This window comes from Blastococcus saxobsidens (assembly GCF_002938435.1).
Taxonomy (GTDB): domain Bacteria; phylum Actinomycetota; class Actinomycetes; order Mycobacteriales; family Geodermatophilaceae; genus Blastococcus; species Blastococcus saxobsidens.
Genome location: NZ_POQT01000004.1, coordinates 1 through 56,240, shown reverse-complemented (window position 1 = coordinate 56,240; position 56,240 = coordinate 1). Strand labels below are relative to the sequence as shown.

At 74.3% G+C, this 56,240-nt stretch carries 58 protein-coding genes and 1 tRNA gene (1 of these 59 running past the window's edge); 29 read left to right on the top strand and 30 right to left on the bottom strand.

Annotated features, from left to right (window positions below):
• Window positions 1–203: the final stretch of an MSMEG_1061 family FMN-dependent PPOX-type flavoprotein gene (locus C5507_RS03615; protein WP_104527175.1), read on the top strand. 394 nt of this gene lie to the left of the window's left edge; 203 of the gene's 597 nt are visible here — the last part of the coding sequence; the start codon falls outside the window, past its left edge; its stop codon occupies window positions 201–203.
• An 8-nt stretch (window positions 204–211) separates the two neighbouring features.
• Here the strand turns inward: C5507_RS03615 and C5507_RS03610 are convergent, their stop codons facing one another.
• The 5 genes from C5507_RS03610 to C5507_RS03590 all read right to left on the bottom strand — a co-directional run bounded on the left by C5507_RS03610 (window position 212) and on the right by C5507_RS03590 (window position 6,428).
• Window positions 212–1,030, bottom strand: coding sequence for an ABC transporter ATP-binding protein (locus tag C5507_RS03610; RefSeq protein WP_104527174.1), 819 nt, complete (start codon window positions 1,028–1,030; stop codon window positions 212–214).
• Window positions 1,031–1,109: 79 nt separating this feature from the next.
• A complete protein-coding gene (locus C5507_RS03605; RefSeq protein ID WP_104527173.1) occupies window positions 1,110–2,162 on the bottom strand; it encodes a FecCD family ABC transporter permease in 1,053 nt (350 codons plus the stop codon).
• The gene (locus C5507_RS03600; RefSeq protein WP_104527172.1) at window positions 2,159–3,202 is read right to left on the bottom strand and encodes a FecCD family ABC transporter permease; all 1,044 of its coding nucleotides are present in this window, start codon (window positions 3,200–3,202) and stop codon (window positions 2,159–2,161) included. The genes C5507_RS03605 and C5507_RS03600 overlap by 4 nt, the downstream gene beginning before the upstream one ends.
• Window positions 3,199–4,221, bottom strand: a complete 1,023-nt coding sequence (locus tag C5507_RS03595; RefSeq protein WP_104527171.1) for an iron-siderophore ABC transporter substrate-binding protein — start codon at window positions 4,219–4,221, stop codon at window positions 3,199–3,201. The genes C5507_RS03600 and C5507_RS03595 overlap by 4 nt, the downstream gene beginning before the upstream one ends.
• Window positions 4,222–4,373: 152 nt before the next feature.
• Window positions 4,374–6,428: a cation:proton antiporter gene (locus C5507_RS03590; RefSeq protein WP_104527273.1), complete on the bottom strand. Its 2,055-nt coding sequence runs from the start codon at window positions 6,426–6,428 to the stop codon at window positions 4,374–4,376.
• Window positions 6,429–6,537: 109 nt separating this feature from the next.
• Between C5507_RS03590 and C5507_RS03585 the strand changes: the two genes are divergently transcribed.
• Window positions 6,538–8,025: an MFS transporter gene (locus tag C5507_RS03585; RefSeq protein ID WP_104527170.1), complete on the top strand. Its 1,488-nt coding sequence runs from the start codon at window positions 6,538–6,540 to the stop codon at window positions 8,023–8,025.
• Between the two features lie 5 nt (window positions 8,026–8,030).
• On the opposite strand, the gene C5507_RS03580 is transcribed toward C5507_RS03585, so the two are convergent.
• From C5507_RS03580 to C5507_RS03560, 5 genes are all read right to left on the bottom strand, one after another.
• Window positions 8,031–8,396, bottom strand: a complete 366-nt coding sequence (locus C5507_RS03580) for a hypothetical protein (protein WP_130504135.1) — start codon at window positions 8,394–8,396, stop codon at window positions 8,031–8,033.
• Window positions 8,397–8,471: 75 nt separating this feature from the next.
• A complete protein-coding gene (locus C5507_RS03575; protein ID WP_104527272.1) occupies window positions 8,472–9,455 on the bottom strand; it encodes a sigma-70 family RNA polymerase sigma factor in 984 nt (327 codons plus the stop codon).
• 71 nt (window positions 9,456–9,526) lie between these two features.
• Window positions 9,527–11,161: a hypothetical protein gene (locus C5507_RS03570; protein WP_104527168.1), complete on the bottom strand. Its 1,635-nt coding sequence runs from the start codon at window positions 11,159–11,161 to the stop codon at window positions 9,527–9,529.
• Between the two features lie 132 nt (window positions 11,162–11,293).
• A complete protein-coding gene (locus tag C5507_RS03565; RefSeq protein ID WP_104527167.1) occupies window positions 11,294–11,716 on the bottom strand; it encodes a MarR family transcriptional regulator in 423 nt (140 codons plus the stop codon).
• A gap of 29 nt (window positions 11,717–11,745) precedes the next feature.
• On the bottom strand, window positions 11,746–12,312 hold the full coding sequence (locus tag C5507_RS03560) for a DUF5655 domain-containing protein (RefSeq protein WP_104527166.1): 567 nt from the start codon (window positions 12,310–12,312) through the stop codon (window positions 11,746–11,748).
• A gap of 64 nt (window positions 12,313–12,376) precedes the next feature.
• Between C5507_RS03560 and C5507_RS03555 the strand changes: the two genes are divergently transcribed.
• Entirely contained in the window at window positions 12,377–13,621 is a 1,245-nt protein-coding gene (locus C5507_RS03555) for a GNAT family N-acetyltransferase (protein WP_104527165.1), read from the top strand.
• A 72-nt stretch (window positions 13,622–13,693) separates the two neighbouring features.
• Here the strand turns inward: C5507_RS03555 and C5507_RS03550 are convergent, their stop codons facing one another.
• The gene (locus C5507_RS03550) at window positions 13,694–14,173 is read right to left on the bottom strand and encodes a ribose-5-phosphate isomerase (RefSeq protein WP_104527164.1); all 480 of its coding nucleotides are present in this window, start codon (window positions 14,171–14,173) and stop codon (window positions 13,694–13,696) included.
• 26 nt (window positions 14,174–14,199) lie between these two features.
• On the opposite strand from C5507_RS03550, the gene C5507_RS03545 reads away from it, so the two are divergent.
• Window positions 14,200–14,871 (top strand): DUF429 domain-containing protein, encoded by a 672-nt coding sequence (locus tag C5507_RS03545; RefSeq protein ID WP_104527163.1) that lies wholly within the window; start codon window positions 14,200–14,202, stop codon window positions 14,869–14,871.
• A gap of 57 nt (window positions 14,872–14,928) precedes the next feature.
• Here C5507_RS03545 and C5507_RS03540 read toward each other — a convergent pair whose 3' ends face one another.
• Window positions 14,929–15,690, bottom strand: a complete 762-nt coding sequence (locus C5507_RS03540) for an SDR family oxidoreductase (RefSeq protein ID WP_104527162.1) — start codon at window positions 15,688–15,690, stop codon at window positions 14,929–14,931.
• An 88-nt stretch (window positions 15,691–15,778) separates the two neighbouring features.
• Window positions 15,779–16,444 carry a mycothiol-dependent nitroreductase Rv2466c family protein gene (locus C5507_RS03535; protein ID WP_104527161.1) on the bottom strand — a complete coding sequence of 222 codons (666 nt, stop codon included), beginning with the start codon at window positions 16,442–16,444 and terminating at the stop codon, window positions 15,779–15,781.
• Window positions 16,445–16,590: 146 nt separating this feature from the next.
• Between C5507_RS03535 and pepN the strand changes: the two genes are divergently transcribed.
• Window positions 16,591–19,143 carry an aminopeptidase N gene (pepN, locus tag C5507_RS03530; protein WP_104527160.1) on the top strand — a complete coding sequence of 851 codons (2,553 nt, stop codon included), beginning with the start codon at window positions 16,591–16,593 and terminating at the stop codon, window positions 19,141–19,143.
• Window positions 19,144–19,218: 75 nt separating this feature from the next.
• Here the strand turns inward: pepN and C5507_RS03525 are convergent, their stop codons facing one another.
• From C5507_RS03525 to C5507_RS03510, 4 genes are read right to left on the bottom strand one after another with little or no spacing between them, the layout of a single operon-like run.
• Complete coding sequence (locus C5507_RS03525; RefSeq protein WP_104527159.1) at window positions 19,219–19,677, bottom strand: DUF5130 family protein; 459 nt, start codon at window positions 19,675–19,677, stop codon at window positions 19,219–19,221.
• 40 nt (window positions 19,678–19,717) lie between these two features.
• A complete protein-coding gene (gene ctaJ, locus C5507_RS03520; RefSeq protein ID WP_104527158.1) occupies window positions 19,718–20,110 on the bottom strand; it encodes an aa3-type cytochrome oxidase subunit CtaJ in 393 nt (130 codons plus the stop codon).
• Window positions 20,111–20,140: 30 nt separating this feature from the next.
• A complete protein-coding gene (locus C5507_RS03515) occupies window positions 20,141–21,574 on the bottom strand; it encodes an amidase (RefSeq protein ID WP_104527157.1) in 1,434 nt (477 codons plus the stop codon).
• 24 nt (window positions 21,575–21,598) lie between these two features.
• Window positions 21,599–22,126, bottom strand: coding sequence for an HNH endonuclease (locus C5507_RS03510; protein ID WP_104527156.1), 528 nt, complete (start codon window positions 22,124–22,126; stop codon window positions 21,599–21,601).
• 233 nt (window positions 22,127–22,359) lie between these two features.
• Between C5507_RS03510 and C5507_RS03505 the strand changes: the two genes are divergently transcribed.
• The 9 genes from C5507_RS03505 to C5507_RS03470 all read left to right on the top strand — a co-directional run bounded on the left by C5507_RS03505 (window position 22,360) and on the right by C5507_RS03470 (window position 30,714).
• The gene (locus C5507_RS03505; RefSeq protein ID WP_104527155.1) at window positions 22,360–24,438 is read left to right on the top strand and encodes a prolyl oligopeptidase family serine peptidase; all 2,079 of its coding nucleotides are present in this window, start codon (window positions 22,360–22,362) and stop codon (window positions 24,436–24,438) included.
• Between the two features lie 79 nt (window positions 24,439–24,517).
• Complete coding sequence (locus C5507_RS22105; protein ID WP_158657497.1) at window positions 24,518–24,682, top strand: hypothetical protein; 165 nt, start codon at window positions 24,518–24,520, stop codon at window positions 24,680–24,682.
• Window positions 24,683–24,753: 71 nt separating this feature from the next.
• Window positions 24,754–25,986: an MFS transporter gene (locus tag C5507_RS03500; RefSeq protein WP_242610930.1), complete on the top strand. Its 1,233-nt coding sequence runs from the start codon at window positions 24,754–24,756 to the stop codon at window positions 25,984–25,986.
• Complete coding sequence (locus C5507_RS03495; protein ID WP_104527154.1) at window positions 25,983–26,396, top strand: globin; 414 nt, start codon at window positions 25,983–25,985, stop codon at window positions 26,394–26,396. Before C5507_RS03500 ends, C5507_RS03495 begins: the two co-directional genes overlap by 4 nt.
• Window positions 26,397–26,510: 114 nt before the next feature.
• Window positions 26,511–28,145 carry a glycoside hydrolase family 13 protein gene (locus C5507_RS03490; protein ID WP_242610929.1) on the top strand — a complete coding sequence of 545 codons (1,635 nt, stop codon included), beginning with the start codon at window positions 26,511–26,513 and terminating at the stop codon, window positions 28,143–28,145.
• A 91-nt stretch (window positions 28,146–28,236) separates the two neighbouring features.
• Window positions 28,237–28,803 (top strand): biotin transporter BioY, encoded by a 567-nt coding sequence (locus C5507_RS03485; protein WP_104527269.1) that lies wholly within the window; start codon window positions 28,237–28,239, stop codon window positions 28,801–28,803.
• A gap of 5 nt (window positions 28,804–28,808) precedes the next feature.
• Window positions 28,809–29,543, top strand: coding sequence for an energy-coupling factor ABC transporter ATP-binding protein (locus C5507_RS03480; protein WP_104527153.1), 735 nt, complete (start codon window positions 28,809–28,811; stop codon window positions 29,541–29,543).
• The gene (locus C5507_RS03475) at window positions 29,543–30,184 is read left to right on the top strand and encodes an energy-coupling factor transporter transmembrane component T family protein (protein WP_104527152.1); all 642 of its coding nucleotides are present in this window, start codon (window positions 29,543–29,545) and stop codon (window positions 30,182–30,184) included. The genes C5507_RS03480 and C5507_RS03475 overlap by 1 nt, the downstream gene beginning before the upstream one ends.
• The gene (locus tag C5507_RS03470; RefSeq protein WP_242610928.1) at window positions 30,181–30,714 is read left to right on the top strand and encodes an MOSC domain-containing protein; all 534 of its coding nucleotides are present in this window, start codon (window positions 30,181–30,183) and stop codon (window positions 30,712–30,714) included. Before C5507_RS03475 ends, C5507_RS03470 begins: the two co-directional genes overlap by 4 nt.
• Window positions 30,715–30,724: 10 nt before the next feature.
• On the opposite strand, the gene C5507_RS03465 is transcribed toward C5507_RS03470, so the two are convergent.
• Both C5507_RS03465 and C5507_RS03460 read right to left on the bottom strand, forming a co-directional pair.
• Complete coding sequence (locus C5507_RS03465; RefSeq protein ID WP_104527151.1) at window positions 30,725–31,828, bottom strand: class I SAM-dependent methyltransferase; 1,104 nt, start codon at window positions 31,826–31,828, stop codon at window positions 30,725–30,727.
• Between the two features lie 88 nt (window positions 31,829–31,916).
• Window positions 31,917–32,333 (bottom strand): acyl-CoA thioesterase, encoded by a 417-nt coding sequence (locus tag C5507_RS03460; RefSeq protein ID WP_104527150.1) that lies wholly within the window; start codon window positions 32,331–32,333, stop codon window positions 31,917–31,919.
• 71 nt (window positions 32,334–32,404) lie between these two features.
• Here C5507_RS03460 and C5507_RS03455 point away from each other — a divergent pair, with 71 nt between their 5' ends.
• Window positions 32,405–32,836: a protein-tyrosine phosphatase family protein gene (locus C5507_RS03455; protein ID WP_104527149.1), complete on the top strand. Its 432-nt coding sequence runs from the start codon at window positions 32,405–32,407 to the stop codon at window positions 32,834–32,836.
• A 19-nt stretch (window positions 32,837–32,855) separates the two neighbouring features.
• Here C5507_RS03455 and C5507_RS03450 read toward each other — a convergent pair whose 3' ends face one another.
• The 4 genes from C5507_RS03450 to C5507_RS03435 all read right to left on the bottom strand — a co-directional run bounded on the left by C5507_RS03450 (window position 32,856) and on the right by C5507_RS03435 (window position 36,840).
• Window positions 32,856–33,479 carry a maleylpyruvate isomerase family mycothiol-dependent enzyme gene (locus C5507_RS03450; protein ID WP_104527148.1) on the bottom strand — a complete coding sequence of 208 codons (624 nt, stop codon included), beginning with the start codon at window positions 33,477–33,479 and terminating at the stop codon, window positions 32,856–32,858.
• Window positions 33,480–33,720: 241 nt separating this feature from the next.
• Complete coding sequence (ettA, locus tag C5507_RS03445) at window positions 33,721–35,391, bottom strand: energy-dependent translational throttle protein EttA (RefSeq protein ID WP_104527147.1); 1,671 nt, start codon at window positions 35,389–35,391, stop codon at window positions 33,721–33,723.
• Between the two features lie 103 nt (window positions 35,392–35,494).
• Window positions 35,495–36,037, bottom strand: coding sequence for a single-stranded DNA-binding protein (locus C5507_RS03440; protein WP_104527146.1), 543 nt, complete (start codon window positions 36,035–36,037; stop codon window positions 35,495–35,497).
• Window positions 36,038–36,180: 143 nt separating this feature from the next.
• Complete coding sequence (locus C5507_RS03435; RefSeq protein WP_104527145.1) at window positions 36,181–36,840, bottom strand: DUF6308 family protein; 660 nt, start codon at window positions 36,838–36,840, stop codon at window positions 36,181–36,183.
• An 89-nt stretch (window positions 36,841–36,929) separates the two neighbouring features.
• Here C5507_RS03435 and C5507_RS03430 point away from each other — a divergent pair.
• A tRNA-Arg gene (locus C5507_RS03430) sits at window positions 36,930–37,002 on the top strand.
• Window positions 37,003–37,031: 29 nt separating this feature from the next.
• Here C5507_RS03430 and C5507_RS22100 read toward each other — a convergent pair.
• Window positions 37,032–37,193, bottom strand: coding sequence for a hypothetical protein (locus C5507_RS22100; protein ID WP_158657496.1), 162 nt, complete (start codon window positions 37,191–37,193; stop codon window positions 37,032–37,034).
• 262 nt (window positions 37,194–37,455) lie between these two features.
• Between C5507_RS22100 and C5507_RS22635 the strand changes: the two genes are divergently transcribed.
• Window positions 37,456–38,760, top strand: coding sequence for a lytic transglycosylase domain-containing protein (locus C5507_RS22635; protein ID WP_104527144.1), 1,305 nt, complete (start codon window positions 37,456–37,458; stop codon window positions 38,758–38,760).
• A gap of 285 nt (window positions 38,761–39,045) precedes the next feature.
• On the opposite strand, the gene C5507_RS22630 is transcribed toward C5507_RS22635, so the two are convergent.
• Together C5507_RS22630 and C5507_RS03420 are read right to left on the bottom strand one after the other, a co-directional pair.
• Window positions 39,046–39,201: a DUF6131 family protein gene (locus tag C5507_RS22630; RefSeq protein WP_165400415.1), complete on the bottom strand. Its 156-nt coding sequence runs from the start codon at window positions 39,199–39,201 to the stop codon at window positions 39,046–39,048.
• Window positions 39,202–39,435: 234 nt separating this feature from the next.
• Window positions 39,436–40,140: an NUDIX hydrolase gene (locus C5507_RS03420; RefSeq protein ID WP_104527267.1), complete on the bottom strand. Its 705-nt coding sequence runs from the start codon at window positions 40,138–40,140 to the stop codon at window positions 39,436–39,438.
• Window positions 40,141–40,211: 71 nt separating this feature from the next.
• Between C5507_RS03420 and nadA the strand changes: the two genes are divergently transcribed.
• From nadA to nadC, 3 genes are read left to right on the top strand one after another with little or no spacing between them, the layout of a single operon-like run.
• Complete coding sequence (gene nadA / locus C5507_RS03415; RefSeq protein WP_242610926.1) at window positions 40,212–41,225, top strand: quinolinate synthase NadA; 1,014 nt, start codon at window positions 40,212–40,214, stop codon at window positions 41,223–41,225.
• Window positions 41,222–42,928 (top strand): L-aspartate oxidase, encoded by a 1,707-nt coding sequence (locus tag C5507_RS03410; RefSeq protein WP_104527142.1) that lies wholly within the window; start codon window positions 41,222–41,224, stop codon window positions 42,926–42,928. Before nadA ends, C5507_RS03410 begins: the two co-directional genes overlap by 4 nt.
• A complete protein-coding gene (nadC, locus tag C5507_RS03405) occupies window positions 42,925–43,824 on the top strand; it encodes a carboxylating nicotinate-nucleotide diphosphorylase (protein ID WP_104527141.1) in 900 nt (299 codons plus the stop codon). The genes C5507_RS03410 and nadC overlap by 4 nt, the downstream gene beginning before the upstream one ends.
• Window positions 43,825–43,904: 80 nt before the next feature.
• Here the strand turns inward: nadC and C5507_RS03400 are convergent, their stop codons facing one another.
• The 3 genes from C5507_RS03400 to C5507_RS03390 form a co-directional block, all read right to left on the bottom strand.
• Window positions 43,905–44,537 (bottom strand): hypothetical protein, encoded by a 633-nt coding sequence (locus C5507_RS03400; RefSeq protein WP_104527140.1) that lies wholly within the window; start codon window positions 44,535–44,537, stop codon window positions 43,905–43,907.
• Complete coding sequence (locus C5507_RS03395; RefSeq protein ID WP_104527139.1) at window positions 44,534–45,163, bottom strand: hypothetical protein; 630 nt, start codon at window positions 45,161–45,163, stop codon at window positions 44,534–44,536. The genes C5507_RS03400 and C5507_RS03395 overlap by 4 nt, the downstream gene beginning before the upstream one ends.
• Window positions 45,164–45,230: 67 nt before the next feature.
• A complete protein-coding gene (locus C5507_RS03390) occupies window positions 45,231–46,268 on the bottom strand; it encodes an LLM class flavin-dependent oxidoreductase (RefSeq protein WP_104527138.1) in 1,038 nt (345 codons plus the stop codon).
• A gap of 198 nt (window positions 46,269–46,466) precedes the next feature.
• Between C5507_RS03390 and C5507_RS03385 the strand changes: the two genes are divergently transcribed.
• Window positions 46,467–48,392: a putative bifunctional diguanylate cyclase/phosphodiesterase gene (locus C5507_RS03385; RefSeq protein ID WP_242610925.1), complete on the top strand. Its 1,926-nt coding sequence runs from the start codon at window positions 46,467–46,469 to the stop codon at window positions 48,390–48,392.
• Between the two features lie 50 nt (window positions 48,393–48,442).
• Here C5507_RS03385 and C5507_RS03380 read toward each other — a convergent pair whose 3' ends face one another.
• On the bottom strand, window positions 48,443–49,870 hold the full coding sequence (locus C5507_RS03380) for a dihydrolipoyl dehydrogenase family protein (protein WP_242610924.1): 1,428 nt from the start codon (window positions 49,868–49,870) through the stop codon (window positions 48,443–48,445).
• 34 nt (window positions 49,871–49,904) lie between these two features.
• Between C5507_RS03380 and C5507_RS03375 the strand changes: the two genes are divergently transcribed.
• From C5507_RS03375 to C5507_RS03340, 8 genes are all read left to right on the top strand, one after another.
• Window positions 49,905–50,417 (top strand): flavin reductase family protein, encoded by a 513-nt coding sequence (locus tag C5507_RS03375; RefSeq protein WP_104527136.1) that lies wholly within the window; start codon window positions 49,905–49,907, stop codon window positions 50,415–50,417.
• Window positions 50,418–50,562: 145 nt separating this feature from the next.
• Window positions 50,563–51,084 carry a sigma-70 family RNA polymerase sigma factor gene (locus C5507_RS03370; RefSeq protein ID WP_242610923.1) on the top strand — a complete coding sequence of 174 codons (522 nt, stop codon included), beginning with the start codon at window positions 50,563–50,565 and terminating at the stop codon, window positions 51,082–51,084.
• Window positions 51,068–52,162, top strand: coding sequence for a hypothetical protein (locus tag C5507_RS03365; RefSeq protein ID WP_104527134.1), 1,095 nt, complete (start codon window positions 51,068–51,070; stop codon window positions 52,160–52,162). The genes C5507_RS03370 and C5507_RS03365 overlap by 17 nt, the downstream gene beginning before the upstream one ends.
• A gap of 19 nt (window positions 52,163–52,181) precedes the next feature.
• Entirely contained in the window at window positions 52,182–53,132 is a 951-nt protein-coding gene (locus tag C5507_RS03360) for an ABC transporter ATP-binding protein (protein WP_242610922.1), read from the top strand.
• Entirely contained in the window at window positions 53,129–53,977 is an 849-nt protein-coding gene (locus C5507_RS03355; protein WP_104527132.1) for an ABC transporter permease subunit, read from the top strand. Before C5507_RS03360 ends, C5507_RS03355 begins: the two co-directional genes overlap by 4 nt.
• Window positions 53,978–54,110: 133 nt before the next feature.
• Window positions 54,111–55,739: a sodium-dependent transporter gene (locus C5507_RS03350; protein ID WP_104527131.1), complete on the top strand. Its 1,629-nt coding sequence runs from the start codon at window positions 54,111–54,113 to the stop codon at window positions 55,737–55,739.
• The gene (locus tag C5507_RS03345; RefSeq protein WP_104527130.1) at window positions 55,736–55,870 is read left to right on the top strand and encodes a methionine/alanine import family NSS transporter small subunit; all 135 of its coding nucleotides are present in this window, start codon (window positions 55,736–55,738) and stop codon (window positions 55,868–55,870) included. The genes C5507_RS03350 and C5507_RS03345 overlap by 4 nt, the downstream gene beginning before the upstream one ends.
• A gap of 129 nt (window positions 55,871–55,999) precedes the next feature.
• Window positions 56,000–56,240, top strand: a 241-nt coding sequence (locus tag C5507_RS03340) for a hypothetical protein (protein ID WP_158657495.1), incomplete at its 3' end; no start/stop codon positions are given.

The following is a 56,240-nucleotide window of genomic DNA, read 5'->3' as shown; positions in this document are numbered from 1 at the left end:
GCTCGGCGCTGGTCGTCCAGGTGCAGCGGGCCTACTTCCAGTGCGCGCGGTCGCTGCTGCGCTCCGGGCTCTGGGAGCCGGAGAAGTGGCCCGGGCGCGGCGACCTCGCGCCGATGGGCGTGGTCTTCCGCGACCACTGCCGGCTGCCGGCGCCGCTGCCGCCGGACGAGGTGATGCACGCCGACCTCGCGCAGCACCTCTGACCCTCCGGTCAGCCGGCGGCGGCCGCCGTCGCCATGTGGTGGCGGCCGATCGGCAGCATGAGCGGGCGGCCCGACGTCGGGTCGACGATGACCCGGCTGTCCAGCCCGAAGACCGCGCGGATGCACTCCTCGGTGAGCACGTCGCCCGGCTCCCCCGCGGCGTGCACCCTGCCGGCGGCCAGCGCCACCAGGTGGTCGGCGTAGCGGGCGGCCATGTTGAGGTCGTGCAGGACCATGACGACTGTCGTGCCGCGGGCCCGGTTGAGGTCGGTGAGCAGGTCCAGCACCTCGATCTGGTGGCTCACGTCGAGGAAGGTCGTCGGCTCGTCCAGGAGCAGCAGGTCGGTCTGCTGGGCCAGCGCCATGGCGATCCAGACCCGCTGCCGCTGCCCCCCGGAGAGCTCGTCCACCGAACGGTCGGCCAGCTCGACGGCCTGCGTCGCCTCCAGCGCGGCGGCCACCGCGACGTCGTCCTCCGTCCGCCACCGGGTGAAGACGCCCTGGTGCGGGTGCCGCCCCCGGCCGACGAGGTCGGCGACGGTGATGCCCTCTGGCGCGATCGGCGACTGCGGGAGCAGGCCGAGGGTGCGGGCCAGCTCCTTGGCCGGGAAGCGGTGCACCGCCTTGCCGTCGAGCAGGACATGGCCGTCGCGCGGCGCCAGCAAGCGGGACATGGAGCGCAGCAGGGTGGACTTGCCGCAGGCGTTGGCCCCGACGATCGCGGTGATCCGTCCGGGCGGGACGACGAGGTCGAGGTCCTCGATCACGGTGCGCTCGCCGTACGCGAGGCTCAGCCCATCGGCGACGAGCGAGTGGGTGACGCTCACAGTGCTCTCCGTTCGCTCCCGCGAGGCGCTCCGCTCCTCGCTCGCTGGCGCTCGCTGCGATGCTCACGCCCCTGTCCGCTCACAGGGAACCTCCGACGCGGTTGGTCCGGACGATCAGGTAGATCAGGTACGGCGCGCCCAGCACCCCGGTGACGACGCCGACCGGGAAGCGGGTGTCGAGGGCGAACTGGCCGATGAGGTCCGCCAGCAGCACCAGCAGCGCTCCCACGAACCCGGCCGGCACCAGGAGCGAGCCGTTCGGGCCGACCACGCGCGCCGCGATCGGCCCGGCGAGGAACGACACGAAGGCGATCGGGCCGCACGCGGCGGTGGCGAAGGCGATGAGGCCGACCGCCGCCACGATGGCGACCACGCGGGTCCGCTCGACGCGGACACCGAGGGCCGACGCGGCGTCGTCCCCGAGCTGCAGCGCCGACAGCTCCCGCGCCCGGCTCAGCAGGACCGGCCCGAGCACGACGAGGGCGACCAGTGCCGGGACCGTCACGGCCCACGTGGTGCCGTTGAGGCTGCCGGTCAGCCAGCGCAGCGCCTCGGCGTAGCCCCAGGCGCCGGCCTTGGACAGCACGTAGTTGGTCGCGCTGGTGGACATCGCGGCGACGCCGATGCCGATGAGGATCAGCCGGGTGCCCGCGACGCCGTTCGTGAACGCCAGCCCGTAGATCAGCAGCGCCACACCCAGCGCGGCGACGATCGCCGTCAGCGAGACCGCCGTACCCGACCAGCCGAGGACGACGATCGCGAACGCCGCGGCGGCGCTGGCCCCGGTGCTGATGCCGATGACGTCCGGGCTGGCCAACGGGTTGCGCAGCATCGTCTGGAAGGTGACGCCGGCCAGGCCGAAGCTCAGGCCGGCCACGACGGCCAGCACCGCACGCGGCAGCCGCAGCCGGCCGACGGTGAACGACGCGCCGGCCACCTCCTGGCCGGCCACCACCCGCAGCACGTCGCCGGGCGGGTAGAAGGTCCGGCCGACCATCAGCGACGCCGCGAACCCGGCGACGACCAGGGCGGCGAGCACCACGACGACGACGCGCCGCCGGGCGGCGCGGCGGGTCCGGCCGCTCGCGACGGCGCCGACCGTCGACGGGGCCGGAGCGAGGGTGGTGCTCACAGCTCCCGCACCTTCTGGCGCCGCACGATGGCGATGAAGAACGGGGCGCCGAGAAGGGCGGTCAGGATGCCGACGTCCAGCTCGGCCGGGCGGGCGATGATGCGCCCCACCACGTCGGAGGCGGTCAGCAGGCAGGCCCCCGTGAGCGCCGAGAACGGCAGCAGCCAGCGGTGGTCGACGCCGACGAGCAACCGGCACAGGTGCGGGACGACGAGCCCCACGAACCAGATCGGGCCGGCGACCGCGGTGGCCGCGCCGCAGAGCAGCACCGAGCCGAAGGCGGCCACGCCGCGGACCAGCGCGACGCGCTCCCCCAGGCCGGCCGCGAGCTCGTCGCCCAGAGCCAGGGAGTTCAGGCTGCGGGCCGACAGCAGGCTGAGCACCAGGCCGGCGGCGAGAAAGGGCAGGACCGGCGTGATGCCGGCGAAGGTCGCGCCGCCCACCCCGCCCACCTGCCACGACTGCACGCTCTCGGCGATGTCGCCCCGGGGCAGGGCGATGGCGGTGATGAACGAGGTGAGCGCCGCCGACGTCGCGGCCCCGGCCAGCGCGAGCTTGAGCGGCGTGGCCCCGCCCCGGCCGAGCGAGCCGACGGCGTAGACGAAGACCGCCGCCACCGCGGCACCGGCGATCGCCGTCCAGATCCGGCTGGTCGCGGTGAACAGCCCGAACCACGCGAAGCCGGCGACGACGAAGAGCGACGCGCCCATGTTGATGCCCAGGACGCCGGGGTCGGCCAGGGGGTTCCGGGTCACGCCCTGCATCACCGCGCCGGCGAGCCCGAGGGCCGCCCCGACGAGGACGGCGAGCACCGTCCGCGGGATGCGCTTGGTCACCGCCGCCTCGGCGATGGTGTCCGAGGACCCGCCGAGGGCGCCCACGATGTCCGACCAGCCGACGTCCCGGGAGCCCACCGCCACCGAGGCGGCCGCGAGCAGGACCAGCACCGCGACGACGACGAGCAGCCACAGGACGCGCGCCGACCCCGGGCGCCGCACGACGGCGGCCCCCGGGGTCGGGGCTGGGGCGAGTGCGGTCACTGCCCCTTGTCAGCTGCCTCGGCGAGCATCGTGGCGTAGTCCTCGAGCACCCAGGAGATGGCCAGCGGCGTCGGGTTCGCCGCCGTGCCGAGCGGGGTGTTGGGCAGCAGGACCAGCGCGCCGTTGCGGACGGCGGGGATCTGGGAGAGCAGCGGGTCGGCGTTCAGCGCGTCGACGAGCTCCTGGTCGCCGTAGGTCACGATGACGTCCACGTCGTCGAACGCGTCGACCTGCTCGGCGCTGACCGTGCCGGAGAACTGCTCGGGGTCGGTGGAGGCCTCCTGGACGCTGGCCGGCGTCGTCAGCCCGAGGTCTGCGAAGAAGGCGCTGCGGGTGTCGAACGGCGTGTAGAAGCTGACCTCGCTGAGGTCGGTCGTGTCCACGTGGGTCATGAACATGGCCGAGGTGCCCTCGAGCTGCGGGTGCTCGGCGACGGTGTCGGCGATCTCCTGCTCGATGCTCGCGACGAGCTCCTCGCCCTCGGCGGCCATGCCCATGCCCGCGGCGTTGATCTCGATGACCTCGCGCCACGGCGTCGCCCACGGCGCCTCCGGGTAGGCCACGACCGGAGCGATCTCGCTGAGCGTGTCGTAGTCCTCCTGGGTCAGGCCCGAGTAGCCGGCGAGGATCACGTCGGGGTTCGTGTCGGCGACCGCCTCGAAGTCGATCCCGTCGGTCTCGTCGAACAGCACGGGGGTCTCGGCGTCGAGCTCCTCGAGCCGCTCCTTCACCCAGGGCAGCAGGCCGTCGCCGTCGTCGTCACCGAAGTTGGCCGCGGCCATGCCCACCGGCACGACGCCGAGCGCCAGCGGCACCTCGTGGTTGGCCCACGCCACCGTCGCGACGCGCTCCGGCTTCTCCGGGACGGTGGTCGTGCCGAGGGCGTGCTCGATGGTGATCGGGGCGGACTCCCCGCTGCCGTCGGCCCGGGCCTCGGCCTCGGAGGAGGAGCAGGCGGCGAGCCCACCCGTCAGCAGCACGGCTGCGGAGAGGGCGGCCAGCGTCGATGCGCGGGACATGGGGTCCTTCCAGTCGTCGAGAGCTGCGCCGACGGACCGAACCCCCGGAGGACGCCGCCGTCGTCGGAGCGAAGCGAGGGAAGGCTAGCCTAACCAACTACGTCGGCTCCACGGGGTCCTCCACGGCGGCCGGGCACGACGGCCACCGACGGTCACGGCGGGGGCGACGCCGCCGGCGAGGACTCGGCCTCCGGCGCCGCGCCGGCCGGCGCCGGCACCGTCACGTCGTCGACGAAGCAGTAGGCCCAGCTCTCCCCCGGCTCGGCCGAGGCGACCAGCGGGTGGGCGTCCGCGGCGGCGTGCGCGCGGGCGTGCCGACGCTCGGAGGAGTCGCAGCAACCGACGTAGCCGCAGCTCAGGCACGTGCGCAGGTGCACCCACTCGGTGCCCTCCTGCAGGCAGCCCACGCAGCCGGGGGCCAGGGGCAGCACCGGCCGGGAGGCGGTCCCGTGCCCGCACCCGCTCCCCTCCGGCCACGCGTAGCGGACCACCCGTGCGGTGTCGACGACCGCCCGACCCCGGCTCGGGTGCACGACCGGGTGCCCCAGCTCCCCGAGCACCGAGCGCAGCAGCGCCTGACCGGAGAGCCGGTCCCGGTCGAGGATGTGGTCCGCGCCGGCGTCGGCCAGCTCGGCGACGTCGACGGCGCCCAGCGGGCGGGCCAGGATCGGGGCGTCGGTGACCGCCCGGGCCGACGCGACGACCCGCACCGCCTGCTCGGGGTCGTCCTCGGCGACCACGACGAGGCGGACGTCGGGCACCCCCGCCGTCCGGAGGATCTCGGCCTTGGTCGGGTCCCCGCGCACCACCCGGTGCCCGGCGGACTCCGCCTGCGCCGCCCCGTCGGGGTTGAGCGTGGTCATCACGACGTCGACCCCGCGGCCGCGCAGCGCCGCCGCGACCTCGAGGGCCGTCGGTCCCCAGCCGATGATCGCGACGTGCCCGCGCGGCGCGCTCCCCGCGTGCCCGCCGGCGTCCCCGGGGCCGGCGGCGCGCGACCGGTCGATGCGCGCCCCGGCCGCGGCCAGCTGCGGGGTGACGAGCATGAGCAGGACGGTGGTCGCGACGGCGACCTGCGCACCGTCGTCGGCCAACCCCAGCGGCGCCAGCCCCGCGGCCGTGCCCACGGTGAGCAGCACGAAGGAGAACTCCCCCACCTGGGCCAGCAGCAGCCCGGTGGCGACGGCCGTGCGGACCGGGATGCGGACGGCGGTGGCGGCCACGGCGGTGGTCAGCGTCTTGACCAGCAGGACGACGGCCGCGGCGCCCAGCACCAGCGGCAGGTTGGCGAGCATGAAGCCGACGTCGAGCAGCATGCCGACCGAGACGAAGAAGACCGCGCTGAAGACGATCTGCAGCGGCAGCACCTCGGCGAACGCCTGGCTGCTCGTGCGGCTCTCGCTGACGACCAGACCCGCCAGGAACGCGCCGAGCGAGACGCTCACCCCGGAGAGCGCGGTCAGGTAGGCGGTGCCGAAGCAGACGGCGACGATCGCGAGGAGGAACACCTCCGGGGAGCAGGTCCGCGCGACGACGTCGAGCACCGTGGGCATCACCCGCCGGGCGAGCACCAGGACGACGGCGATCACGGCCACCGCGGTGAGCAGCGCCCAGAGCAGGGAGCCGCCGCCGGACCCTTCGCCGTCGGCACCGGTGCCGGCGCCGAGCAGCGGGACGACGAGCACCATCGCGACCACGGCCAGGTCCTGGGCGATCAGCACGGCCAGCGCCAGCCGCCCGCGGACGGCGGAGTTCTCCCGCCGCTCACCGAGCAGCTTCAGCACGATCGCCGTGGACGACAGCGCGAGCAGGAACCCGGTGAACAGCCCGTCGCGCCAGCCGCCGCCCAGCGCGAGGGTGAGCCCCAGCCCGGCGCCCGTCGCCAGGACCAGCTGCAGGCCACCGGCGACGGCGATCCAGGTCCAGACCCGGGCCAGCCGCTCCAGGGAGAACTCGATGCCGATGGTGAACAGCAGCAGGATCACGCCGATGTCGGCGGCTGCCTCGACCGCCTCGCCGTTCTCGACGATGCCGAGCTGCGCCGGGCCGATCAGGACGCCGGCCACCAGGAAGCCGACGATCGGAACCACCCGGGCGCGAGCGGACAGGTAGCCGATCACCGCGGCCGCCACGACCAGGGCCGCCGTCGGCGCCAGGTAGCCCGGCATCTCGCCGGCCGCGATCACGAGCTCTGCCTCTGGCGCCATGCCCGACATGATGCGCGACGCCTCGGCGGGAATCACGGGTCGCTGCCGACGTTGACCAGCGGTGAGCCGCCCGGGGACACCGTCCGCGGGCTGCGGAGGAGGAGCGATCATGGCGGTGCCACCCGCGGCCGGGACCGGCCTGCGCATGGGCACGCCCCAGGCGCGGTGGGTGCTGCTCGCCACGGTCCTGGGCTCGGGCGTGGCCATGCTCGACGCGACGGTCGTCAACGTCGCCCTGGAGCGGATCGGGGCGGACCTCGACGCCGACTTCGCCGGGCTCCAGTGGACCGTCAACGCCTACACGCTCACGCTCGCCGCGCTCATCCTGCTGGGCGGTTCGCTGAGCGACCGCTACGGGCGGCGCCGGATCTTCGTCGTCGGAGTGGTGTGGTTCGCGCTCGCCTCGCTGCTGTGCGGGCTGGCCCCCGACATCGGGACCCTGGTGGCCGCCCGCGCCCTGCAGGGCGTCGGCGGCGCCTTGCTGACGCCGGGCAGCCTGGCCATCATCTCCGCGTCCTTCTCCGGGCCGGACCGCGCCGCCGCGGTCGGGGCCTGGTCCGGGCTCTCCGGCGTGGCCGCGGCGATCGGGCCGTTCGTCGGGGGCTGGCTGGTGGAGTGGAGCTGGCGGGCGGTCTTCCTGATCAACGTGCCGCTGGCCGTGCTGGTCGTGGCGGTCGCCGCGCGGCACGTCCCGGAATCGCGCGATCCCGAAGCCGCTCCCCGGCTGGACTGGACCGGGACCGCGCTCGTCGCCGCGGGGCTTGGCGCGCTCACCTACGCCCTCACCGCCATCGGGGAGCGGGGAGCCGGCCCGGCGGTCTGGCTGGGCGCGGCAGCGGGCGTCCTCGGGCTCGTCGCCTTCGTCGTGGTCGAGCGGCGGTCGCGGCACCCCCTGGTCCCGCCGGCGCTGTTCGCCGACCGGCAGTTCAACGCCGCCAACGCCGCCACCCTGTTCGTCTACGCCGCCCTGGGTGCGCTCTTCGTGCTGCTGGTGCTGCACCTGCAGGTGGTGTCGGGGTTCAGCCCGCTGCTGGCCGGCACCGCGCTGCTGCCCGTCACCGTGCTCATGCTGTTGTTCTCCGCACGCGTCGGGGCGCTGGCCCAGCGGATCGGCCCGCGTGCCCTTCTCACCGCGGGCCCGCTGGTGGCCGCCGTCGGTGTGCTGCTGATGCTCCGGATCGGCCCGCAGGCCTCCTACCTGGGCGACGTGCTGCCCGCCGTCTCGCTCTTCGGGGCCGGTCTCACGCTGCTGGTCGCCCCGCTGACCGCCACCGTGCTGGACTCCGCCGCGGACCGCTTCGCCGGCGTCGCCTCCGGGGTGAACAACGCCGTGGCCCGGGCCGCCGGTCTGCTGGCGGTCGCCGTCGTGCCCGTCGCCGCGGGTCTGGGTGGGACCGACTACACCGAGCCGACCACGTTCGCGGCCGGCTTCCGCACCGCGACGCTGATCATGGCCGGCCTGCTGCTCGCCGGCGCGCTCGTCTCGGTGGCCTTCATCCGGCGTCCGCTGGGCGACGCACCCCCCGCGCCGCCAGGACCGCCCGCACCGCCGGCGCCCGACCCGGTGCCGGTCGATGCCCGCCCGGATCCTGCCTGAGCCGGTCAGCTCCCCGAACGGACCGCCGCGCGCACGCCCCAGCCGGTGACGGCGTCGGCCGCCCGTCGCCACAGCGGTCTGGCCTGGTGCTCCAGCCGGGCCAGCCGGCCCTCGAGGTCGGCGACCCGTGCGGCGTCCGCGCTCACGACCCGCGGGCGGACGGCCATCGCGGCCAGACCGTCGGTCAGCCCGGTGACCACCCCGGCCGCGTCCTCGGGCGACAGCCGTGCCGTGCCGACGCAGGTCTCGCCGCGCCACAGGCTGAGCACGACCAGCCCCTTCTCGATGTGCGTCGAGACCCGGATCGAGCGTCCCTCACCGCGGGCGTCCACCGCCCAGTGCCCGTGCACGGGCAGCGCCACCACTGTCATCGCCCCAGGCTGGCCGCGCTGCGGCCCCTGGTCAAGCGCAACCGGAACGCGTCGGGCTCGCCGACGGGCCGGCGCCTACAGGGACGTCGGCAGGCCGAGTGCGGCGAACAGCTCGCAGTCGAGGTTCAGGAAGCTGGAGATGTGGGCGATCCGGCCGTCCTCGATCTCCAGCACGTGCAGACCCCACGGCACGTGACCACCACCCTCGGCCGGCCGGTACTGCGCGAACGCCGGCGTCCCGTTGGCCGAGGTCTGGATCAGCTTCGAGCCGCGGCAGCCGCTGGCCGGCGGCGTCACCATCCAGGTGCCGATGTCCTCGCGACCCTGGAGCCACATCTCGAACGGCGGCATGTGCTGGGTGGCGTCCTCGTGCAGCAGCTGCACGAAGGCGTCGATGTCGTAGCGCTCGAAGGCGTCGAGGTACCGCGCCAGCAGCGCCCGGTCGTCGGAGTCGAGCGAGCGCGGCGCGGGGCGCCCCTCGAGATCGGCCAGCGTGGCGCGCGCCCGCTGCAGGGCGCTGTTCACCGACGCCACCGTGGAGTCGAGCAGCTGGGCGACCTCCTCGGCCTTCCAGCGCAGCACCTCCCGCAGGATCAGCACGGCCCGCTGGCGCGGGGGCAGGTGCTGCAGGGCCGCGACGAAGGCCAGCCGGATCGACTCGCGGGCCACCGCCTGCTCGGCCGGGTCACCGTCCTCGGGGATGACCTGGCGGTCGAGCACCGGCTCCACCCACGCCGCACTCGGCAGGCGGCCGGCCAGCGACGCCTCCACCGGCGGGTAGGGCGAACCGGACAGGTCCATCGGCAGGGCCCGCCGCTTCCGACCGGACAGCTGGTCGAGGCAGACGTTCGTGGCGATGCGGTAGAGCCAGGAGCGCACCGCCGACCGGCCCTCGAAGTCGGCGATCCCGCGCCAGGCGCGGACCATCGTCTCCTGGACGGCATCCTCGGCGTCGAAGACCGAACCCAGCATCCGGTAGCAGTAGCCGGTGAGCTCCCGCCGGTGCTCGAGCAACCGTGGGTCCAACTGGTCGGTCGGGCCGAGCGCGACGCTGGTCACCTGCACCACCTCCGGGTCGATGTGCGGACCAGCACACCACAGCCCGCCGACAGAACGGGAGGGTTCCGGCCCTACTGGTAGCTGATGAGGTGCGGATCGGGCTCCACGTCGCTGATGGTCTGCTCCGGGGTGAGCATCGGCAGGTCCTCGTCGTAGAAGTTCTTCCAGCCCCACCACAGCCCCTCGGGGGCATCCCGGCGCAGTGCGGCCCACGTGGCCTGCTTGTCGCCCTGCCCGCCCTGGCCGTCGGCGTGCACCATCACCGCCAGCTCGTCCCGGTCCAGGTCCACCCGCTCCCGCCCGGGCAGCATGTCCAGCCGGAACTGGTGCAGGACCAGCAGCTTCTGCGGCAGCGCGTTCTCCCGCGTCAGGTCGGCCAGCCAGGTGACGACCCGGTTGACCTCCTCGACGTCGACCGAGCCGATCTGCCGCAGGTGCACCTCGCCGGGGCCCAGCCGCCACTCCGGATCCAGTGCCAGGCCGACGTGCGGCAGTTCCAGCAGCGAGCGGTACATCTCGGCCTGGGTGACGAAGTCGGTGCGCCCCGGCTGCAGGTCCAGGACCACGAACATCCCGGCCTCGCCGGCCGCCTCCACCCACGGCCGCAGGAAGTCCACCTCGGCCTCGGCCGAGTAGTCGCCGTCGTCCCCGGCCGACGACGACGCGACGGTCGCGATGATCTCGAAGGTGGGCACCACCGTGGCGTCCACCAGCGGCTCGTACGGGGCGGCGTGCGCCTGCGCGCGTGCGATGGCCTGGTCCAGCGGCTGCTCACCCATCACGCCGAGCGCCCCGGTTCCGGGGTGCCCGTAGAGCGCCACGAGCAGCCGGCCCGGGAACACCAGCTGCCCGCCGCCGGGCAGCTGGTCGCCGGTGGCAGCCGTGGCGGTCTTCCAGTCCAGCCCTTCCTCGGCGGCGAAGCCGGCGCCCAGCGCGACGACGGCGGCGTCCTCCGGCAGGTCCCCGAGCGCGGTGACGACGTCCTCGGAGGCGCGCGGGTCGGTCGCCCCGCCCGTGAGGAGGACCCGCGCCCCGGCAGCGCGGGCGGTCGCGATCCCGGCCGGCGAGTCCCCGGTCGCCAGCACCACGACGTCGTCCAGCGGCTCGGCGGGCTCGACCGGCGGCAGCGAGCCGTCGACGGAGGCCGCCGCCGGTTCCTCGCCCTCCGGCCGCAGCCCCCCCGGTGCGTCGCGCTCCAGCGCGGCCACCGCGGCCGCGTCGCCGTCGGCCGGCACGGGATCGGCCTCGCCCAGGTCCAGCCCGGTCGCCTCGGACACCGCGGCGGCGGTGGCCGGCACCGCCAGCACCTCCGGCCCGCCCTCGTCGGCCGTCAGCTCGGCGTCGCCCACGACGAGGACGTCGGCGGCACCGAGCCGGTCGAGCTCCCCGACCACGGCACCGCCGGCCGCCCCGTCGACCACCAGCAGCGGCACGCCCAGGCCGACGGCGGCCGACGACCCCAGCAGGACCCCCGCGCGGTCGTCCGCACCGGCGACCACCGCCACGCCGGACCGCTCGAACAACGCCCGGCTGGTGCTCACCGCGGCGGCCACCGCATCGGCATCCCCGATCACGGTCAGCCGCTCCCCCGGCGCCGAGACGCCGACGACGGCCGGGTCCGCACCAGCGGGTTCGTCCTCGCCGTCGTCGGTGCACCCGGACACCAGGACTGCGCACAGGACCAGGGGCAGCGTGCGGGAGCGCACGGGGGCGTCCTCCGTTTCCCCGCGCGACGGTGGTGCGAAGAGCACGACGACGACGGCGCGGTCAGCGGTCGACCCTAGCCAGGGAGGGGGCCGGTCGTCGGTGCCGACCCCGCCGGTGCGCGGCCACCCGGCTCAGCGCCGGCCGAGCGCCCGCTCGACGTTCTCGACCATCCGGCTGAGCACCAGCACGGTGCGCTCGTACTCCTGGCGGGACAGCCCGTCGGCGACGTGCCGCCGGACCCGCCCCACCGCGCGCGACACCCGGTCGTGCGCGAGGGTGCCGTCCGCGGTCAGCGACACGACGCCGCCTCCCGACATCGCCCAGCCGCGGCCGATCAGGTCGGCGACCACGACGGCCAGCTCACCCGGGGCCCCGAAGTCGGCGAGGGTGGCGTGCAGGGCGGGCTCGTGCACCGACCCCTCCGCGAGCGAGTGCAGCACCTGCCAGTGCCGGCGGGTCAGCTCCTCGCCGGCGACGACGGCGTCGACCGCCTCGTCCAGCAGGGTGTCCAGGCGCTTCACCCACCAGCCGATCGGCCGCTGCTCCGGATCCATCGGCGCAGCATGACACCGCGCGGGCGACCTCAGAGGTTCTCGCGGTACGCCTCGGCGAGCAGGGCGAGGACCTCCTCGTCGACGTCCTCCACCGAGCCCAGCGCGATCCGGACGGCGCAGTCGCGGTTGCCGACGCTGCGCGCGGGCAGCAGCCGCCCGACCGGTTCGCGGTGGTCGAGCCGCAGGCCCAGGTCCAGCCGGCTCCTCGTGGAGGCCTGCAGGACGGCGAAGGTGCGCCGTGGGCCGACCATCGGGACGTAGCCCTTGCGGGCCTGCACGTGCATCTCGCCCAGGCCCAGCGCGGCCGAGACCACGGCGTCGAAGACCGGTCGCAGCGCGGGCCGGTCGGCGTACTGGGCGTCGATCAGGTCGTCGGCGGAGGCGGTGAGGAAGTCCGGGTAACCGAACCGCTCCATCACGAGCATCATCTGGGCGTAGCCGGTGATGCCCCGCTCGGCCAGCCAGGCGCGCACCTCCGGCTCGCTGCCCAGCCCGGTCCCGCGGACCCGCTCGTTCCAGGTCGCGACGTCCTCGCCGGTGGTGGCCCGCAGCCGCTCGGCGATGCCGGTCATCGTCTCTCCCCAGCTCCGCGTCATCCCGTGATCCTCCCGCTTCGATATCGGTTGGCCGCATGTCCCACCCGCCAGGTAGACACGACCCGTGGCCGACGACGTCTCCTCCCAGCTGCGCCCCCTCACTCCCGACGAGTGGCCGGCGCTCAATCGCGCCCTCGGCACGGCGTTCGGGGAGGTGCCCTCGGGCCCCTACCAGGAGACCCCCTCGCCGGTGGCGGAGCTGGACCGGTCGCTGGGCCTGGTGGACGAGGGCCGGCTCGTGGCGACGTCGGGCATCTACAGCCTGCAGATGACGGTGCCCGGCGCGGTGGTGCCCACGGCCGGCGTCACCTGGGTGACCGTCTCCCCCACCCACCGCCGGCGGGGCATCCTCACCGCGATGATGCGCCGGCAGCTGACCGAGCTGCACGAGCAGGAGCGGGAGCCGGTGGCCGCGCTCTGGGCGGCGGAGGCCTCGATCTACGGCCGGTTCGGCTACGGCCCGGCGTCCTGGAAGGGCGGCTGGTCGGGGCGGACCGAACGGCTGCGCCTCCGGGGCGACGTCGACACCGGCAGCGGGCGCGTCCGGGTGGTCGAGGAGGAGGAGTTCCGGGCGCCCGCGGCGGCCGTGCACGAGGCGGTGCGGCGGTTCGTGCCCGGCAACACCGCGCGCGACGCCCGGTGGTGGACCCGCGCCCTCGTCGACGACCCGGAGCAGCGGCACGGCGCCACCGCCCGCCAGTACGCCCTGCACACCGAGGCCGACGGCGCGGTGACCGGGTACGCCTCGTACCGGGTCAAGGCGGCGTGGAGCGACGCGGGCGAGCCGGAGAGCACGCTCACCGTCGAGGACGTGCGGGCCACCTCACCGGCCGCGTACGCCGCGCTCTGGAAGTTCCTGCTCGCCATCGACCTGGTCCGCACCGTCCGGGTGCCCGACGCCGGGTCCGGCGATCCGCTGCGGCACCTGCTGCACGACTCCCGCGCCCTCCACGCCCACCCCGTGGACGCGCTCTGGGTGCGGCTGGTCGACGTCGGCCGCGCACTGGCGGCCCGCCGCTACCCGGCGCCGATCGACCTCGTGCTGGAGGTGCGCGACCCGTTCTGCCCGTGGAACGACGGCCGCTGGCGGCTGTCCGGCCACCCGGCGGGCGCGTACTGCGGCCGGACCGACCGCGACCCGGACCTCGTGCTGGGGATCGAGGCGCTGTCCTCGGCCTACCTCGGGGGCGTCTCGCTGGCCACGCTGCAGGGCGCCGGCCGGGTGACCGAGGTGAGCCCCGGCGCGGTCACGCTGGCCAGCACCGCGTTCGGCTGGCCGGTCGCACCCGCGGCGTCGGAGGACTTCTGAAGAAGGACCCCGCTGCCCCCCACACCTCGCTCCGCTCGGCGCGGGTCCCTGCAGCGGGCCCGTTCCATCAGCTCACCGGGTGGGCAGTCCGCCGGCCGGGCGGTGCCGATCGCGCTCGTAGTCGCTGATCAGGCTGATCCGGCGGATGTGCCGCTCGTCGCCGCTGAACGGCGTCCGGAGGAACTCGAGCACCAGCTCGGTCGCCTCCTCCACGGAGTGCTGCCGGGCGCCGATGCTGACGACGTTGGCGTCGTTGTGCTGGCGGGCCAGCTGCGCGGTGGCGGTGTTCCAGACCAGGGCGGCCCGCACGCCGGGCACCTTGTTCGCCGCGATCTGCTCGCCGTTGCCCGAGCCGCCGATGACGACGCCGAGCGAGCCGGGCTCGGTCACCGTCCGCTCCCCGACCTCGAAGCAGAACGGCGGGTAGTCGTCCTGGGCGTCGTACTCGAAGGCGCCGCAGTCGACCGGCTCGTGCCCGGCCTCGGCCAGCACCTTCTTCAGGTGGTCCTTGAACTCGAGGCCGGCGTGGTCGGTACCGACGAAGACGCGCATGACGAGCAGTTTGACAGGCTGGCCGCATGGCGGTCCTGGGGGTCGACGGCTGGCGGGGACGCTGGGTGGGTGCGAAGCTGGCCGACCGCACGGTGGAGCTGCTGGTCCTGGACGACGTCGCTGCCGTCCTCGCCGTCCCCGACGTGGAGCTGGTCGCGATCGACATGCCGATCGGGCTGTCGGACGACGGCTCGCGCGCATGCGACGTCGAGGCCCGGCGGCTGCTGAGCCCGTTCGGCGCGGCGTCGTCCGTGTTCCCCGCCCCTGTGCGGCCCGTGCTCGGCGCCGGCTCGTACGAGGAGGCTCGGCGCATCTCGGTAGCCGCGTCGGGCAAGTCCCTCTCGGCGCAGGCCTGGCAACTGACGGCCTCGATCCGGCAGGTCGACGACGCGCTCGGGGACCCGCCCGCGAGTCGCGTGGTGGAGGTGCACCCCGAACTGACCTTCCGTGGAATGGACAGCCGGGTGCGGGACCGCAAGGCCACGGCGCCGGGCCAGGCCCAGCGGCTACGGGCGCTCGGCCGGTGGATGGATGTGCTCGACGGCCTGGCGGCCGCACCCCCGGACATCCCGCTGGTCGACGCGCTGGACGCCTGTGCCGCTGCGTGGTCCGCCGCGCGCCTGGCCGGCGGCGAGGGCGAGTGCGTCGGGGACGGCGCCACCGACCGACGCGGCCGACCCATGCGGATCTGCTGGTAGCAGAAGGACCCCGTCCCCTCACCACTCGCGAGCTCGTGGCGAGCCTCCGGACGGGGCCTAGGAGCCGGTGAGGCGGCGGACGACCGACAGCGGGAGGACGCGGAGCAGGCCGGCCACCGGGCGCCACGGGAACACGGGCACGTAGCCGCGCACCGGCTCCCGCTCGATGCTCTCGGTGAGCGCCGTGACGCCCTTGTCCAGGCCGACGGTGAAGGGTCCGCGGCGACCGACGTTGATGTCGGTGGCGATGTAGCCGGGCAGGATCGCCGAGACGACGATCTGCGAGCCGTAGACGTCGGAGCGGATGCCCTCGGCCAACGCGTTCAGGGCGGCCTTGCTCGCGCCGTACGCCGTCCGACTGCCGGGCATGCCGCGCACGGAGGCGACCGAGGAGATCAGCACCAGGTGGCCCATGCCCTGCGCGCGGAAGAGCTCCATCGCAGCCTCGCACTGGGCGTGCGAGCCGAGCACGTTGGTGAGCAGGACGGCCCGATTGGCCCGCGCCTTGCCGGTGCCGACGGAGGCGCCCTTGCCGATGCCGGCGTTGACGATCACCCGGTCCAGGCCGCCGAGCCGGTCGGCAAGCTCGGGCAGCACGGTGGCCACCGACTCGGGGTCGTCGACGTCCATCGCGGCCACCTCGACGCGGATGCCGGGGTGCGCGGCGAGCAGTTCCTCGCGCAGCGCCTCCAGCCTGTCGACCCGGCGGGCGCAGAGCGCGAGGTCGCGGCCCATGGCTGCGAAGCGGCGGGCCATGCCCTCGCCGAGGCCGGCGCTGGCACCGGAGATGAAGATGCGCTGACGGGTGGGGTGCGGCACGCCGACAGCATGCCGCACCCCTTGTACCGGCGTTTCGTGCACTTACCGCCGGGCGGTAAGTGCACTTTCTGCCGGGTGGGATGCTCCGTCAGCGGGAGCGGGTGAGCTCCAGGGCGTCGGCCGGCACCGAGGACATGTCCGGCCCGGTGCTGCGGGTGCGCTTGAGCTCCCAGAAGTCCGGCAGATTGGCTAGCAGGACCGCACCGTCGAACGCCCTGCCGGCGTCCTCACCCGTGGGCACCTTGCTGATGACCGGCCCGAAGAAGGCCACGCCGTCGATGTGCATGACCGGGGTGCCGACATCGTCGCCCACCGGGTCCATGCCCGCGTGGTGGCTCTTCTCCAGGACCTCGTCGTACTCGGTCGACTCCGCGGCGGCGGCCAGCTCGGCCGGCAGGCCGACGCGCTCCAGGGCGGGGGCGATGAGCTCGTCGAGCTCGAGCTCCTCGTGGTGCCGGAGGGTGCCCATCGCGGTGTAGAGGTCACCTAGCACCTCGTCGCCGTGCTGCTGCGCGGCCGCGATCGCCACCCGCACCGGGCCGATCGCCTTCTTCATCATCTCCTGGTAGTCCTCGGGCAGGTCCCGCCCGCGGTTGAGCACCGCGAGCGACATGACGTGCCAGTGGAGGTCGATCTCGCGCACCTTGGCGGCCTCGAGCACCCAGCGGCTGGTCAGCCAGGCCCACGGGCACAGCGGGTCGAACCAGAAGTCCACGCGGGCCTTGGTGGGGGCGCTCTGCACTGCCTCGGTCATGCGTTCTCCTCGTTGATCGGCCGGGACGGGGGACCCGGCGTCGTCCGGTCCTGCCAAGTCCGTCTGCCCGGCGCTTGTTCCCCCGCGCCCACTCCCCGGAATGCACGGGCGGGCGGAGCTGCACCGGCCCATGACAAGCTGCCGACGTGGCTGTCCCCAACTTGACCCGTACCTATGCCGCGGCCCGCGCGGAGCTGCTCGCCGTCCAGAGCTACGACATCCAGCTCGACGTGACCGACGGCGCCGGCCACCCCGGCGACCGCACCTTCCGCTCCACCACGACCGTGGAGTTCACCGCCCGCCAGGCCGGCGCGGACACCTCCATCGACCTCGTGGCCGAGAACGTCCTCTCCGCCACGCTGAACGGCACCGAGCTCGACGTGAGCGCGTACACGGAGGACGGCGGCCTGCCGCTGCCCGGGCTCGCGGAGAAGAACACCCTCGTGGTGACGGCGGACTGCCGGTACTCCAACAGCGGCGAGGGCCTGCACCGCTTCCTCGACCCGGTCGACGGCCAGGTGTACCTCTACACGCAGTTCGAGCCGGCCGACGCGAAGCGGATGTTCACCTGCTTCGACCAGCCGGACCTCAAGGCCACCTTCACGCTGCACGTGACGGCGCCCTTCGACTGGCAGGTGATCTCCAACAGCGGGAACCGCACCATCGAGGCGGGCGAGGGCGGCTCGCAGCTGGCCCACTTCGCCGCCACGAAGCGGATCTCCACCTACCTGGTGGCGCTGATCGCCGGCCCGTACGCCAAGGTCACCGACTCCCACGACAACATCCCGCTCGGGCTGTACTGCCGGGCCTCGCTCGCGGAGTTCCTCGACCCCGACGAGATCTTCCGGGTCACCAAGCAGGGCTTCGACTTCTACCACCGGGTGTTCGACTACCCGTACCCGTTCGACAAGTACGACCAGCTCTTCGTGCCGGAGTTCAACGCCGGGGCGATGGAGAACGCCGGGGCGGTCACGTTCCTGGAGGACTACGTCTTCCGGTCGAAGGTGAGCCGGGCCCGGTACGAGCGGCGTGCGGAGACGATCCTGCACGAGCTGGGCCACATGTGGTTCGGCGACCTGGTGACCATGCGCTGGTGGGACGACCTGTGGCTCAACGAGTCCTTCGCCACCTACATCAGCACGCTGTGCCAGGCGGAGGCCACCGAGTACACGACCGCGTGGACGACGTTCGCCAACACCGAGAAGGCCTGGGCGTACGCGCAGGACCAACTGCCCTCCACCCACCCGATCGCGGCCGACATCCCCGACGTGGCCGCGGTCGAGGTGAACTTCGACGGCATCACCTACGCCAAGGGCGCCTCGGTGCTCAAGCAGCTGGTCGCCTACGTCGGGCGGGACGAGTTCCTGGCCGGGGTGCGCCGCTACTTCCGCAAGCACGAGTACGGCAACACCACGCTCGTCGACCTGCTCGGCCCGCTGTCGGAGAGCTCCGGCCGCGACCTGTCGGAGTGGGCCGACCAGTGGCTGCGCACCAGCCAGGTCAACACCCTGCGCCCGGTGTTCGAGCTGACCGAGGACGGCCGCTACGCCTCCTTCGCGATCGAGCAGACCGCCGTCGCCGAGCACCCGGTGCTGCGCAACCACCGGCTGGCCGTCGGCCTCTACAGCGAGGGCCCCGAGGGGCTGACCCGCAGCCACCGGATCGAGCTCGACGTCGCCGGCGCGCGCACCGAGGTGCCGGAACTGGTCGGCCACCCGGCGGCGGACCTCGTGCTGGTCAACGACGACGACCTCACCTACGCCAAGCTGCGGCTCGACGAGCGCTCGCTGACGACGCTGCGCGCCCGCATCGGCTCGATGCCCGACCCGCTGGCCCGGGCGCTGTGCTGGTCGGCCGCCTGGGACATGACCCGCGACGCCGAGCTGCCCGCCCGCGAGTGGGTGCAGCTCGTGCTGGCCGGAATCGTGACCGAGAGCGAGAGCAGCGTCATCCAGTCGCTGCTCGCCCGGGTGCAGACCGCGCTGTCGTCCTTCGCCGACCCGGAGTGGGCCCCCACCGGATGGGCGCAGCTGGCCGACCACGCGCTCGCCGCGCTGGAGACCGCTCCGGCGGACAGCGACCAGCAGCTGCTCTGGTCGCGGACCCTGGCCAGCGCCGCCCGCTCCGACGAGCACGCCGCCGCACTGCGCGGGCTGCTCGACGGGTCCCGGACCGTCGAGGGCCTGACGGTGGACACCGACGCGCGCTGGGCGTTCCTGCACGGGCTGGTGGCCATCGGCGCCGCGGGCGACGCGGAGATCGACGCCGAGGCCGAGCGGGACGCCACGGCCACCGGCATCCGCCGGGCGGCCACGGCGCGCGCGCTGCGGCCCACGGCGGAGTCCAAGGAGCAGGCCTGGCAGCAGGCCTTCACCGACGAGTCGATCCCGAACGCCGTGCACGAGGCGCTGCTGCAGGGGTTCTGGCACCCCGCCCAGCGCGAGCTGACGGCCGGCTACGTCGACCGGTACTTCGCCGACATCCGGCCGGTGTGGGACCGCCGCCCGGGCGAGATCGCGAAGAACGCCGTCCAGTACCTGTTCCCGCCGGTGGTGGAGCCGCGCACCATCGCGGCCGCCGATGCCTGGCTCGCCGACAGCGAGCAGCCGCCGGCGCTGCGCCGGCTGGTGTTCGAGGGCCGGGACGGCATCGCCCGGGCACTGCGCGCCCGCGAGCGGGACGCCGACGCCGGCACCTGACGCCTGGGACCCGCGAGCTCGCGGAACGACGAAGGCGCCGCACCCCTCCGCGGGGTGCGGCGCCTTCGTCGTCGTTCAGTGGGTGCGCAGCCCCGACGGGTGGCCGGCCTGGTCGGAGAGCTGGCGGAGGCCGTTCACGATGCCGCCGACCAGGTCGCCGGAGGCGAACGAGCTGGTCATCGACAGGACCGCGAGCGCACAGGCGCGGTCGGGCAGCCGGCGGGCGGCACCGGCGCCGGTGACCACCTCGACCACCCGCTGGCCGGGCGACACGGCGATCAGCACCGAGTCCGTCGGGTGGCTGCCGGAGCGGGCGTGCAGCTCCTCGGCGTGCGTGCGGGTGGGCGTGCGCAGCTCACCCACGTAGAGGGTGAAGTGCAGGCCGGTCTCCCGGGAGGACATGGTCAGCGCCTCGTCGAGGCGGGCCAGCTCGCGGAAGGTGAAGATCTCGTCCTGCCGCCCCTCGTCGGTGCGGGAGGCGACGGTCCGGTCGGTCGCGGTGTCGTGGGAGTCAACTTCGAGCGGGCGCGTCATCGCCGGTCTCCGGGGGTCGTCGTCGGGACGTCGGTCAGGGTCACCAGGTACCGCGGGCGCCGCCGAGCGGGCCGGCGGGCTGGGTCGCGCGGATGGCGGTCGCTCCGCCGGGCACATGGCCGTCGCCGACGGCGGGGCCGGCACCGGAGCCGCTGTCGAGGGCGCGCTCACCCGGCTGCTCGGGGTACATCGAGGAGCCCAGCGCCGCGGTGTCGCTGCCGGGGACGGCGGCCGGCCCGTGCGCGGCCACCGGGCCGTGCCCACCGGAGTGCGCCGGGTGCGGCTCGTACCAGACCGGGGCGTGGTCCCACGGCTGCCCCGGCTTGTACCGGGGGCGCCGGTCGGCTCCGGGCTTGAGGGTCAGCAACGCCAGGACGGCGATGATGGCCAGGGGGATGCCGGCGAAGAGGAGATACCACTCGAGGTCGAACACACCGGACAACTTACCGGGGACGGCCCGGGTTCACCGGCTCCCGGCCCAGACGGCGGGGTGGCGTCCCGCCCACGGACGGGCGACCTCGAGCTGGGCGGCGAGCGAGACCAGCGTCGCCTCGTCGGCCGGGCGGCCCACCAGCATGGTCCCGATCGGCAGGTCGTCGGCCGTCCAGTGCAGCGGCACGCTCACCGCCGGCTGGCCGGTGACGTTGAAGAGCGCGGTGAACGAGGCGTAGCGCTTCTGCCGCTCGAAGTCCGGGGCGCCCTCGCCGTCCTCGCCGAACCAGCCGATCGGCCGCGGCGTCATGGTCAGCACCGGCGCGAGCAGCACGTCGAAGCCGGCCGTCGCCCGCAGGAACTGCCGCGAGAACACCCGGAGGGCGAACATCGCCTCCATGGCGTCACGGGCCGAGAGCGCCAGGCCGCGGTCCCGCATCCAGCGGGTCAGCGGCTGCAGCTGATCGCCCCGGCCCGGTGGCACCGGCAGCGTGGTGGCGCTCAGCGCCCAGACGTGCTCGAAGGAGGGCAGCACCGAGGGGTCCAGCAACCCGTGCGGCACGTCCTCGACGACGTGCCCGAGCGACTCCAGCAGTCGGCCGGCGTCCTCGAACGCCCCGGCCACCTCGGGGTCCAGCTCCGTGCCGGGCATGGCCGACTCGGTGTACCGCCCGATCCGCAGCCGGCCCGGCTCGCGGTCGGCGTGGCCCAGGAACGTCTCCCCCGGTGGCAGCGGCGGCGCCCAGAACGGATCACCGATCTCCGGGCCCGCCATGGCGTCGAGCATCGCCGCGGCGTCCCGGACGGTCCGCGCGAGCGGCCCGCTGGTCCCCAGACCGGTCACCTCGCTGCCGTAGGGGGCGTTGCTGATCCGGCCGCGGGTGGGCTTGATGCCGAAGAGGCCGTTGATGCTCGCCGGGATCCGGATCGAGCCGCCGCCGTCGCTGCCCTGGGCGAAGGGCACGAACCCGGCGGCCACGGCCACCGCGGCCCCGCCGCTGGAGCCGCCGGCCAGTCGGGAGGTGTCCCACGGGCAGCGGGCCGGGCCGACGAGGTCGTTGTCGGTGTAGCAGGGGAAGCCGAACTCCGGCGTGTTCGTCTTGCCCACGCTGATCGTCCCGGCGGCGGCCAGCCGGGTGACGACGGCGTCGTCGACCTGCGGCACGAAGTCGGCCAGCGCGGTGGAGCCGAACGTCGTCCGCACCCCGGCGGTGTTGTTCAGGTCCTTGATGGCGGTGGGGACGCCGAGCAGCGGCGGCAGGTCCCCGCCCGCGCGGATCCGCGCCTCGGCCTCGGCGGCCCGGGCCAGCGCGCGCTCGGGGGTCACGGTGAGGAAGGCCCCGAGCCCGGCGTCCAGCGCGTCGATGCGGCCGAGGGCGTGCTCCACCAGCTCGGTCGGGCTCACCTCCTTCGCCCGGATGGCAGCGGCCTGCTCGAGCGCGGTGAGGTCGTGCAACCGGGTCACGGGTCGGGACGCTAGCGGCAGGCGCTAGGCGCTGACGCTCTCCGGGACGCCCAGCCACTCGCGCCAGCGCGGGTCGACGGTGCGGGTGCCGAGCAGCCGCCAGGCCGCCCCGCTCGGGGTGTGCGGCGGGTGCGGCAGCTTCCAGCCGAGCTCGGCCAGCGAGCGGTCGGCCTTGGTGTGGTTGCAGCGCCGACAGGCGGCCACGACGTTGTCCCAGGTGTGCGTGCCACCGCGGCTGCGCGGCACGACGTGGTCGATGCTCGTGGCCGAGCTGCCGCAGTACACGCACGTCTGCGCGTCCCGGGTGAACACCGCCCGCCGGGACAGCGGCACCGACGCCGGGTAGGGCACCCGCACGTAGCGGGTGAGCCGGGCGACGACGGGTACCGCCAGGCTGACCGACTCGGAGTGCACGACGTCGGGGGCGACGTCGACCGACTCCGCCTTGGCGGCCAGGACCAGCACGATGGCCCGCCTGCTGGACACCACGCACAACGGCTCGTACGTGGCGTTGAGCAGGAGAGTCGCCGCGGTGGTGGCGGGCGCGGGCACGGGGACGAGCGGCGGGACGGGGTCGCGACGCGGGCCTGGGTGACCCGCCGTCGACGACCCGGGCGCAGAACGCGGCACGGATCACCTCCGGACGCCCCGGACCACCGGGTGCTGTGCGACCCGCGGGCAGCCCCATTCTGACCCGCGCGACCCAGGTCGGCGCAGTGGGATGTCGCGGCCGTCCGCCCGGCGTCCCCGGCGGGGTGTCGGCGGCCGCGACTAGCGTGCCGGGAATGCGCTACCCGGACGCCCCGCGCCTGGACCTCGTCGACGACCTGCACGGCCACCGCGTCGCCGATCCCTACCGGTGGCTGGAGGACCCGGCCGACCCCCGGACCCAGGAGTGGTCGCGGGCGCAGGACGCGCTGGCCGGCGAAGTGCTGGCCGACCTGCCGCTGCGCGCCCGGTTCGCCGAGCGCTTGGAGCAGCTGGTGCACGCGGGCGCCGTCGGCGTGCCGGTCTGGCGCGGCGACCGCGCCTTCTCGACCCGCCGCGACCCCGGCCAGGAGCACGCGGTGCTGCGGGTCCGCGAGGCCGACGGCGCCGTCCGGGTGCTGGTCGACCCGATGGCCCTGGACCCCGAGGGGACGACGACCCTCGACGCGTGGTCGCCGTCGTGGGAGGGCGACCGGCTCGCCTACCAGGTGAGCACCGGCGGGGACGAGGAGTCGAAGCTCTACGTGCTGGACGTCGCCACCGGCGAGGTGCTCGACGGCCCGGTCGACCGGTGCCGCTACTCCCCCGTCGGCTGGCTGCCCGGCGGCGAGGAGCTCTTCTACGTCCGCCGGCTGGCGCCGGAGCAGGTACCGGCCGGCGAGGAGCAGTTCCACCGCCGGGTGTGGCGCCACCGCGTGGGCGGCGACCCGGCCGACGACGTCCTCGTCCACGGCGAGGGCCTCGACCCGACCAACTACTACGGCGTCCGCACCAGCGCCGACGGCCGCTGGCTGGTCGTCTCCGCGTCGGCCGGCACCGCCCCGCGCGACGACGTGTGGCTCGCCGATCTGGCCGGCGACGCCGCGCTGCGCGAGCTCCAGGTCGGCGTCGACGCGCAGACCGCGGCGTGGGTGGCCCGCGACGGGCGGCTCTGGCTGATGAGCGACCGCGGCACCCCGCGCTGGCGGCTGGCCGTCGCCGATCCCGCCGACCCCGCGACCTGGGCACCGGAGGCCTGGCGGGACGTCGTCCCGCAGCAGGACGGCGCGGTGCTGTCCGACGTCGCGCTCGTCGACGGCCCGTACGGCGACCTGCGGGTGCTCGCCGTGCACGCCGTCGACGCGACGGACCGGCTGTCGGTCTGGGCGGGCCCCGGCTCCTCGTCCCCCGGCAGGCTGGCCGAGGTCCCGGCGCCCGGATCCGGCAGCATCTCGGGGGTCAGCGCCCCACCGCAGGGCGGCACCACCGCCTGGGTGGGCTACACCGACTACGCGACGCCGCCGTCGGTGCTGCGCTGGGACGCCGCCGCGCCCGGCGAGCTCACCACCTGGGAGCAGGCACCGGTCACGGGTGAGGTGCCGGCGCTGACCGTCGTCGAGACGCACGCGACGAGCGAGGACGGCACCCCGGTGCACCTGTTCGTGCTGTCGGCAGACGGCGCCGCCGACCGCCCGCGTCCGACCGTGCTCTACGGCTACGGCGGCTTCAACGTCTCGCTCACGCCCGGCTACTCGGCGCAGACGCTGTCCTGGGTGGCCGCCGGAGGGGTGTGGGTGGTCGCGAACCTGCGCGGCGGCTCCGAGCACGGCGAGGAGTGGCACCGCGCCGGTATGCGGGAGCGCAAGCAGAACGTGTTCGACGACTTCGCGGCGGCCGGCGAGCACCTGGTCGCCCAGGGCTGGACGACGCACGAGCAGCTGGCGGTGATGGGCGGGTCCAACGGCGGGCTGCTGGTCGGCGCCACGCTCACCCAGCGCCCGGACCTCGCGGCCGCCGTCGTCTGCAGCGCCCCGCTCCTGGACATGGTCCGGTACGAGCTCTTCGGCCTGGGCCGCACCTGGAACGACGAGTACGGCACGGCCGAGGACCCGGTCGAGCTCGGCTGGCTGCTCGGCTACTCGCCGTACCACGCCGTCCGCGAGGGGACGGCCTACCCGGCGGTGCTCATCACGACGTTCGAGTCCGACACCCGGGTCGACCCGTTGCACGGACGGAAGCTGGCCGCCGCCCTGCAGCACGCCACCGCGGCGGACGCGCCGATCGTGCTGCGCCGGGAGACGTCCGTGGGGCACGGTGCGCGGGCCGTCAGCCGAACGGTGGGCCTCGCCGCCGATCAGCTGGGCTTCCTGGCCGCGCACACCGGTCTCACCAGCTGAGATGGCGCACCGTCAGCTGCGGAACACGCCCCGTTCCGGAAGCTGACGAGACTGCGTCGACCTGTAAAGATTCCCCGTGATGACCGGACCACCGACCGTGCCGGCGGCGGACGCCCCGCCCTCGGTCGAGGGCGCGGCCCGCCGGCTCCGGCGGTCGCTGCTGCTGCGGGTCGTCGCAGAGGGCTCCCGCCCACAGCTTCCGCTGGCCGGCAGCCCCTCCGGCACCGGATCGGTGAACCGCTGAGCGCGAGGGCGCCGGACGACGGGACCGCCCGCGCGCCGGTCCGGCAGGCGACCTTCCGCGAGGTCTTCGCGGTGCCGGAGTTCCGCCCGCTGTTCGGGACCTACCTGCTCTCAGCCGCCGGCGACGAGCTGGCCCGCGTGGCCCTCACGGTGCTCGTCTACGCGCGCACCGACTCACCGCTGCTCGCCGCGCTCACCTTCGCCATCGGCTACCTGCCCTGGCTGTTCGGCGGGCCGCTGCTCTCCGTGCTCGCCGACCGTTTCCCCCGCCACCAGGTGCTCATCGCCACCGATGCCGGCCGCGCGGTGCTGGTCGCCCTCATGGCCATCCCCGGCGTACCCCTGTGGCTGCTGCTCGCCCTGCTGTTCGTCGTCGGCCTCTGCGCGCCCCCGTTCGAGGCAGCCCGTTCCGCGCTGATGGCCGACGTGCTCGACGGGGACCGCTACGCCGTCGCCACGTCGCTGACCGGGATCACGGTGCAACTGGCCCAGGTGGGCGGCTTCCTCGCCGGCGGCGCGCTGCTCGCCGTCTTCTCGCCGAGCACCGCGCTGCTCGTGGACGCCGCCACGTTCTTGCTGTCGGCCCTCTGGTTGTGGAGCCGGTTGCAGCGGCGCCCGGCGCCGGCCGGCGGGGCGGACGCTCCGACGTCGCTGTGGCGGGACGCCGCCCAGGGGCTGCGCTTCATCGGCCAGAGCCCTCGATTGCTCGCCATCGTCGCGGTGGCCTGGCTGACCACCGGCTTCCTCTACGCCCCCGAGGGCATCGCGGCTCCGCTGGTCGACGAGATCGGCCAGGGGGTGACGGCGGTCGGCATCCTGCTGGCGGCCAACCCGCTGGGCCTGACCATCGGCGGGCTGGTGATCGCCCGGCTGGTGGCCCCGGAACGGCGGGAGCGGCTGGTCGCCCCGCTGGTGGTGCTGTCGCTGCTGCCGGTCCTGGCCGGTGGCCTCGTGGTCGTGCTGGCAGGCCCGGGCGCGGCCACCTTCTGGGTGCTGGTCGGGCTGCTCTTCGTGTCCGGGCTGGCCAGCGCGTGGACGATCCCGCTGAACGTCGCCTTCGTTCAGGCGGTGCCGAGCGCCTACCGCGGCCGCGCGTTCGGCGTGGCGGCCAGCGGCCTGGCCGGCATCCAGGGCATCGGCGCGCTGGTGTCGGGGCTGGCCGCCGAGGCCGTCGACCCGTCGGTGGTGGTGGCCGTCGCCGGCGGGTTCGGAATGATCGCGGTCGCCCCGGCGCTGATGGCCTATCGGCGGACGCGGGACCCCGCGCCCGTGGCGGCCGAGGCTGAGGGAGCATCAGGCGCATGAGCGAGTCGAGGCGGTCCCTGCCGTCGGCGCGGACCTTCTACGACGAGGTCGGCGGCGAGCCCACCTTCCGCGCCCTCGTGCAGCGCTTCTACGCCGCCGTCCGCACCGACCCGGTGCTGCAGCCCATGTACCCCCAGGACGACTGGGAGGGCGCCGAGACGCGGCTGCGCGGCTTCCTCGAGCAGTACTGGGGCGGGCCGGCTACCTACTCCGAGCAGCGCGGGCACCCACGCCTGCGCATGCGGCACGCCCCGTTCGCGATCGGGCCGGTCGAGCGGGACGCGTGGCTCACGCACATGCGCGACGCCGTCGACTCCCTCGACCTGCCCCCGGAGCAGGACGCGACCCTCTGGGCATACCTCGAGATGGCGGCGCACAGCATGCAGAACCGTTTCCCGGCCGACGCCTGAACCCACCGCGGCGCGCTGCCGTGAGTTCACCTCCTCCGCGCCGTGCCGGGGTAGGACCCGCGCACGAGATGCCGCCAACCACGCCCTGCTCGTCCACGATCTCCGAGGAGCCCGGTGACCCTGACGCCGAACACCGCCCTGTCCCGGCCTCGTCCAGAGGCTCGCCCCGAGCCTGCGAGGGGTGAGGGGGACGAGGTCCTTCCGTGGTGGCGGGACGCGGTCTTCTACCAGATCTACATCCGCAGCTTCTCCGACGGCAACGGTGACGGCGTCGGTGACCTGGCCGGCATCCGGGCTCGGCTGCCCTACCTGGCCGATCTGGGCGTCGACGCGCTGTGGATCACGCCGTTCTACCCCTCCCCGATGGCCGACCACGGCTATGACGTGGCCGATCCGCGCGACGTCGAGCCGGTGTTCGGCGACCTGGCGGAGTTCGACGCGATGCTCGCCGAGGCGCACGCCCTGGGCATCCGCGTGACCGTCGACCTGGTGCCCAACCACAGCTCGCACGACCACGAGTGGTTCCAGGCCGCGATGACCGCGGCCCCGGGATCCCCCGAGCGGGCGCGCTACCTGTTCCGGGACGGCCGCGGACCCGACGGCGCCGAGCCCCCGAACAACTGGCCGTCGGTGTTCGGCGGCCCCGCCTGGACCCGCGTGCCGGACGGGCAGTGGTACCTGCACATCTTCGCGCCCGAGCAGCCGGACCTGAACTTCGCCAACCCGGAGGTGGTCGCCGACCTCGAGGAGACGATGCGCTTCTGGCTCGACCGCGGGGTCGACGGCTTCCGGATCGACGTCGCCCACGGGATGGCCAAGCCCGAGGGGCTTCCCGACATGGTGCCGATGGACGACACCGGCCTGCTGGACGACCACGGCCCCGGTGACCACCGGTTCGACCAGGACGGCGTGCACGTGGTGCACAGGCGCATCCGGGCGGTGCTCGACCAGTACCCGGGGACGATGGCCGTCGGCGAGGTGTGGGTGTCCGACGACGAACGGCTGGCCCAGTACCTACGCGAGGACGAGCTGCAGCTGGCGTTCAACTTCAAGCTGCTGACGGCGGAGTGGACGCCCGAGGGCCTGCGTGACGCGATCACCCACTCGCTGGCCGCCGTCGCCGGGACCCCGGCACCGGCCTGCTGGGTGCTGTCCAACCACGACCGGCCGCGGCACGTCACCCGGTACGGCGACGGTGAGCTCGGCACGCGCCGGGCCCGGGCGGCCGCGCTGCTGCAGCTGGCGCTCCCGGGAGCCGCCTACCTCTACAACGGCGACGAGCTCGGCATGCCCGACGTCGACCTGCCCGACGCGGTGCTGCAGGACCCGATCTGGTTCCGCTCCGGGGGCGCCGAGCGCGGGCGGGACGCCTGCCGGATCCCGGTCCCGTGGTCGGGCACCGAGCCCTCCTACGGCTTCTCCACGCGCCCGGACACCTGGCTGCCCATGCCGGAGGGCTGGGGTCCGCTGACCGCCGCCGCCCAGCGCGACGACGACGGTTCGATGCTGTCGCTGTACCGGAGGGCACTGGCGCTCCGCAGGTCCTCCTCCGGGTTCAGCGGGGAGGACGTGCAGTGGTTACAGGCACCCGACCGTTGTGTCGCCTTCCGCCGTCCCGGTGGGCTGGTCTGCCTGGTGAACCTGTCCGGTGCCGAGGTGCCGCTCCCAGAGGGCCGGGTGCTGCTCGCCAGCGGCCCGGTGGACGGCGGGACGGTGCCCGCCGACACGGCGGTGTGGCTGCAGGCGTGAAGAAGGACTTCCCTGCCCCCCGCTCGCTCGCAGGCTCGCGACGGGCCCCTGCAGGACGGCCGTGCCGGCAGGCTCCGGTACCTTCCGCCGCGTGAAGTCCAGGGATCTCGCCTACGTCGCCCTCTTCGCCGCGATCGTCGCGGTGCTGGGTCTGCTGCCGCCGGTGAACGTGCCCGGCTTCCCCGTGCCGATCACGGCACAGACCCTCGGGGTGATGCTCGCCGGGTCCGTGCTGGGCGCCAAGCGGGGCGGCCTGGCGCTGCTGGTCTTCCTGGCCCTGGTGGCCATGGGGGCGCCGCTGCTGTCCGGCGGCCGCGGGGGCCTGAGCGTCTTCGCCGGCCCGACCGCCGGCTACCTGTACAGCTGGCCCATCGCGGCATTCGTCATCGGCCTGCTGACCCAGCTGTTCTGGCGGCGGTTCAACCTGGCGTGGGCGCTGGTGGCCAACCTGATCGGCGGGATCCTCGTGATCTACGCGATCGGCATCCCGTTCACCAGCCTGTTCGGCGACGTGCCGCTGTGGGCGTCCTTCACCGGCTCGCTCACCTTCATCCCGGGTGACGTGGTCAAGGCCGTGGTCGCCTCCCTCGTGGCCGTGGCGGTGCGTCGCGCCTACCCGGTGATCGAGCTGCCGTCCCGGCGCGCCACCGCGAGCTGACCCGCGTGCGGTGGCGACGGCGCCCCGAGGCGGGCGCCGAGGAGCCCGCGGCCACGCCCGGCGCCGGGATCGACCTGCGGGACGTCGGGCACGAGTACGGCGACCGCACCGTGCTCTCCGGCGTCTCGCTGACCCTCACCGAGCGGCGGGTGGGCGTGATCGGCGCCAACGGCTCCGGCAAGAGCACGTTCGCGCGGCTGCTCAACGGTCTCGTCGTGCCGACGTCGGGCAGCGTGCTGGTCGACGGCCTGGACACCCGCACCCAGGTCCGGGCGGTGCGCCGGCGGGTGGGGTTCGTCTTCCAGGACCCGGATGCGCAGATCGTGCACCCCACGGTCGCCGAGGACCTCGCGTTCGGACCGCAGAACCAGGGCGTGCCGGCCGAGGAGATCGCGCGGCGGGTCGAGGAGATGCTCGACCGCTACGGCCTGGCCGGGCACCGCGACCACCCCGCGCACCTGCTCTCCGGTGGGCAGAAGCAGCTGCTGGCGATCGCCGGCGTGCTGGCCATGCGGCCGCAGCGGATCGTGTTCGACGAGCCGACGACCCTGCTGGACCTGGCCAACACGCGGCGGGTCGCACGGGTCATCGACGAGCTGGAGCAGGACGTCGTCGTGGTCACCCACCACCTGGACCTGCTGGCCGGCTTCGACCGGGTGCTGGTGGTGGAGGACGGGCGGGTCGCCGCCGACGGGACCCCCGCCGAGACGGTGCCCTGGTACGTGGCGAGGATGGACTGATGCTGTCCCTCTACGTGCCGGGGCGCAGCGTCGTGCACCGGGCGCCGGCCGGGCTCAAGCTGGGGCTGCTGGCTGCCCTCGGCGTGGGCCTGTTCCTGACCGAGCGCCCGGCCGTGGTCGGCGGCGCGCTCGTCGGAGCCCTGGCCGTCGGGCTCGGAGCAGCCCGGCTGCCGTGGCGGGCGCTGGCGGTGCAGGTGCGCCCGGTCTGGCTCTGGCTGGCGCTGCTCTTCGTCTTCCACCTGCTGGCCACCGACCTGCGCACCGGCACGGTCGCGGTGCTGCGGCTGCTGGCACTGCTCGTCACGGCCGCGGTGGTGACGGCGACGACCCGGGTCACCGCACTGGTGGCCGTCGTGGAGTGGCTGGCCTCGCCGCTGCGGGTGTTCGGTGTGCGGCCGGCGCGCATCGGGCTGGTGATCGCGATGACGCTGCGGTTCATCCCCCTGGTCGCCGAGCGGGCGGCCCGGATCCGGGAGGCACAGGCCGCCCGTGGCGCCTACCGGCTGCGGTGGGGCATGGCCGTCCCACTGCTGGTGCAGGTGCTGCGGATGGCGGCGACCGTCGGCGAGGCGCTGGACGCCCGGGGGGCCGACGACGCACCTGCCCGGCGGCCGCGAGCCCGCCCGGCGGTGGCCTCGTGACCGGGACCGTGCGCGAGATCTGGCTGACCGGGGCGGCCGCCTCCCCGATGCGGCGGGTGCCGGGCGGCCGGCTGGTCCCGGGGGCCGGTCTGGAGGGCGACCGCTACGCCCTCGGCGGGGGGACGTGGGCGCAGTACCCGGACCTGGAGAAGCAGCTGACGCTCATCGACCAGGACGACGTCGCCGCCGTCGCCGCGGAGGTCGGCGCCCACCTCTCCCCCGGCGACACGCGGCGGAACCTGGTGACGACCGGCGTCGACCTGCCGGCGCTGGTCGGTGGCTGGTTCGCGGTGGGCGACGCGCTGCTGTTCGGGATGAAGCGCTGCCCACCGTGCACGCACCTGGAGCGGTTGACCGGGCTGAAGCTGGTCAAGGCGATGGTGCACCGGGGCGGCATCAACGCCGCGGTCTTCGGCGGCGGGCTGATCACCGAGGGCGCGGTCGTGCGGCCGGTGTCGGAGGAGGAGGCAGCCGGGCGGGGCGCCCCCACGGGAGCCGACCGGCCGGTGCCACGCATCGTCGCCGGCTGAGACGGGGTCCTCAACCCACGAGGTGGTAGAACCGGAAGAAGTCGTCGGCGATGTCGAGGACCTCCACGTCGGCGAAGTCGGCCTCGCGGGCGTAGCCGCTCAGCACGGCGGGCCGCATCACCGTGCCGGTGCCGACCGAAGGCTGGTGGGACAGCCCGTCGGCGAGGCAGCACAGGATGCTGTAGCCGTACATGAGCCGCTCGACATCGTCCCCGGGGGCGGTGAAGGTCTCGGCGACCCGCTCGTCCATGACGAGCACGTAGCCGTCGTCGCCGGCCAGCCGCCGCATGGCGGCGAGTACGGGGACCGGCTGCGGGAGGTCGTGGATGCACTCGAAGGCGGTGACGACGGCGTAGTTGCCGGCCTCGTCCACCGTCCCGGCGTCCGCCGCGGTGAAGCGCACTCGGTCGGAGACACCGGCCTCCTCGGCGTGCCGGCGGGCGGCCTCGACGGACGGCAGGTCGACGTCGTAACCGTCCACGGTGGCACGCGGATAGGCCAGGGCGATGCCGATGGACGACCACCCCTCGCCACAGCCGATGTCCGCGACCCGACCGCCGGCGCGGAGAAGGGCGTCGACCTCCGGGATGGACGGGAGGTGGTCCCGGCCCAGCGCACCGAGGTACAGCGGGCGGTTGGCCGCGGCCTGGCCCTCGCGGACGTCCTCGCCGAGCTCTGCCCAGCTGACCCCGCCCCCGGTGCGGTGGGCACCCACGAGCTCGCCGACGTGGCTGCCCAGGCCGACGAGGATGCGGACCAGCGGCACGAGGTACTCGGGGCTGAGCTCGTCGGTGAGCGCCTCGACGTTCGCTGCGGGAAGGGAGAACCGTCTGCTGCGCGGACCGGCGGATGCGTCGTCGACCGCGAGCAGGCCGGTCACCGCCTGCTGCTCCAGCCACTCGCGGGTATAGCGCTCGACGGTGCCGCATCGGGCGGCCAGCTCGGCGGACGTCTGCCCTCCCCCGTCGGCGAGTGCGCGGTAGTAGCCGAGCCGGTCCCCGAAGTACACCGACTGGACGTCGATGGTGGCCAGGAGGGCAGCGAAGAGCCGTTCGGCGAGCGCCTCGGTAGCCGGCGCTGCCGCCTGCCCCGGGGCTGGGTCAGTGGTGGTCATGCCGGGAGTCCTTCCGACGGGCTGGCGGTCCCCGTGGGCGGTCCAGCCTGCCGTTACGACGTCGGCGCCGGAACCCCTTCGCTCCCGGTCAAATGCCGGCGGACTCGTCGGTCCAGCGGGCCAGGAAGTCCTTCTCCTCGGCGGTGATCCGGCGCGGCCGGTTCAGGGCGAAGTCGAACGGGACGAGGACGGTGCTGCCGGTGACCGCGAGCAGCCCGTGGTCGAACAGCTCGTAGTGGCAGGTGAAGGAGGCCGCCCGGACCCCGGACACCCAGAGCTGGATCTCCAGCGGCGGCTCGTCGTACACGACAGGACGCTTGTAGGTGATCTGGTGCGAGTGGACGACCAGCCCGCGGCGCATGCCGGTCTTCTCGTCGTGCGTCGGGTGTTCGAAGAACAGGTTGACGCGCGCCATCTCGAAGTAGCCGAGGAAGGCGACGTTGTTGATGTGCTGGTAGGCGTCCATGTCCGACCAGCGCATCGGGACGTGCACGGTGTGCCTCACAGCGAGCACCCTGCCCTACGGGGGCCGTCGGGGGCGTGACCGCCCCCGGCCGCGGCCCTACCCTCCGATGGGTGGACGAGCCGTGGGACGCCGCAGCACCCGGCGTGCTGGCGCTCCCGTCGGGTCGCCTGGTGCGCGGGCGGGGGCTGCGCGCACCGCTCCCTCCGGGTCCACTGCCCCGGTTCGGCGTCCACCTGACCGGGCGGCCGATCGGCCCCCTCGACTGGGACGGCTGTTGGGTCCGGTGGCCGGACTTCCGGCTGCCGCGGGATCCGGACGACCTGCGTCGGGCGCTCGCGGAGGCGTGGGAGCGGGCGGCGGACGAGCGGGTCGAGGTGGCGTGCCACGGCGGCACCGGACGCACCGGCACCGCGCTCGCGTGCCTGGCGGTCCTGGACGGGGTGCCGCCCGACGACGCCGTCGGCTTCGTCCGTGTGCGCTACCGGCGGCGAGCGGTGGAGACCCGTGGCCAGCGCCGCCTCGTCAGCGGCTTCCTCGGCTGACGGCGCTCCTGCTGCCCGGTCAGCCGCCCAGCCGGTGAGCGAGGCGCTCCTGGCCCGGGCCGGAGAGCTCGGCGACCACTCCCCGGCGCCCGGCCACGCACATCAAAAGGGCCTCCGCCGCGCCCCTGACCTCGGGCCCCCGGCCGAACGTCCAGTCGATGTCGGTGGCCACCAGCCGGACGTCGCGCATCCGCAGCACGCCGAGCAGCACCGGCGCGAACAGGGCCGTGCGCAGAGCCGGCACCAACCGTTCGGCCGGGATGACTCGGGGCAGACCGAGGGGACGCCGGATGTCCTGCTGGTGGATCATGCCGTCGGTCAGGGCGATGGCGCCGCCAATCCCGGCCGTCAGTCCGGCCGGCGTCAGGTGGGCGTCCAGGAGCTGGAGCAGTTCGGCGGGGCTGCGACGCCCGTACTCCTCGAGCCCGACGGCGTTGACCCCGTCGATCCTGAGCCGCCCGCGGACGAAGCGTTCGGCGAGCTGCCGCGGGCCGAGCTCCTCGTAGCTGAGCATGTGCGCGACCACGTCCTGGACGGACCACCCCGCGCACAGGGACGGCGCCTGCCACTGCTCGGGGGTGAGCCCGCTGAGCAGGTCGCGCAGGTCCTCGCGCTCCGACCGGGCCAGCGCCATCACGCTCATCGCGACTCCTGCCGTTGCTGCCACCGGAACGCGGCAGGGCTGGCGCGAGGCTAGGCGCCCCGCACCAGCCTGGCGAGACGCCGGCGCGCGACCGCCCCCGCCCCGCTGGGAAGCAGTCGGACACGCCGACGGCCGGCGCGGAGCGGGTGCTCCACGCCGGCCGTCATCGAGAGGTGCTGGAACGGCCCCTCGCAGGGACCCGCCGCGAGCTCGCGAGCGGTGGGGGCGAGGGGGTCCTTCTTCAGTCCCGGCTGAGCTTGCGGTAGGTGGCGCGGTGCGGACGGGTGGCCTCCTGGCCGAGCCGCTCGACCTTGTTCTTCTCGTAGTCGGCGAAGTTGCCCTCGAACCAGAACCACTTGGAGTCGCCCTCGTAAGCGAGGATGTGGGTGGCCACCCGGTCGAGGAACCACCGGTCGTGGCTCACCACGACGGCGCAGCCGGGGAAGTCCAGCAGCGCACCCTCGAGGCTGGTGAGGGTCTCCACGTCCAGGTCGTTGGTCGGCTCGTCGAGCAGCAGCAGGTTGCCACCCTGCTTGAGCGTGAGCGCCAGGTTCAGGCGGTTGCGCTCACCGCCGGACAGCACCCCGGCCGGCTTCTGCTGGTCCGGGCCCTTGAACCCGAAGGCCGCGACGTAGGCCCGCGAGGGCATCTCCACGTTGCCGACCTTGATGTGGTCCAGGCCGTCGGAGACGACGTCCCACAGCGTCTTCTTGGGGTCGATGCCGCCGCGGCTCTGCTCGACGTAGGACAGCTTGACGGTCTCGCCGACCTTGATCTCGCCCTCGTCCGGCTTCTCCTCGCCGACCAGCATCTTGAACAGCGTGGTCTTGCCGGCACCGTTGGGGCCGACCACGCCGACGATGCCGTTGCGCGGCAGCGTGAACGACAGGTCGTCGATCAGCACGCGGTCGCCGAAGCCCTTGGTCAGGTTCTTGGTCTCGACGACCACGCTGCCCAGGCGCGGGCCCGGCGGGATCTGGATCTCCTCGAAGTCCAGCTTGCGGAACTTCTCGGCCTCCGCGGCCATCTCCTCGTAGCGGGCGAGCCGGGCCTTGCTCTTGGCCTGGCGGGCCTTGGCGCCGGAGCGGACCCACTCCAGCTCCTCCTTGAGGCGCTTCTGCCGCTTGGCATCCTTGGCACCCTCGACCTGCAGCCGGGCGGCCTTGGTCTCCAGGTAGGTCGAGTAGTTGCCCTCGTACGGGTAGGCGCGACCGCGGTCGAGCTCGAGGATCCACTGGGCCACGTTGTCGAGGAAGTACCGGTCGTGGGTGACGGCGACGACGGTGCCGGCGTACTTCTCCAGGTGCTGCTCCAGCCACGCCACGCTCTCGGCGTCGAGGTGGTTGGTGGGCTCGTCGAGCAGCAGCAGGTCCGGTGCCTCGAGCAGCAGCTTGCACAGCGCGACGCGGCGGCGCTCACCACCGGAGAGGACGGTGACGTCCGCGTCGCCGGGCGGGCAGCGCAGCGCGTCCATGGCCTGCTCGATGCGGGCGTCGAGCTCCCAGCCGTCGGAGTTCTCGATGAGCTCCATGAGCTCGCCCTGCTCGGCCATCAGCGAGTCGAAGTCGGCGTCGGGCTCACCCATCGCCGCGCTGACCTCCTCGAAGCGGGTCAGCGCGTCGCGCAGCGGCTTGACCGCCTCCTCGACGTTGCCCCGGACGTCGAGGTTCTCGTTGAGCGGCGGCTCCTGCAGCAGGATGCCGACGGCGGCGTCGGGAGCCAGCGTCGCCTCACCGTTGGAGGGCTGCTGCATGCCGGCCATGATCTGGAGGACGGTGGACTTGCCGGCACCGTTCGGGCCGACGACGCCGATCTTCGCGCCGGGCAGGAACGACAGGGTGACGTTGTCGAGGATCACCTTGTCGCCGTGCGCCTTGCGCGCACGGACCATCGTGTAGATGTACTGAGCCACTGGCGTGCCGAGCCTTCCGTCGTCTCTGCGAGCGGGGGCGGGACCGCCGGTTCGCGGCCCCACCCCGTCCGTTCTCGCAGTCGATCCTCCCAGCCCCGGGCAACTACGCGTGCGCGGGCTCGGGATCGAGGTCGTCTGCGTCCAGGGGGTGCAACGCCGACTCGTCCCCCACGTAGTCCCGGCCGGCCACGGGCTGGTCCGGCGTGGCGTGGTCGTCGACCGGCCCGGCGCCGGACTGCGGTCCCGGCTCCCCCGTGGCGGCGACCCCGGTCCCGGCGGCGTCGGCGGGCCGGCCGGACCTCTTGAAGACCGACATCCCCTTGGCGAGGTTGGGCCCGACGGCGAAGGCCTTGATGCGCGGCTTGCTGCGCGGCCCGCTCTCGGACTCCCAGCTGTGCGTGGTCAGGGCGCCCTGGACGATCACCGGGTCGCCCTTGCTGAGGGATCCGGCCACGTTGCCGCTGAGACCGTTCCAGCACTCGACGTCGACCCAGAACGTGCCGGAGTCGACGAACTGCTCGCTGCCGGCGTCGTAGCGGCGGGCGGTGGAGGCGAGGCGGAAGTTGGTCACGGCGCCGTTCTGCGTGTTGTTGCGACGCGGGGCGTCGACGACGTTGCCGACGACGGTGACGATGGTGTCGTTCACGGTGCTCCTCAGGATCTGCTGCGCCGGGAACGGCGCGACCGGCGCGGTGCCGGTGTGCGTCGACCCTGACCGCCGGGGACCTCGTCGCGCCGTCGTCCGAGGGATTTGTGGACGGGCCCGGGCCCTGTGGACGGCCGACCTCGTCAGCCGCGGAAGCGGTAGCTGCCGCCGCCGACCCCGCGGTCCTTGCCCTCCCTCCAGCAGATGACGTCCAGCACGCGCAGCGCGGACACCGTCTCCGGCAGCCCCGCCGCCGCGCGCAGGCGTCCCAGCCGCACGTGCAGCGCCCGGTCCTCCGCGGCCAGCGCGGACCGCACGGGTTCCCACTGGCTCCCGACGGTGTCCGTGAGGGCGCTGACCACGGTGTCCCAGATGGGCCGGAGCCGCGGACGTTTCCGGGCGAGGAGCTTGCTGGCGGTCGTGGGCCCGATGTCGGGCAGCCCCTTGAGGGCGTCCATGAGACGCCACCCGGCCCAGTCGTCGGCCAACGGCGGCTCGTCCACCAGGTCCCGGTCGGGCCCCAGCTCCACGAGCAGCTCCGCGAAGACAGCGGCGTCCTCGACCAGCAACCGCCTGGCCGCCTCCGCCGGCACGTCGACCATCAGGAAGCTGACGGCCACCAGGTCGTCGGCGGTGAACCGGTCGGCGTCCCGCTCACGCGTGCCCGTGCTGTCCCAGGTGTCGAACCAGGCACCGGTGTGGCAGCCGGCCGACCACGGCGGCGTTCCGTAGTACCGGCGGAGCAGGCCCAGTGCGCGCTCGTCGTCAGGGTCCTGCAGCGCCTCTGGTGGCCGGAAGGGCATGTCGCATGATGCATCGCGGTCCGCCCGCGTGCCGCAACGTGCGCCTGATGCGGTCCGGCGAGGGGGCGATGCGATGATCGGGCGCGCGAGCGCCCGTAGCTCAGCGGATAGAGCAGGTGCCTTCTAAGCACTTGGTCGCAGGTTCGATCCCTGCCGGGCGCACTCCTGGCTCCACCCGGCCACGGTCACTGTCACGGAGGCTCGACCACCGACGATCGCGGGAAGTCGGTGTTCTCCGTCGTGAAGCCGCCGAAGGTCGCGAAGGCCGACAGCCCGGCGCAGGCGGCCACCACGGCCACCGACCCCGCGACCTTCCGCACCAGCGTCCCCACGGTGGCGATCCTTCGCCGCATCTCACGCTCCGTAGTCGCCGGAGCCGGCGGTCCACCTGTCCGGGGTCGGCGGCCATCCGGAGGGGTGACCCGCCGCCTGCCCGCACGGTCCCGATCGCCGAGTCGCCGGCGACGGGTCGCGCGGATAAGCGTTCCGGTCTGACACAGCATTCGCGATTGAGTGGCGTGGGCCACGGGTAGCCCCGCCCAGCCGGCGCACGGGGGCACAGTGCCGGGACAGGGGGCTCGGAGGCGACGAGTGCGCAGGGGAACGAACTCTGGTGTGCGGAAGGGATCGGGACGCCATCGGCACGGCGGCCCGCCCACGAACGGGTCCGGCCGGCGGCCCACCCGCCCGTGGCTGCTGGCCGCGGCGGCACTCGTCGGCTTCGGCGGGTTGATCGCCGGCATGGCGCAGCCCGCCGACCCCGTGCTGACCGCCCAGGCCGAGGACGCGCCTCGCGAGGAGGCGCCGGCGTGGGGCATCCCGGCCCTGTCGTCCGGAGCGCCCGAAGGGGCCCGCACGCTCGACGCCGTCCCCGCCCGGGTGGCCGACCCGGAGCCGGCCACCCCCGAGGCCGTCAGCGGTCTCGCGGCCAACGGGATCCCGACCGTCGCGCTGAACGCCTACCGGGTGGCCGCGGCGCGGCTGGGCTCCGCCAAGCCGGGGTGCGGCATCGAGTGGTGGCTGCTCGCGGGCATCGGCCGCGTCGAGTCCAACCACGGTCGCTTCGGCGGCGCCACCCTCAACGCCGACGGCACCTCGACCCCGGAGATCCGCGGTCCCGCCCTCGACGGCGGGCAGTTCGCCTACATCGGCGACTCCGACGACGGCCGCTACGACCGCGACACGACCTACGACCGCGCCGTCGGATCCATGCAGTTCATCCCGACGACGTGGCGCTCCTACGCCGTGGACGGCGACGGGAACGGCACCACCGACCCGTTCGACATCGACGACGCCGCCCTGGGTGCCGCGCACTACCTCTGCGTCGCGGGTGGCAACCTGCGCACCGAGGCGGGCCTGCGCCGCGCCGTCCTGGCCTACAACCACTCGGACGAGTACGTCGACCAGGTGCTCGCCCTGGCACGGGCCTACGCTGCCGGCGTCCCGGTCGACAGCCTGCCGCTCGTCGGCAACACCAGCGGCTCGTTGCCGGAGCCGCGGGGCTTCTACCGCGCCCCGGCCTCCCCCGGTCCGGCCATCGGCGCGGGTGACCGCACGCAGGCCTCCGGCGACACGGTCTTCAGCGGCCCGCCCCCGGCCGAGCCGCCGCCCCCGGCACCGCCCCGGGACGGCGGCTCCGCACCGGCGCCCGCGGAGCAACCGGCCACGCAGGCCGGACATCCCGCGCCCCCGCCGGCCGCTCCCGCACCCCCGGCACCGGCACCGAAGCCCGCGCCGGAACCGGCCCCGGCACCGCTGCCCGTGCCGGCACCCGCTGCCCAGGCCCCGCTCCCGCAGCAGCCCCCGGCACCCGCACCGGCCCCCGCGCCAGCACCGGTGCCGCTGGTGGAGGGCACGACCTGCAACGTGGTGGGGAACCTGGTCCCGGACCTGCCAGGCCTGCCCGAGTGCCCGAAGTGAGGCTCGGCTGACGGCGGCTCGCGGACGCCGAAGGGCGGGGCGGAGGCGGCCACCGGCGGGGAACCCGGCTCGGCGGCCGCAGCCGTCCGCGCGTTCGTCGTCGGAGCGCCGGTCGCCCGAGCACGGGGCGGCCCCGACGACCTACGGCGTCACGAGGCATTCACGAGTGCCGGTCGGTTCCACCCCCGGGCACGGCGAACCCCCGGCCGCTGCATGCGGCCGGGGGTTCGCCGTCCCACCACGTGACCGGTGCACGTCTCGATCAGGAGACCTGCACCGCAGGGGTCAGAACCAGTGTTTGCGGCCTCCGACGGCACGGCCGGTGGAGCCGAGCACGTAGAGGACGGCTCCGACCACGAGGAGGATGATCCCGATCGTCCAGAGGATCGAGATCTTGAGGAAGAAGCCGAGCAAGAGCAGGATCAGGCCAAGGATGAGCACGCGCATCTCCGTTCGTTCCTGCGGTCTGCAGTCCGCGCGCAGGTAGCCACCTCCGCGCCCTCACCAAACTGGATCGCCACTGGTTCACCCGTTCGTGATCATGGGCTCTGCCAGCTCGGACACGGCGCAGGACCGGCTTTCGGAAAGCCCGGGCGGCGGTACGGCGGCAGCCGGATCCAGGTGAGTCACCGACCCGTCCGCCCTCGCCCGGCGAGCGACCCCGCCGCGGGGCCCTCAGCGTGCCGACGGTGGCCTCAGGACGGCGAACGGGTCGGTGACCTCCAGGCCGGACGTGGCGAACCGGTAGAGGGTCGCCGGCCGCCCGCCCCCACGCCCGGAGGCGGCCATCTCACCGGTCGGCTCCAGCACACCCCTCCGCAGCAGCACCCGCTGCAGGTTGGTGGCGGTGACCTCGTAGCCGAGCGCGGCCACGTACACCTCGCGCAGCTCGGCGATGGAGAAGGTCGGCGGCGCCAGGGCGAAGGCGACGTTCGTGTAGGAGAGCTTCGCCCGCAGCCGCTCCAGCCCCGACTCGATGATCGAGCCGTGGTCGAACGCCGTGTCCGGCAGCGCGTCGACCGGGTGCCAGGCGGTGTCCTCGGGCAGGCCCGGGTCGAGGTCTCCGGGGATGAGCCCCAGGTAGGCGGTCGCGACCGTCCTGCTGCGCGGGTCCCGGTGCGGATCGCTGCGGGTCTCCAGCTGCTCGAGGTGCGCCAGCTGCGCCACCTCCACCTTTGACGCCAGCTGCCGACCCACCGAGGCACCCAGCGTCTCCTCGGGCAGCAGCGGCCCGCCCGGTAGCGCCCACGAGCCGGCGAACGGCTCCGCGGCGCGTCGCCACAGCATCACGTGCAGCCGCGCGCCCCTGACCTGCAGGACCACCGCCAGCGCCTGGTGCGGATAGGCCGGTCGCTCGGGCGAGGACCACACGGATGTCACGGATCCCATGCTAGGTTTCGTCGCACAGGTTTCCGCCTCACAGTATGAAACCCACTCCTCCGGAGGTCTCGGTGACCGCAACGCTCCCCGCCCCCACCAGCACCGCCTGGACGCCGGAGCAGTGGCAGGACTGGCGCGACGAGGTGCGCCGGCTGGCCGCCGAGCGCGACGCCGTCGTCCTGGCGCACAACTACCAGGCCCCGGAGATCCAGGACGTCGCCCACCACGTCGGCGACTCCCTCGCACTGTCGCGGATCGCCGCCTCCAGCGAGGCCTCCACGATCGTCTTCGCCGGCGTCCACTTCATGGCCGAGACGGCGAAGATCCTCAGCCCCGAGAAGACCGTCCTGGTGCCCGACGCGGCCGCCGGGTGCTCGCTGGCCGACACGATCACCGCCGACCAGCTCCGCGCGTGGAAGGCCGAGCACCCCGGCGCCGTCGTCGTCTCCTACGTGAACACCACCGCCGGGGTGAAGGCGGAGACCGACATCTGCTGCACCTCCTCCAACGCCGTCGAGGTCGTGAACTCCATCCCGGCCGACCGCGAGGTGCTGTTCCTCCCCGACCAGTTCCTCGGCGCCCACGTCCAGCGGGTCACCGGCCGCACCAACATGCGGATCTGGATGGGCGAGTGCCACGTGCACGCCGGCATCTCCCCCACCGACCTGCGGCAGAGCATCGAGGACGCACCCGACGCCGAGCTGCTCGTGCACCCCGAGTGCGGCTGCGCGACCAGCGCGCTGTGGATGGTGTCCGACGGCCAGCTGCCCACCGAGCGGGTGCACATCCTCTCCACCGGCGGGATGCTCGACGAGGCCCGGCGGACGACGGCGAAGCGCGTGCTGGTCGCCACCGAGATCGGCATGCTGCACCAGCTGCGCCAGGCCAACCCGACGACGTCGTTCGAGCCGGTGAACTCTCGCGCCGCCTGCCCCTACATGAAGATGTCGACGCCGGAGAAGCTGCTCCGCGCGCTGCGCGAGGGCCGCGACGAGGTCACCGTCGACCCGGAGATCGCCGCCCGTGCCCGCGCCGCCGTCGAGGCGATGGTGGCCATCGGCACCCCGTCGCCGGTCGGCGAGTGACCGTGGGGCCGCGCCGCACCGCGCCGGTCGCCCCCGCCGTCGTCCCAGCCCTGCCGCTGCCGGCGACGACCTGGCAGCGGGCCACCGACGTGGTCGTCGTCGGCAGCGGCGCCGCCGGGCTGATGACCGCGCTGGCGCTCGCCGAGGCCGGACGCCGGGTCACCGTCGTCACCAAGGGCGCGCTCGGTGACGGCAGCACCCGCTGGGCCCAGGGCGGGCTGGCCGCCGTCCTCGCGGCCGACGACGACGCCGACCTGCACGTCCAGGACACGCTCACCGCGGGCGCCGGGCTCTGCGACGAGGCGGCCGTGACGACGCTGGTCGACGAGGCGCCCGCGGCCATCGCCCTGCTGCAGCGGCTCGGGGCGCGGCTGGACGTCGATGCTGCCGGCCGCCCGGCGCTGACCCGCGAGGGCGGGCACAGCCGCGACCGGATCGTGCACGCCGGCGGCGACGCCAGCGGCGCGGAGGTGACCCGCACCCTCGCCGGGGCCCTCAGCAGCGCCGGCGTGGAGGTGCTGGAGCACACCGTCGCGCTGGATGCGCTGCGCACCGCGCGCGGCGACGTCGTCGGTCTGCGGGTGGCCCTAGTCGCCGGCGACGGCACGCTGACCGGCGCCGGGGACCTGCGCGCGCACGCCGTCGTCCTGGCCACCGGCGGCTACGGGCAGGCGTACGCCGCTGCCACCAGCCCGGCCGGCGCCACCGGCGACGGGCTGGCGCTGGCGCTGCGCGCCGGCGCCGAGGTCGCCGACGTCGAGATGGTGCAGTTCCACCCCACCGTGCTCTGGCAGGGGCCCGGCGCGACCGGCCAGCAGGTGCTGATCAGCGAGGCCGTGCGGGGCGAGGGCGCGGTGCTCGTCGACGGCACGGGACGGCGGCTCATGCCCGGCGCCCACCCGCTGGCCGACCTGGCCCCGCGCGACGTCGTCTCCGCCACGATCGCCGCCCACCTGGCCGCCACCGGGGAGGACTGCGTCTTCCTGGACGCCACCGGCCTGGGCGCCGGTTTCCTGGAGCACCGGTTCCCCGGCATCGTCCGCGCCTGCCGGGAGGCCGGTCACGACCTCACGACGGCGCCGGTGCCGGTCGCACCGGGCGCGCACTACACGTGCGGCGGGGTGCTGGCCGACCTCGACGGGCGGACCGGCGTGCCCGGACTCCACGCCGTGGGCGAGGTGGCCTGCACCGGCGTGCACGGCGCCAACCGCCTGGCCTCCAACTCGATCACCGAGGGGCTCGTCGCCGCCCGCCGGTGCGCGGCCCTGCTCGACGCCGAGCTACCGGCCGGCCTCCCCGCGGGCCCGGTCGCGGGTCCGGCCGACGGCGCGGGGGCCATCGATCCCGCGGTCCGCCGCGCGGTCGGCGTCGCGCTGAGCCGGCACGCCGGGGTGGTCCGCGACGCCGCGGGCCTGGCCGAGCTCACCGCCGTCCTCGCCGGCACCGCACGGCTGGGCGGGGACGGCGTCCTCGACCTGGCCGCCGTCGAGGCGACCGCCGCGCACACCGTCGCCACCGTGCTGGCCACGGCGGCGCTGGCCCGGCCGGAGAGCCGCGGCTGCCACCGGCGGGCCGACGCACCCGGCTCCCGGCCCGAGTGGCAGGTGCGGCTCGCGCACCGCATCGACGCATCGGGCCACCTGCACACCCGCACCGTGCCGCTCACCGCGCCGGGCACCCACCGCACCCAGGGAGTGGCATGACCGGCACCGAGTGGTTCCCGCTGCGCGCGGACCTGGCCGACGCCCTGCGCGAGGCCGGGCTGGACCCCGCCGGCGTGGAGCACGTGGTCCGCCGCGCGCTCGACGAGGACCTCGCCTTCGGCCCCGACGTCACGACGCTCGCGACCGTGCCGGCCGCTGCGCGCGCGACCGGCGACGTCGTGCCGCGCTCACCCGGGGTGCTGGCCGGCGTCCCGGTCGCGGCAGCGGTGTTCGAGATCGTCGGCGGTCCCGACGTCGACGTGGCGCTGCACGCGGCCGACGGCATGGCCGCACGCCCGAAGGCGCCCGTGCTGAGCGTGACGGGCCCGACCCGCTCGCTGCTGACGGCGGAGCGCACGGCCCTGAACCTGATCGGGCACCTCTCGGGTGTGGCCACGGGAACCCGCCGCTGGGTCGACGCCGTCGCGGGGACCAGGGCCGCCGTCCGCGACACCCGCAAGACCCTCCCGGGGCTGCGGGCCCTGGAGAAGTACGCGGTCCGGTGCGGCGGCGGCGTCAACCACCGGATGGCGCTCGGCGACGCGGCGCTGGTCAAGGACAACCACGTGGCGGCGGCCGGGGGCATCACCGCCGCGGTCGAGGCGGTACGGGCGCACTCGGCCACGATCCCGCTCGAGGTGGAGTGCGACACCCTCGACCAGGTCCGCGAGGCGGTGGCGGTCGGTGTCGAGCTGGTGCTGCTGGACAACTTCTCGCTCGCCGACACGCGCACCGCCGTGGACCTGGTCCGCGGGACCGGGGTGCGGCTGGAGGCCAGCGGGGGGCTCTCGCTGGAGCGGGCCGCCGAGGTCGCAGCCACCGGCGTCGACTACCTGGCCGTCGGTGCGCTGACGCACAGCGCGCCGGTGCTCGACCTGGGTTTCGACCTGCGCTGACTCCTGGGCATGGGAAGCGATACATGCGTTTTCGAGCGCAGAACGCACGTATCGCTTCCCATGCCGGGGTCAGCGCGGGGTCAGGCGTCGGAGTGCTCGTCGAGGAAGCGCTGGAGGCGGCGGGCGTCCCGCCGCAGATGGGCCAGCACGGCGACCGCGGCGCCCAGCAGCACCCCTACCGAACCGAGCATGACCGGGCCCGGGTGGAGGACGGCGAAGCCGGTCTGGGCGAGCGGGAGCGCGGCCACCTGTCCCGAGCGGATGCCCTGAACGGCCAGTTGGGTGCGGACGACGAGGCGCGCCAGAGGCAGCTGCCGGTCCTCGATCGGTGACCCAGAGCGCGCCGCGCGCAGCAGCTGCCGCCGTGGGGCGCCGGTCAGCCACTCCACCGGCCGGTGCTGCGCGTCGTCGTGCCCCGCCCTGCCGATCCCCACCGTGAGGAGCGGCACGGCGAAACCCGCCACCAGCACCCCGAGGCCGGTGGCTCGCTGCCAGCGCGGAACCTCGCCCGACCCGGTGACGCCACCCTCGGCGACGACCATGAGCAGCAACACGGCGGCGGCAGTCGCGAGCCACGCCGACGCGAGAACCCACTGCCGCCGCTGTGCCGTGCGACGCCGAACCTTCTGCTCCGGGGGCTCCGGTGGGAGTCGGTCGAGCTCGGCCTGCGCCCGGGCCCACGCGTCCCGGTCGCCGTCGAACGGTCCACTCATGGGGCCATCCGCGGATCGGGGTGCTCCGCGAGAAATCGGCGCGCCTGGTGCTCGTTGCGGAGCACCATCGGGGCGATGACGGCGAAGCCGGCGCCGAAGACCAGCACCATGGCGAGACGCCACCCGGACGGCGACACGATGAACTGCGCGACGAACGAGAGCAGCAGGCCCAGCTGGAGCAACAGCAGCGCCCGCTGACCGGCCTGACGTTCGGCCAGGTGCCGGACGAGGCCGACGTGCGCCTGGTCGAGCGGCAGGACGCCACGCAGTTCGTCCAGGAGCAGCTTCTGCTGACGGCGGTCGAGCCCCACCAGAGGGGTCCGCAGCCCGCCCAGCCGACGGTTCGCGCGCCACTGGTTGACCGCACCCACGATCACGAGAACGGATGCCCCGGCGGTGAGAACGAGCCCGGCGATCGTTCGCCAGCGCGGGTCGTCGTCGGCGGTGACGGGCTCGTCGCCGAGCCAGGCGAGTACCGCGAACGCCGCCCCGGCAGCGAGCAGGACCAGTCCGGTCCCCAGTAGGACGGCCAGCCGACGCCGGTGGCGGACCCGCGATTCGAGCGCCTCGGACGGCAACCCGTCGAGGATCCGCCGTGCCTCGGCCCAGCGGTCGTCGTCGTCCATGCGCCCACCCTGCGGAGACCGGGGCCGTACGGCTACCGGCTTTCCACCGTCCGGGTGAGCGCCGGGGTCAGCCGCGCTGGTCGGGGTGCACCCAGCCGATCGCCGGCGCCACGTACCGGACGACGTTCTCCAGCAGCCGGGCGTTGTACTCGACGCCGAGCATGTTGGGCACCGTGATCAGCAGGGTGTCGGCCTCCCGCACCGCGGCGTCCTTGGCCAGCTGCTCGGCCAGCACGTCGGGCTCGGCGGCGTAGCTCTTGCCGAACCGCGAGCGCACCCCCTCCAGCAGCCCCACCTGGTCGGAGCTGGAGCGCTCGTGGCCGAAGTACTGCCGGTCCAGGTCGCTCACGATCGGGACGACGCTGCGGCTCACCGAGACCCGCGGCTCGCGCTGCCAGCCCGCCTCGGCCCAGACAGCGCGGAAGCGGGCGATCTGCTCGGCCTGCAGCTCGTCGAAGGGGACGCCGGTGTCCTCGACCAGCAGCGTGGAGCTCATCAGGTTCATGCCCTGCTGCGCGGTCCACTCCCCCGTCGCCCGGGTGCCCGAGCCCCACCAGATGCGGTCGACCAGGCCCGGCGACTGCGGCTGGACCGCCAGCTTGCCCGCTGCACCGCCGGCCATCCGCGGGTCGGCGTCGACCACCGGCGCACCTGCGATCGCGGCCAGGAACAGCCCGGTCTTCTGCCGGGCCAGGTCGGCGTCGCTGCTGTCGGGTCCCGGCACGTAGCCGAACGCCTCGGAGCCGCGCAGCGCCGTCTCCGGCGATCCCCGGCTCACACCGAGCTGGAGCCGCCCGCCGCTGATCAGGTCCGCGGCCGCGGCCTCCTCGGCCATGTACAGCGGGTTCTCGTAGCGCATGTCGATGACGCCGGTGCCCAGCTCGATCCGGCTGGTGCGGGCGGCCATCGCGGCGAGCAGCGGGAACGGCGAGGCGAGCTGCCGGGCGAAGTGGTGCACCCGCACGTACGCGCCGTCGACCCCGAGCTCCTCGGCGGCCTCGGCCAGCTCGATGCTCTGCACCAGGGCGTCCCGGCCGCTGCGCACCTGCGAGCCCGGGATGGGCTGCCAGTGCCCGAAGGACAGGAACCCGATCCGCTTCTCCACGACTCTTCCTCTCGTCGATGTCTGCCGGACCAGCGCACTTGGGACGGCGCCGATTCCCGGGCCGTCTGGCAGATCACCCGGAGCGCACGCGACCCGTGGGACGAGTGAGTCCTGTTGCAACGCACTGTGACGGGTCGATCACGACTCTCCGTGCACCGGTTCCGTCACTTCTCGCCTGCGATGCGGAACGCTGTCCCGGTGAGCCTTCCCGCATCCGACAGGCCCCGTTCCCCGGGCACGCCCGGCGGCGCAGCCGGGCAGCGCTTGCGGGCGATCGACACGCTGCTCGCCGACCGGGGCCAGCTCTTCCAGGCGCTGTTCCTCTCCGCGCCGATCGCCAAGGCCCTCGTCGACCTCGACGGGCACGTGCTGGTCGCCAACCCGCGCATGTGCGCCCTCACCGGCCGCACCCCCGAAAGCCTCTCCGGCCGGCACGTCGACCTGCTGGCCCACCCCGACGACCCGCCGGTCGGCGACCTCGGCCTGGAGCCCGCCCCCGGCGAGCCCGCCCTGGACCCGAACCTGCTCTACGACGGCGAGCGCCGGCTGCGCCGCTCCGACGGCAGCGAGCTGTGGGTCGTGCAGTCGCACGAGGTGGTGCGCCAGAACAACGGGACGCCGCAGTTCGTCGTCCTGTCGCTGGTCGACGTCACCGACCGCCGCCGCGCGGAGGAGGACGCCGTCCGCCGTGCCTACACCGACCCGCTGACCGGCCTGCCCAACCGGCGCGCGCTCACCGACCGGCTCCGGCACGCGGTCGCGCTGTCCCGCCGCCGCGGCCTGCACGTCGGCCTGGTGCACCTGAACATCGACCGCTTCCAGGCGGTCAACGACGCCCTCGGCCACGAGGCGGGCGACCTGCTGCTCAGCCAGTTCGCCGACCGGCTCCGCTGGAGCACCCGGGTCGAGGACACCGCGGTGCGCCTGGGCGCCGACGAGTTCCTCGTGGTGGCCGAGGACGTGGAGGACCTCGACGGCCTGCGCGCCCTGGCCGACCGGCTGCTCAGCGTGCTGGACGAGCCGTTCGTCGTCAGCGACCGGGAGATCACCCTCTCGGCCAGCGTCGGCCTCACCCTCGGCGCCGACATGACCCCCGACGACCTGCTGCGCCAGGCGCAGAGCGCGCTGACCAAGGCGAAGGCCGACGGCAGTCGCGCCCGCATCGAGGTGTACGAGGGGGCCCTGACCCACAGCGAGGTCGACGCGCTCCAGCTGGAGACCGACCTGCGGCACGCCCTCGACCACGACGAGCTGCGGCTGTTCTACCAGCCGATCGTGCACCTGGCCGACGAGACGCTGCTCGGCTACGAGGCGCTCATCCGCTGGCAGCACCCCACCCGCGGGCTGCTGCCCCCCGGCGCCTTCCTCGACGCCGCCGAGAACAACCGGCTCACCTCCAAGCTCGGCGCCTGGGTGCTGCGCCGGGCCTGCCTCGACGCGGCCACCTGGACCGAGGACCTGCGGGTGCACGTCAACATCTCCGCCCGGCACCTGGCCGAGGAGGGGTTCGCCGAGCTCGTCGCCGCGGCGCTCGAGGAGTCGGGTCTGCAGCCGCAGCGGCTGGAGCTGGAGATCACCGAGTCGACGGCGCTGTTCGCCGCCGAGGCCACGCTGCACGCGGTCGGCGTCGTGACCGAGGCCGGCGTCACCCTGGCGCTGGACGACTTCGGCACCGGCTACTCCGCGATCACGGCGCTGCACCGGCTGCCCATCCACACCGTGAAGATCGACCGGTCCTTCGTCGCCGACGTCGTCACCGAGCCCTCGACCGCCGCGCTGGTGCACGGCCTGCTGCAGCTGGGCCGCGGCATGGGCCTGCAGGTGATCGCCGAGGGCATCGAGGACCTCGACCAGGCCGACTGGCTGCTGCGGCACGGCTGCGCGATGGCCCAGGGCTTCGCCTTCGGCCGGCCGGCCCCGCTGCCGAACCCGGCCGAGGTGCTGATCGGCGAGGTCACCCAGGCTCCGGTCGAGGACGTCGCGGGCGAGCTGCTGCCCGAGCCGGCGGCCCCGCCGGCCGTTCCGCGGCCGCGGATCCCCCCGACCCCCGAGGCGCACGACCTGCAGGACACCGGCCCGCTCGCCTCCCGCACCCTCTTCGACGACCTCGCCGACGACGACTGAAGAAGGACCCCGTCCGTTCCAGCACGTCACCGCGGGGAAGGGTCACCGGCTCAGCCGCGGTAGGTCTCCAGGAGACGCAGCCAGATCTCGCTGATCGTCGGGTAGGCCGGCACGGCGTGCCAGAGCCGGCCGATGGGCACCTCGCCCACGACGGCGATCGTCGCCGCGTGCAGCAGCTCCGCGACGGCCGGTCCCACGAACGTCACCCCGAGCAGCACCTCCCGCTCGGTGTCGACGACGGCGATCGCGGTGCCGGTGTAGCCGTCGGCGAACAGCGCCGCCCCGGCGATGCTGCCGATCGGGTACTCGACGACGCGGTGCGGCAGCCCCGCCTCCTCGGCCTGCGCCGCCGTGCGCCCCACGCTGGCCACCTGCGGGGACGTGAACACCACCGACGGGGTGGCGACGGCGTCGGCGGTGTCCACGAACGGTGACCACGCGGCGGTGTCCACCTCCTCGCCCCGGGCCCGCGCCACGATGGCGGCGCCGGCCTGGCGGGCCTGGTACTTGCCCATGTGCGTGAGCTGCCGGCGGCCGTTGACGTCCCCGACGCCGTACAGCCAGGACATGCCCGCCACCCGCAGCGTGCTGTCGACGGAGAGGTACTCCCCCGGCTCCAGGCCCACCGTCTCCGCGCCGATCTCGGACGTGCGCGCCTTCCGGCCGATCGCGACGAGCACCTCGTCGCCGCGGAACTCCGCGCCGTCGGCGGTGGTCAGCACGACCTCGGTCCCGTCCCGCCGGGCGGCGCTGACCTCGGCGCCCAGCCGCACGTCGACGCCGGCGTCGCGCAGCGCCGACCCCACGGCCTTCCCGGCCTGCGGCTCCAGCGCGGGCAGCAGCCGCTCGCCCCGCTGCAGCACCGTCACCTGCGATCCCAGCGCCTGCCACGCCGTCGCCATCTCGCAGCCCACGTAGCCACCGCCGAGCACCAGCAGTCGCGCCGGGGCCTCCTTGGCGCTGGTCGCCTCCCGCGGACCCCACGGGTCGACGTCGGCCAGCCCGTCGATGGGCGGGACCGCCGCCATCGACCCGGTGCAGACGGCGACGGCGTGCCGCGCGGTCAGCCGGACCGTGCCGCCCTCGTCGTCGGTGACGACGACGGTCCGCTCGCCGTCGAGCCGGCCGGTGCCGCGCAGCAGGTCGATGCCGGCGGAGTCCAGCCATTCCACCTGCGAGGCGTCGTCCCAGTTCGAGGTGAAGGAGTCGCGACGGGCCAGCGTCGCGGCGACGTCCTGCTCGCCGGTCACCGCCGCGGCCGCCCCGGGCACCGCCCGCGCCTCGGCCAGCACCTCGGTGCCGCGCAGCAGCGCCTTGCTGGGCATGCACGCCCAGTACGAGCACTCGCCGCCGACGAGCTCCGGTTCCACCACCACGGCCGACAGGCCACCGCGGACGACGATGTCGGCCACGTTCTCCCCGGTCGACCCGGCCCCGAGGACGACGACGTCATAGGTCCGCTCCGCTGCATCGCTCACCGCCCCATCCTGTCGGTGTGGTCGACTGGCCGCCATGCCGGTCGACGCCCGCGAATACGCGGCAGCCCTGGGCCAGTACGCCGCCGGGGTCTGCCTGCTCACGGTCAAGGACGACATCGACGACGTCGGGACGACGGTCAGCTCGGTGATGAGCGTGTCGGCCGCACCGCCGCTGGTCGCCGTCGGACTGCACGCCGACGGCTACCCGGCCGAGGTGCTGGAGGCCGTCGGCACCTGCGCACTCACGGTCCTGGCCGCCCCGCACGCGATCGTGGCGTCCCGGTTCTCCTCGGCCGGGCGGCCCAGCGCGCGGCACCTGCTGGAGACGGTGCCGTGGACCCGCGCCGAGGGCAGCGGCGCCATCGTCCTCGCCGAGGCCCCGGTCGCCCTGGACTGCCGGCTGGAGCGGCTGGTCGAGGCCGGTGACCACGTGCTGGCCCTGCTGCGGGTCGAGGACGTGCCGGTGCTCAACCCGGCCGCGCCGCCCCTGCTCCGGCTGCGCGGCCGGTTCGTCGACGAGACCGGTGCGCAGGCCGGACGGGGCTGAGCCGGAGAATCTGCCGAGCCGGATGTCACATCCGCCGACGCGGCGGTGCTATCGGTACATGGACCTCGTACGGCACGGACGACCGGCAGCTGCCGCCGTCCTGACAGTGCCCGCGCCGGTGGGCCGGGTCGGAGGGACGGGCGGCGTGTCGGCATCAGCGACCCGCGGTGCGGTGCGGTCCGACCTCGAGGAGGTCTTCCGCCGGGAGTACGGGCGGGTCGTCGGGGTCGCCGCCCGGGTGCTCGGCTCGCGCGACCAGGCCGAGGACGTGGCCCAGGAGGTCTTCCTGTCCTTTGGCCGTTCCTCGGTGCCCGCCGGTGAGGCCGGTGGCTGGCTGTCGGTCGCCGCGGCGCACACCGCGCTGAACCTGCTCCGGTCGGGACGCCGCCGCGCCTCCCGCGAGGAGACCGTCGCCTCGACCGCCGACGTCGTCACGCCCGACGTCGCCGACACGGTGCTCACCCTCGAGGACCGCAGCCGCGTGCGGGCCGCCCTGGCCCGGCTGCCCGCCAAGCAGGCGACCGCCCTCGTGCTCCGGCACAGCGGCCTGAGCTACGCCGAGGTCGCCACCGCACTCGATCTGTCCCCCGGCAGCGTCGGCACGACCGTCCGCCGCGCCGAATCCGCCCTTCGCGAGGAGCTGAACCGTCATGCGTCATCCGACTGAGGGTGTCCTGCGCCGGCTGGTCGACGAGCCCGCCGGGGTCTCCGACGCCGACCGTGCCCACGTCGCCGCCTGCCCCTCCTGCCTGCGCGCCCTGGACGAGGCACGCGCCGACGCCGCGCTCGTCGGCGCCGCGCTCACCACGTCCGGTGCCACGGCCGTCGACACGGACGCGGCCTGGGCGCGGTTGTCGGCGGCCTCCGCCGCACCGGCGGCCATCTCCGCCTTCCGCCGCCCGGCGCCCGCTGCACGCAACCGCTGGCGCAACGCCGTCCGGCGCCCCGCGGTCGCCGCGCTCGGCGCCACGGTCCTGCTGACCGGTGCCGGTGTGGCCGCGGCCAACGACTGGCTGCCGATCTTCTCGGCCGAGCGCGTCGATCCGGTCCAGGTGACCAGCGCTGAGCTGGTCCAGATCCCGGACCTGTCCGCCTACGGCGATCTGGAGATCATCCGGGAGCCCGAGCCGGAGCAGGTGGCCGACGCCGCCGCCGCGCAGGAGCGGACCGGCCTGGCAGTTCCCGAGGTCGGCGAGCTGCCCGAGGGGGTCACCGGCGAGCCGACCTACCAGGCGGCCGGCGTCCTCGAGGCCACGTTCACCTTCTCCGCCGCCAAGGCCGCGCAGGCCGCGGCCGCCGCGGGAGAGGTGCTGCCTCCCTCGCCCGCCGGGCTGGACGGCAGCAGCCTGCGGATCCAGGCGGGCCCGGGCGTCGCGGCGATGTGGGCGCAGCCGACCGGGGTGCCGACGCTCGTCGTCGCCCGGGTGGGCGCACCGACGGTGGCGTCCTCGGGCGTGCCGTTCGAGACGGTCCGCGACTACCTGCTGTCCCTGCCCGGCCTGCCCGACGGGGTGGCCCAGCAACTCCGCAGCTTGTCCGCCGACGCCGGGACGCTGCCCCTGCCGGTGCCGGCAGAGCTCGTGACCACCTCGACCGCCGACGTCGACGGCACCGAGGCCACCGTGCTCACCTCCCGAAACGGGTTGTTCGCCGGCGTGGTCTGGGTGGAGGACGGCGTGATGACCGGGGTGGCCGGCACGCTCAGCGACGACGAACTGCTGTCGGTCGCCCGTGCCCTCCGCTGAGGCCGCTACCGTCCGCGGCGTGACCTCCGGCGCCGACGGGCTCGCGGACCTGCCGCCGTCGCCGGCGGTCTGGTGCTCCGGACTGCGCAAGCGGTACGGACGCCGGACCGCCGTGGACGACGTCTCCTTCACCGTGGGCCGGGGCGAGGTGGTCGGCCTGCTCGGCCCCAACGGCGCCGGGAAGACCAGCGTCATCAAGATGCTGCTCGGGCTCGTGCGGCCCGACGCCGGTGAGGTGCTGCTGCTCGGCCGGCCGGCGACCGACCCGCGGTCCCGCATTGCCGTCGGATACCTGCCCGAGCTGTTCCGCTACCAGCCGTGGCTCTCCGCCGCCGAGGTGCTGGACCTGCACGTCACGCTCGCCGGCGCCGACGTCGACGCCGCGGAGCGGCGCGAGTGCCTGGCCCTCGTCGGCCTCACCGAGCGCGCGGGTGACCGGGTCGGCGGGTTCTCCAAGGGCATGCAGCAGCGCCTCGGCCTGGCCGTCGCGCTGGTCGCCCGGCCCGAGCTCGTCGTCCTGGACGAGCCGACCAGCGCGCTGGACCCGCTGGGCCGGGTCGACGTCCGCGACATCGTGCTGTCGCTGAAGTCCCGCGGTGTCGCCGTGCTCCTCAACTCGCACCTGATCGGCGAGGTGGAGCGGGTCTGCGACCGGGTGGTGATCCTGGACGGGGGCCGGGTGGCGGCGTCCGGCACCCTCGCCGAGCTGCTCGGGCAGCGGGAGGTCCGGCTGCGGCTGGCCGGCGCCGACGGCCAGGCCGAGGACCGCATGCGCGCGGCCGGCGCCCTGACCCGCAGCGGGGACTGGTTCACCGTCCAGCTCTCCTCCGACGACGACGGCGTCACCGTGCCCGACCTGGTGCGCGACCTCGTCGCGCTCGGCGTGCGCGTGCACGCCGTCGAGCCGGTGCGGATCAGCCTCGAGGAGCGCCTGCTCGCCGTCCTGCGCCACGAGGAGCCCGCCCCGTGATCGCGCTGACCATCGCCGGCCTGACCCTGCGGGAGGCCTTCCGACGCCGCGTCGTGTGGGCACTGCTGGTGCTGACCGTCGTCCTGCTCGTCCTCAGCGGCTGGGGCTTCTCCAAGCTGATCGGCCTGGACACCGACCTCGGCACGATGACCAGCGGCGAGGCCCGGCTGGTCGCCTCGGTGCTGCTCAACCTGATCATGTTCGGGTTCAGCCTCATCGCCGCGATCGGCACCGCGTTCCTGGCCGGGCCGACGCTGTCCGGTGAGGTCGAGTCCGGCCAGGCCCTGGCGATCCTCGCCCGGCCGGTCCGCCGCTCCTCGGTGCTGCTCGGCAAGTGGCTGGGCCTGCTCACCTTCGGCTGCGGCTACGTGGCGCTGGCGGGGCTGGCGCAGCTGCTGGTCGTGCGCTGGGCGGTCGGTTACTGGCCGCCGGCACCGGCCACCGGGCTGCTCCTGCTCGCGGCCGAGACCGTCGTGCTGCTGACCCTCGCCCTGCTGCTGTCCAGCGTCGTCTCGCCGATGGCGTCGGGGATCATCGCGGTCGGGCTCTTCGGGGCGACCTGGGTGGCGGGCGTCGTCGGCGGGATCGGCGGGGCGCTGGGCAACGAGGGCGTCGAGCGGGTGGGCACGGTGTCCCGGGTGATCCTGCCGACCGACGGCCTGTGGCGCGGTGCGATGAACGCCTTCCAGGACCCGTTCGCGCTCGCCCAGATGGGCCAGGGCGAGGCCGGCTTCCCGTTCCTCGCCGACGCCCCGCTCACCGCCGCCTACCTCGGGTGGGCCGCGGTCTGGATCGCCGTCGTCTGGGGGCTGACCGCGCTGTCGTTCCAGCGCCGCGACATCTGAGCCGGCGGCACCACCACCGACCGGTGTGCGCGGATCGTGGTCGTGCCCAGGTCACGACCACGACATGCGCACGGTCGTCAACCGCGCCGCGTCCTGACATCCTCTCCTCACGGATCACGACTGGGGAGGTCGCATGAGCACGACGGCGGAGGGAGCCGCGGGACAGGCGGACGTGGAGCGCCGCCGCGGCGGGTTCAGCTCCCGGCGCGTCTTCATCCTGGCGGCGATCGGTTCGGCCGTCGGGCTCGGCAACATCTGGCGGTTCCCCTACGTCGCCTACGAGAACGGCGGCGGCGCCTTCCTGCTGCCCTACCTCGTCGCGCTGCTGACGGCGGGCATCCCGTTCCTGCTGCTCGACTACGCGATCGGCCACCGCCACCGCGGCTCGGCGCCGCTCTCCTTCGCCCGGCTGCGCCGCGGCACCGAGGGGCTCGGCTGGTGGCAGGTGGCCATCTGCTTCGTCATCGCCGTCTACTACGCCGCGGTCATCGCCTGGGCGCTGCGCTACACCCTGTTCTCGCTCGACCAGGCGTGGGGGGACGACCCCGAGGCCTTCTTCTTCGGCGAGTTCCTCCAGGTCGGCGACCCCGGGGTCACCGCCGACGTGGTCCCCGGGGTGCTCGTGCCGCTGGCGATCGTCTGGCTGGCCGTGCTCGCCATCATGGCCCTCGGCGTCCAGCGCGGCATCGGCGTGACCTCGCTGGTCTTCATCCCGGTGCTGGTGCTCGCCTTCGGCGCCCTCGTGGTGCAGGCCCTGCTGCTGCCGGGTGCCGGGGGCGGTCTCGACGCACTGTTCACGCCCGACTGGTCGGCGCTCACGTCGGCGTCGGTGTGGGCCGCGGCGTTCGGCCAGATCTTCTTCTCGCTGTCGATCGGCTTCGGCATCATGATCACCTACGCCTCGTACGTCGGCCGCCGCGAGGACATGGTCGGCTCCGGCCTCGTCGTCGGTTTCTCGAACTCCGGCTTCGAGCTGCTCGCCGGCATCGGGGTGTTCGCCGCCCTGGGGTTCATGGCCCAGGCCGGCGGGGTCGCCGTCGGCGACGTCGCCACCGGCGGCATCGGGCTGGCCTTCATCGCGTTCCCGACGATCATCAGCGAGGCCCCGGCCGGCGCGCTGATCGGCGTCCTGTTCTTCGGATCGCTGGTCATCGCCGGGATCACCTCGCTGATCAGCGTGATCGAGGTCGTGATCTCCGCCGTCCGCGACAAGTTCGACACCAGCCGGCTCACCGCCACCCTTGCGGTCGGGGTTCCCGCCGCGGTGCTCAGCCTGGTGCTCTTCAGCACGACGAGCGGCATCTTCGTGCTCGACGTCGTCGACCACTTCGTCAACCAGTACGGCATCCTCGTCGTGGCGCTGATCAGCATGCTGGTCGTCGCGTGGGCGGTCCAGGCCCTGACCGGTCTCGGGGACCACCTGAACGTCCACGGCCGCCCCCGGGTCGGCACCGGCTGGCGGGTGCTGGTGGGCATCGTGGCCCCGGTGGGCCTGGCGATCGTGCTCTTCTTCGCGATCCAGACCGACCTCGAGGCGCCCTACGGGGACTACCCGAGCTGGCTCCTGCTGGTCCTCGGCTGGGGCATGGTGGTGGCCCTGCCGCTGATCGGTTTCCTGCTCGCCCGGATGCCGTGGCGGGCCGGGACGCACCTGGACGGGCCGCCACCCGGCTCCGATCCGGCGCCGCCGCTGGACCCGGCGCCCGCCTCGACCTCGGGCACCCGCCCGGGCACCGTGTCCGAGGAGGGAGGATCCCGATGAGCACGGAAGCGATCGTGATGATGATCGTCGCGATGATGGTGATCTGGGGCGGCCTGGCGCTGGCCATCACGAGCCTGGTGCGCCACGGCGCCGTCGAGGACCGCACGGAGCAGCCGCGCCACGACCTCTGACAGCGCGCGGCGCGGGCGCGGAATCGGGAGCCGGTGTCGGCCGATCCCCGTCGCACGCTCGCAGGGTCTCCCCCGCGAGCGTGCGAGTGGTGGGAGGCGAGGGGTCCTTCGACTAGCGTCGGCACCGCTATGAGCGCACTGCCTGCACCGTCCGAGTCCGCCGTCCGCCGTGCGCTGGTGCGCGCCGAGCGGGGGGTGAGCCTCGACGCGGTCGAGGCCGAGACCCTGCTGCACGCCCGCGGGCTGGGCGAGGGCGAGCCCTTGGACCGGCTGCTCACCGCTGCCGGCCGGGTGCGCGACGCGGGCCTCGCCTCGGCCGGCCGGCCGGGTGTGGTGACCTACAGCCGCAAGGTGTTCATCCCGCTCACCC

Bases quoted from the DNA above. Each gene is read 5' to 3' on its own strand.
- C5507_RS03595 (WP_104527171.1), bottom strand. From the start codon at position 4,221: ATGTCCCGCGCATCGACGCTGGCCGCCCTCTCCGCAGCCGTGCTGCTG.
- C5507_RS03590 (WP_104527273.1), bottom strand. From the start codon at position 6,428: ATGGCGCCAGAGGCAGAGCTCGTGATCGCGGCCGGCGAGATGCCGGGC.
- C5507_RS03585 (WP_104527170.1), top strand. From the start codon at position 6,538: ATGGCGGTGCCACCCGCGGCCGGGACCGGCCTGCGCATGGGCACGCCC.
- C5507_RS03580 (WP_130504135.1), bottom strand. From the start codon at position 8,396: ATGACAGTGGTGGCGCTGCCCGTGCACGGGCACTGGGCGGTGGACGCC.
- C5507_RS03565 (WP_104527167.1), bottom strand. From the start codon at position 11,716: ATGGATCCGGAGCAGCGGCCGATCGGCTGGTGGGTGAAGCGCCTGGAC.
- C5507_RS03560 (WP_104527166.1), bottom strand. From the start codon at position 12,312: ATGACGCGGAGCTGGGGAGAGACGATGACCGGCATCGCCGAGCGGCTG.
- C5507_RS03550 (WP_104527164.1), bottom strand. From the start codon at position 14,173: ATGCGCGTCTTCGTCGGTACCGACCACGCCGGCCTCGAGTTCAAGGAC.
- C5507_RS03545 (WP_104527163.1), top strand. From the start codon at position 14,200: ATGGCGGTCCTGGGGGTCGACGGCTGGCGGGGACGCTGGGTGGGTGCG.
- C5507_RS03535 (WP_104527161.1), bottom strand. From the start codon at position 16,444: ATGACCGAGGCAGTGCAGAGCGCCCCCACCAAGGCCCGCGTGGACTTC.
- C5507_RS03525 (WP_104527159.1), bottom strand. From the start codon at position 19,677: ATGACGCGCCCGCTCGAAGTTGACTCCCACGACACCGCGACCGACCGG.
- C5507_RS03505 (WP_104527155.1), top strand. From the start codon at position 22,360: ATGCGCTACCCGGACGCCCCGCGCCTGGACCTCGTCGACGACCTGCAC.
- C5507_RS22105 (WP_158657497.1), top strand. From the start codon at position 24,518: ATGACCGGACCACCGACCGTGCCGGCGGCGGACGCCCCGCCCTCGGTC.
- C5507_RS03495 (WP_104527154.1), top strand. From the start codon at position 25,983: ATGAGCGAGTCGAGGCGGTCCCTGCCGTCGGCGCGGACCTTCTACGAC.
- C5507_RS03475 (WP_104527152.1), top strand. From the start codon at position 29,543: ATGCTGTCCCTCTACGTGCCGGGGCGCAGCGTCGTGCACCGGGCGCCG.
- C5507_RS03465 (WP_104527151.1), bottom strand. From the start codon at position 31,828: ATGACCACCACTGACCCAGCCCCGGGGCAGGCGGCAGCGCCGGCTACC.
- C5507_RS03450 (WP_104527148.1), bottom strand. From the start codon at position 33,479: ATGAGCGTGATGGCGCTGGCCCGGTCGGAGCGCGAGGACCTGCGCGAC.
- C5507_RS03435 (WP_104527145.1), bottom strand. From the start codon at position 36,840: ATGCCCTTCCGGCCACCAGAGGCGCTGCAGGACCCTGACGACGAGCGC.
- C5507_RS22100 (WP_158657496.1), bottom strand. From the start codon at position 37,193: ATGCGGCGAAGGATCGCCACCGTGGGGACGCTGGTGCGGAAGGTCGCG.
- nadC (WP_104527141.1), top strand. From the start codon at position 42,925: ATGACCGGCACCGAGTGGTTCCCGCTGCGCGCGGACCTGGCCGACGCC.
- C5507_RS03400 (WP_104527140.1), bottom strand. From the start codon at position 44,537: ATGAGTGGACCGTTCGACGGCGACCGGGACGCGTGGGCCCGGGCGCAG.
- C5507_RS03395 (WP_104527139.1), bottom strand. From the start codon at position 45,163: ATGGACGACGACGACCGCTGGGCCGAGGCACGGCGGATCCTCGACGGG.
- C5507_RS03375 (WP_104527136.1), top strand. From the start codon at position 49,905: ATGCCGGTCGACGCCCGCGAATACGCGGCAGCCCTGGGCCAGTACGCC.
- C5507_RS03365 (WP_104527134.1), top strand. From the start codon at position 51,068: ATGCGTCATCCGACTGAGGGTGTCCTGCGCCGGCTGGTCGACGAGCCC.
- C5507_RS03350 (WP_104527131.1), top strand. From the start codon at position 54,111: ATGAGCACGACGGCGGAGGGAGCCGCGGGACAGGCGGACGTGGAGCGC.
- C5507_RS03345 (WP_104527130.1), top strand. From the start codon at position 55,736: ATGAGCACGGAAGCGATCGTGATGATGATCGTCGCGATGATGGTGATC.